This window comes from Micromonospora sp. NPDC050980 (assembly GCF_040653835.1).
Classification (GTDB): Bacteria; Actinomycetota; Actinomycetes; order Mycobacteriales; family Micromonosporaceae; genus Micromonospora.
In genome coordinates, this window is record NZ_JBFAGS010000002.1 from 1 (window position 1) to 48,555 (window position 48,555).

At 73.7% G+C, this 48,555-nt stretch carries 42 protein-coding genes and 1 pseudogene; 26 read left to right on the forward strand and 17 right to left on the reverse strand.

The window, feature by feature from the left end:
* Positions 1-132: 132 nt before the first annotated feature.
* A complete protein-coding gene (locus AB0H28_RS04040; RefSeq protein WP_358033902.1) occupies positions 133-1,122 on the reverse strand; it encodes a BadF/BadG/BcrA/BcrD ATPase family protein in 990 nt (329 codons plus the stop codon).
* 158 nt (positions 1,123-1,280) lie between these two features.
* Between AB0H28_RS04040 and AB0H28_RS04045 the strand changes: the two genes are divergently transcribed.
* From AB0H28_RS04045 to AB0H28_RS04085, 9 genes are all read left to right on the forward strand, one after another.
* Positions 1,281-2,228, forward strand: a complete 948-nt coding sequence (locus tag AB0H28_RS04045) for a MurR/RpiR family transcriptional regulator (RefSeq protein ID WP_358033904.1) — start codon at positions 1,281-1,283, stop codon at positions 2,226-2,228.
* Positions 2,225-2,974 carry an SIS domain-containing protein gene (locus AB0H28_RS04050; protein ID WP_358033906.1) on the forward strand — a complete coding sequence of 250 codons (750 nt, stop codon included), beginning with the start codon at positions 2,225-2,227 and terminating at the stop codon, positions 2,972-2,974. Before AB0H28_RS04045 ends, AB0H28_RS04050 begins: the two co-directional genes overlap by 4 nt.
* Before the next feature lie 24 nt (positions 2,975-2,998).
* A complete protein-coding gene (ngcE, locus tag AB0H28_RS04055) occupies positions 2,999-4,408 on the forward strand; it encodes an N-acetylglucosamine/diacetylchitobiose ABC transporter substrate-binding protein (protein ID WP_358033909.1) in 1,410 nt (469 codons plus the stop codon).
* A 22-nt stretch (positions 4,409-4,430) separates the two neighbouring features.
* Entirely contained in the window at positions 4,431-5,372 is a 942-nt protein-coding gene (locus tag AB0H28_RS04060; RefSeq protein ID WP_358033911.1) for a sugar ABC transporter permease, read from the forward strand.
* A gap of 166 nt (positions 5,373-5,538) precedes the next feature.
* The gene (locus AB0H28_RS04065; RefSeq protein WP_358035124.1) at positions 5,539-6,342 is read left to right on the forward strand and encodes a carbohydrate ABC transporter permease; all 804 of its coding nucleotides are present in this window, start codon (positions 5,539-5,541) and stop codon (positions 6,340-6,342) included.
* Positions 6,343-6,441: 99 nt separating this feature from the next.
* The gene (locus tag AB0H28_RS04070; protein ID WP_358035127.1) at positions 6,442-8,145 is read left to right on the forward strand and encodes a bifunctional 3'-5' exonuclease/DNA polymerase; all 1,704 of its coding nucleotides are present in this window, start codon (positions 6,442-6,444) and stop codon (positions 8,143-8,145) included.
* A gap of 143 nt (positions 8,146-8,288) precedes the next feature.
* On the forward strand, positions 8,289-8,882 hold the full coding sequence (locus AB0H28_RS04075) for an NTP transferase domain-containing protein (RefSeq protein ID WP_358033914.1): 594 nt from the start codon (positions 8,289-8,291) through the stop codon (positions 8,880-8,882).
* 102 nt (positions 8,883-8,984) lie between these two features.
* Complete coding sequence (locus tag AB0H28_RS04080; RefSeq protein ID WP_358033916.1) at positions 8,985-9,317, forward strand: TfoX/Sxy family protein; 333 nt, start codon at positions 8,985-8,987, stop codon at positions 9,315-9,317.
* Between the two features lie 32 nt (positions 9,318-9,349).
* Positions 9,350-9,511 carry a VOC family protein gene (locus tag AB0H28_RS04085; protein ID WP_358033918.1) on the forward strand — a complete coding sequence of 54 codons (162 nt, stop codon included), beginning with the start codon at positions 9,350-9,352 and terminating at the stop codon, positions 9,509-9,511.
* A 57-nt stretch (positions 9,512-9,568) separates the two neighbouring features.
* Here the strand turns inward: AB0H28_RS04085 and AB0H28_RS04090 are convergent, their stop codons facing one another.
* The 5 genes from AB0H28_RS04090 to AB0H28_RS04110 form a co-directional block, all read right to left on the reverse strand.
* Entirely contained in the window at positions 9,569-10,471 is a 903-nt protein-coding gene (locus AB0H28_RS04090; protein WP_358033921.1) for an amidohydrolase family protein, read from the reverse strand.
* On the reverse strand, positions 10,468-11,277 hold the full coding sequence (locus tag AB0H28_RS04095) for a metal-dependent hydrolase (RefSeq protein WP_358033924.1): 810 nt from the start codon (positions 11,275-11,277) through the stop codon (positions 10,468-10,470). Before AB0H28_RS04095 ends, AB0H28_RS04090 begins: the two co-directional genes overlap by 4 nt.
* 139 nt (positions 11,278-11,416) lie before the next feature.
* Complete coding sequence (locus AB0H28_RS04100; RefSeq protein ID WP_358033927.1) at positions 11,417-13,999, reverse strand: protein kinase; 2,583 nt, start codon at positions 13,997-13,999, stop codon at positions 11,417-11,419.
* Positions 14,000-14,074: 75 nt separating this feature from the next.
* On the reverse strand, positions 14,075-15,400 hold the full coding sequence (locus tag AB0H28_RS04105; protein WP_358033930.1) for a glycosyltransferase family 4 protein: 1,326 nt from the start codon (positions 15,398-15,400) through the stop codon (positions 14,075-14,077).
* A 128-nt stretch (positions 15,401-15,528) separates the two neighbouring features.
* On the reverse strand, positions 15,529-17,472 hold the full coding sequence (locus tag AB0H28_RS04110) for an amylo-alpha-1,6-glucosidase (protein WP_358035129.1): 1,944 nt from the start codon (positions 17,470-17,472) through the stop codon (positions 15,529-15,531).
* A 42-nt stretch (positions 17,473-17,514) separates the two neighbouring features.
* Between AB0H28_RS04110 and AB0H28_RS04115 the strand changes: the two genes are divergently transcribed.
* The 4 genes from AB0H28_RS04115 (at position 17,515) to AB0H28_RS04130 (ending at position 22,868) form a co-directional block, all read left to right on the forward strand.
* A complete protein-coding gene (locus AB0H28_RS04115) occupies positions 17,515-20,217 on the forward strand; it encodes a glucosidase (protein WP_358033932.1) in 2,703 nt (900 codons plus the stop codon).
* A gap of 87 nt (positions 20,218-20,304) precedes the next feature.
* Entirely contained in the window at positions 20,305-21,003 is a 699-nt protein-coding gene (locus AB0H28_RS04120; protein ID WP_358033934.1) for an HAD family hydrolase, read from the forward strand.
* A gap of 21 nt (positions 21,004-21,024) precedes the next feature.
* A complete protein-coding gene (locus tag AB0H28_RS04125; protein WP_358033936.1) occupies positions 21,025-21,810 on the forward strand; it encodes a DUF4184 family protein in 786 nt (261 codons plus the stop codon).
* A gap of 371 nt (positions 21,811-22,181) precedes the next feature.
* Positions 22,182-22,868: a hypothetical protein gene (locus tag AB0H28_RS04130; RefSeq protein WP_358033939.1), complete on the forward strand. Its 687-nt coding sequence runs from the start codon at positions 22,182-22,184 to the stop codon at positions 22,866-22,868.
* An 18-nt stretch (positions 22,869-22,886) separates the two neighbouring features.
* On the opposite strand, the gene AB0H28_RS04135 is transcribed toward AB0H28_RS04130, so the two are convergent.
* From AB0H28_RS04135 to AB0H28_RS04155, 5 genes are all read right to left on the reverse strand, one after another.
* A complete protein-coding gene (locus tag AB0H28_RS04135; protein WP_358033942.1) occupies positions 22,887-23,162 on the reverse strand; it encodes a hypothetical protein in 276 nt (91 codons plus the stop codon).
* Positions 23,163-23,209: 47 nt separating this feature from the next.
* On the reverse strand, positions 23,210-23,641 hold the full coding sequence (locus tag AB0H28_RS04140; protein WP_358033945.1) for a hypothetical protein: 432 nt from the start codon (positions 23,639-23,641) through the stop codon (positions 23,210-23,212).
* Positions 23,642-23,845: 204 nt separating this feature from the next.
* On the reverse strand, positions 23,846-24,133 hold the full coding sequence (locus AB0H28_RS04145) for a ribbon-helix-helix domain-containing protein (protein ID WP_358033948.1): 288 nt from the start codon (positions 24,131-24,133) through the stop codon (positions 23,846-23,848).
* Complete coding sequence (locus tag AB0H28_RS04150; protein ID WP_358033951.1) at positions 24,130-24,405, reverse strand: hypothetical protein; 276 nt, start codon at positions 24,403-24,405, stop codon at positions 24,130-24,132. The genes AB0H28_RS04145 and AB0H28_RS04150 overlap by 4 nt, the downstream gene beginning before the upstream one ends.
* 33 nt (positions 24,406-24,438) lie before the next feature.
* Positions 24,439-25,017 carry a DsbA family protein gene (locus AB0H28_RS04155; protein WP_358033954.1) on the reverse strand — a complete coding sequence of 193 codons (579 nt, stop codon included), beginning with the start codon at positions 25,015-25,017 and terminating at the stop codon, positions 24,439-24,441.
* Between the two features lie 209 nt (positions 25,018-25,226).
* On the opposite strand from AB0H28_RS04155, the gene AB0H28_RS04160 reads away from it, so the two are divergent.
* Genes AB0H28_RS04160 through ugpC form a run of 4 tightly spaced genes read left to right on the forward strand, consistent with a single transcriptional unit; the run spans position 25,227 to position 29,617 of the window.
* Positions 25,227-26,510 carry an ABC transporter substrate-binding protein gene (locus AB0H28_RS04160; protein ID WP_358033957.1) on the forward strand — a complete coding sequence of 428 codons (1,284 nt, stop codon included), beginning with the start codon at positions 25,227-25,229 and terminating at the stop codon, positions 26,508-26,510.
* 55 nt (positions 26,511-26,565) lie between these two features.
* On the forward strand, positions 26,566-27,561 hold the full coding sequence (locus AB0H28_RS04165) for a sugar ABC transporter permease (protein WP_358033959.1): 996 nt from the start codon (positions 26,566-26,568) through the stop codon (positions 27,559-27,561).
* A gap of 1 nt (position 27,562) precedes the next feature.
* The gene (locus AB0H28_RS04170) at positions 27,563-28,399 is read left to right on the forward strand and encodes a carbohydrate ABC transporter permease (RefSeq protein ID WP_358033963.1); all 837 of its coding nucleotides are present in this window, start codon (positions 27,563-27,565) and stop codon (positions 28,397-28,399) included.
* A 9-nt stretch (positions 28,400-28,408) separates the two neighbouring features.
* Entirely contained in the window at positions 28,409-29,617 is a 1,209-nt protein-coding gene (gene ugpC, locus AB0H28_RS04175; protein WP_358033966.1) for a sn-glycerol-3-phosphate ABC transporter ATP-binding protein UgpC, read from the forward strand.
* A gap of 73 nt (positions 29,618-29,690) precedes the next feature.
* On the opposite strand, the gene AB0H28_RS04180 is transcribed toward ugpC, so the two are convergent.
* Positions 29,691-30,794, reverse strand: coding sequence for a winged helix DNA-binding domain-containing protein (locus AB0H28_RS04180; RefSeq protein ID WP_358033969.1), 1,104 nt, complete (start codon positions 30,792-30,794; stop codon positions 29,691-29,693).
* A gap of 300 nt (positions 30,795-31,094) precedes the next feature.
* Here AB0H28_RS04180 and wrbA point away from each other — a divergent pair, with 300 nt between their 5' ends.
* Positions 31,095-31,712 (forward strand): NAD(P)H:quinone oxidoreductase, encoded by a 618-nt coding sequence (wrbA, locus tag AB0H28_RS04185; RefSeq protein ID WP_358033972.1) that lies wholly within the window; start codon positions 31,095-31,097, stop codon positions 31,710-31,712.
* A gap of 74 nt (positions 31,713-31,786) precedes the next feature.
* Here wrbA and AB0H28_RS04190 read toward each other — a convergent pair whose 3' ends face one another.
* On the reverse strand, positions 31,787-31,981 hold the full coding sequence (locus tag AB0H28_RS04190) for a hypothetical protein (protein ID WP_358035170.1): 195 nt from the start codon (positions 31,979-31,981) through the stop codon (positions 31,787-31,789).
* Between the two features lie 76 nt (positions 31,982-32,057).
* Between AB0H28_RS04190 and AB0H28_RS04195 the strand changes: the two genes are divergently transcribed.
* From AB0H28_RS04195 to AB0H28_RS04205, 3 genes are all read left to right on the forward strand, one after another.
* Complete coding sequence (locus tag AB0H28_RS04195; RefSeq protein WP_358033975.1) at positions 32,058-33,440, forward strand: FGGY family carbohydrate kinase; 1,383 nt, start codon at positions 32,058-32,060, stop codon at positions 33,438-33,440.
* 108 nt (positions 33,441-33,548) lie between these two features.
* Positions 33,549-36,131 (forward strand): nitrate- and nitrite sensing domain-containing protein, encoded by a 2,583-nt coding sequence (locus AB0H28_RS04200; RefSeq protein WP_358033979.1) that lies wholly within the window; start codon positions 33,549-33,551, stop codon positions 36,129-36,131.
* A 5-nt stretch (positions 36,132-36,136) separates the two neighbouring features.
* A complete protein-coding gene (locus AB0H28_RS04205) occupies positions 36,137-36,550 on the forward strand; it encodes a roadblock/LC7 domain-containing protein (RefSeq protein WP_218012428.1) in 414 nt (137 codons plus the stop codon).
* A 61-nt stretch (positions 36,551-36,611) separates the two neighbouring features.
* On the opposite strand, the gene AB0H28_RS04210 is transcribed toward AB0H28_RS04205, so the two are convergent.
* Positions 36,612-38,105: a GH1 family beta-glucosidase gene (locus AB0H28_RS04210; RefSeq protein ID WP_358033982.1), complete on the reverse strand. Its 1,494-nt coding sequence runs from the start codon at positions 38,103-38,105 to the stop codon at positions 36,612-36,614.
* Positions 38,106-38,946: 841 nt separating this feature from the next.
* Between AB0H28_RS04210 and AB0H28_RS04215 the strand changes: the two genes are divergently transcribed.
* Positions 38,947-41,844, forward strand: a complete 2,898-nt coding sequence (locus AB0H28_RS04215; protein WP_358035132.1) for a glycoside hydrolase family 48 protein — start codon at positions 38,947-38,949, stop codon at positions 41,842-41,844.
* 288 nt (positions 41,845-42,132) lie between these two features.
* Here the strand turns inward: AB0H28_RS04215 and AB0H28_RS04220 are convergent, their stop codons facing one another.
* Positions 42,133-42,870, reverse strand: coding sequence for a DUF3159 domain-containing protein (locus tag AB0H28_RS04220; RefSeq protein WP_358033985.1), 738 nt, complete (start codon positions 42,868-42,870; stop codon positions 42,133-42,135).
* 92 nt (positions 42,871-42,962) lie between these two features.
* On the opposite strand from AB0H28_RS04220, the gene AB0H28_RS04225 reads away from it, so the two are divergent.
* Together AB0H28_RS04225 and AB0H28_RS04230 are read left to right on the forward strand one after the other, a co-directional pair.
* Positions 42,963-43,844 (forward strand): phosphatase PAP2 family protein, encoded by an 882-nt coding sequence (locus AB0H28_RS04225; RefSeq protein ID WP_358033987.1) that lies wholly within the window; start codon positions 42,963-42,965, stop codon positions 43,842-43,844.
* 10 nt (positions 43,845-43,854) lie between these two features.
* Complete coding sequence (locus AB0H28_RS04230) at positions 43,855-44,526, forward strand: maleylpyruvate isomerase N-terminal domain-containing protein (RefSeq protein WP_358033990.1); 672 nt, start codon at positions 43,855-43,857, stop codon at positions 44,524-44,526.
* A 6-nt stretch (positions 44,527-44,532) separates the two neighbouring features.
* On the opposite strand, the gene AB0H28_RS04235 is transcribed toward AB0H28_RS04230, so the two are convergent.
* Positions 44,533-45,372 (reverse strand): DUF1028 domain-containing protein, encoded by an 840-nt coding sequence (locus tag AB0H28_RS04235; protein WP_358035135.1) that lies wholly within the window; start codon positions 45,370-45,372, stop codon positions 44,533-44,535.
* 48 nt (positions 45,373-45,420) lie between these two features.
* Positions 45,421-46,668, reverse strand: a pseudogene (locus tag AB0H28_RS04240) (low temperature requirement protein A); the annotation flags it as partial.
* Here AB0H28_RS04240 and AB0H28_RS04245 point away from each other — a divergent pair.
* Positions 46,646-47,626, forward strand: a complete 981-nt coding sequence (locus AB0H28_RS04245) for an LLM class F420-dependent oxidoreductase (protein ID WP_358033993.1) — start codon at positions 46,646-46,648, stop codon at positions 47,624-47,626. The pseudogene AB0H28_RS04240 and the gene AB0H28_RS04245 overlap by 23 nt on opposite strands.
* Position 47,627: 1 nt before the next feature.
* Entirely contained in the window at positions 47,628-48,428 is an 801-nt protein-coding gene (locus AB0H28_RS04250; RefSeq protein ID WP_358033996.1) for an SDR family oxidoreductase, read from the forward strand.
* Positions 48,429-48,555: the final 127 nt, after the last annotated feature.

Below are 48,555 nucleotides of genomic sequence, written 5' to 3' on the forward strand. Positions count from 1 at the left end.
GCGGGGGGCCCGGGGGGGGGGGGGGGGGGGGGGGGCGGGGGGGGGGGGGCGCGGGGGGGGGGGCGGGGGGCGCGGGGGGGGGGGCGGGGGGCGCGGGGCGCGGGGCGCGGGGCGCGGGGCGCGGGGCGCGGGTCAGGCGGGCGGCGGGACGAGCCGGGCGTGCAGCGCCGCCGGATCTGCCACCTCGGGCAGGTCGCGGGCGGCGAGCCAGGCCGCCGCGGCGGCGCCGTCCCCGGCAGCGTGCAGCGGCGCGGTCGGCCAACGGCGGGCCAGTTCGGCGCGGACGGCGGCGGCCAGCGGGGTGTCGCCGGTGAGCAGGCCACCACCGAGCACCACGGGATCGGCCGCGTCGGCCGGGCGGATCCGGGAGACGCTCTCGGCCAGCAGTGCGGCGGCCTCGGCGACCAGCGCCGCACCGGTCGGCTCGCCCTGGCGGGCCGCCGTGACGACCAGCGGGGCGAACCGGGCCAACTCCACCGGTGGGCGCCGGGTCACCGCCTGCACCACGGCGTCGACGGTCGCCCGGGGGCGGTCGGCCACCTCGCTCGTGCCGGTCAGTTCCGCCAGCACGCGGCGGCCCAGTTCGCCCGGCGTCTCGGCGCGGTCCAGGTCGGCCAGAAGCCGGCGGACCGCCTCCCGGCCGAGCCAGAACCCGGAGCCGGCATCGCCGAGCAGCCAGCCGTGCCCGTCGGCGGTGCGGTCCAGGCACCTGTCGCGCACCTGGGCGGCGATCGCGCCGGTGCCGGCGATGACCACGGTGCCGTCCGGGGCGGCGGTGCCGGAGGCGTAGGCGACCAGGGCGTCGCCGTGCACCCGGTACGGGCAGCGCAGCCCCGCCTCGGCCCACGCCCGGTCGAACGCGGCGCGCCCCTGCGGATCGGCCAGGAGGCGGCCGGCGCCGGCGAGGCCGATCACGCCGCCGCGTACCCGGGTCGGGTCGACGCCGGCGAGCGCCGCGCGCAGGGCGGCGAGCAGTTCGACGGCGGCCCGCTCCGCGCCGTGGCTGGTCGGGTTGCCGCCACCGGCGCGGCCGGTGCCCAGGCAGGCCCCGTCGAGGCTCAGGGCGGCGGCGCGGGTGGACGTGCCCCCGACGTCGAGGCCGACCACGACGGTGTCCGACATGGTCCTCATGCTGGCCGGGCGGGCCCGGCCGGCGCAAGATCGTAGCGGTGCGGCAGGTAACAGTTTGAAAACTTCGCCCACGGCCTTGACACGGAGGGGCCTTCAGTAAGAACTTTTACCACTAATAGTTAACACTCTTTTCCGAAAGGCTTCCGCCGATGGCCGAGCACGACGTCGACACCTCCGCGGCGACCGCGGTCGTCGATGCCGCCCCGGCCGACCGGCGGGGCGTCGACGGGGTGCTGGCCAGGGTCCGGGCCGGCGTGGGTGAGCTGACCGGGGCGCTGCGCCGGGTCGCCGAGCACGTGCTCAGCGACCCGGAGGCGGCGGCCCGGGCGACGATCGTCGAGCTGGCCGAGCGGAGCGGCACCTCGCCGGCGACCATCACCCGATTCTGCCGGGCGATGGGCTTCGAGGGCTACGCCGACCTGCGACTCGGCATCGCCGCCGAAACCGGCCGGGCCCGCTCCGCGGGCTGGACCGTCGACATCGGCCGGGAGATCCAGCCCGGCGACCCGCTGTCCCGGGTGCTCGACCAGATCATGGCCGCCGACACCCGGGCCATGCACGACACCGCCGCGCTGCTCGACCTGGGCGAGGTGGAACGGGCGGCGGTGGCCATCGCCGGGGCCAATCGAGTGAACATCTTCGGCGCCAGCGGAAGCGCCCTGGTCGGCGAGGAGATGCAGTTCAGCCTGCACCGCATCGGCGTGGCGGCCTGGGCCTGGAGCGACGTGCACGAGGGCCTGGCCAGCGCCGCGCTGCTGGGCGTCGGCGACGTCGCGCTCGGCATCTCGCACACCGGAGCGACCCGGGAGACCATCGAGCTGCTCGCCGAGGCGGGCAGCCGCGGGGCCACCACCGTCGCGCTGACCGGCTTCCCCCGCTCGCCGCTGGCCGAACTCGCCGACATCGTCCTGGTCACCGCCAGTCAGGCGACGACCTTCCGGCCGGACGCGCTCTCCGCCCGGCACCCGCAGCTCGTCGTGCTCGACCTGCTCTACATCGCGGTGGCGCAGCGCACCCACGACCGCGCCCACGCGGCCTTCCGGCGTACCGCCCAGGCCGTCGACGGGCACAAGGCCGCGAAGGGGGCCTCCTCATGATCAGTGCCCAGCGGTACGTGGAGGCGGTCCGCCCGGTGCTCGACCGGCTGGTGGACAGCCAGGCGGACGCCGTGGACCGGGCGGCGGACCTGATCGCCGGCGGTCTTCGTGCCGGCGGTGTCCTCCAGGCGTTCGGCGCCGGTCACTCGGAGGCGTTCGCCGCCGAGCTGGTGGCCCGGGCCGGCGGCCTGGTCCCCACCAACCGGCTCTCCCTGCACGACCTCGTGCTGCACGGCGACGCGTCTCGCGACGTGCTCGCCGACCCCAAGCTGGAACGTGACCCGGCGGTGGCGCACGGGCTGTTCGCCCTGGCGGCGCCGCAGCCGGAGGACGTTTTCGTGGTCGCCTCGCAGTCCGGCATCAACGGCTCGGTGGTCGAGTTGGCGACGTTGGTCAAGCGCGACGGCCATCCCTTGATCGCGGTCACCTCGGTCGAGCACACCGCCCGGGTCGCCCCTCGGCATCCCTCCGGGCACCGGCTCGCCGACCTCGCCGACGTCGTGCTGGACAACGGCGCGCCGTACGGTGACGCACTGCTGCCGCTCGAGGGCGGCGGCGCGGTCTGTGCGGTCTCGTCGGTCACCGCGGCGCTGCTGGCGCAGCTGCTGACCGCCGAGGTCGTACGACGGTTCCACCAGGCCGGAGAGGTACCCCCTGTCTACCTCTCCGCCAACGTCCCCGGTGGGGACGAGCACAACCTCGCCCTCGAGTCGCGGTACGCCGGGCGTCTCCGGCGGACCGCCTGACCCGACACCACAAGGAGAGACACCATGTCGGTTACCCCCGAGAAGTCCGACCTCAGCCGTCGGATCCTGCTGCAGCGCGCCGGCGCGGCCGGCCTGCTGGCCATCCCGGCGGCCGGTCTGCTCAGCGCCTGCGCCGGCAGCGAGCCGAGCAAGTCCGACGGCGGTGGCGCGGCCAAGAGCAACGACAACCCGTTCGGCGTCGAGGACGGCAGCGCCGTCAAGGTGGTGGTCTTCAACGGTGGGCTGGGCGACCAGTGGGCCAAGGAGGACGCGGTCGTCTTCAACGCCAAGCACCCCAAGGTCACGGTCAACATGTCTTCCACCCAGAAGATCAAGACCGAAGAGCAGCCCAAGATGGCTACCCAGCCGAGCGACCTGGTGATGAACTCGGGCGCCGACATGATGGACCGCAGCACGCTGATCAACGAGGGCGCCATCGAGCCGCTCGACGACCTGCTCACCGCGCCCGCGTGGGACGGTGCGGGGACGGTCGCCGACTCGCTGCTGCCGGGCACCGTCGGCGACGGCACCCAGAACGGCAAGTTCTACGTGGTGAACGTGGCCTACACGGTCTGGGGCAACTGGTACAACGCCGCCCTGTTCAAGAAGGAGGGCTGGACGGCGCCGACCACCTGGGACGAGTTCTTCGCCCTGGCGCCGAAGATCAAGGCCAAGGGCATGGCGCCGTACGTGCACGACGCCATCCACGGCTACTACCCCCGCTGGGGGCTGTTCGCCAGCATCTGGAAGGCGGTCGGCAAGCAAGCCGTCATCGACATCGACAACCTCAAGGACGGCGCCTGGAAGGTCGACGGCGTCGTCGCCGCCCTCCAGCCGTGGGAGAAGCTGGTCAAGGACAAGCTGCTGCTGCCGGGCAAGCTCAACCACACCCAGTCGCAGCAGGCGTGGCTGGACGGCAAGGCCGCGTTCATCCAGGTGGGCACGTGGCTGAAGAACGAGATGGCGGCGACCATCCCGCCCGGCTTCGAGCTGACCCTCTCGGACTACTGGAGCAACAGCGGTGACAAGGCCGCCAAGGACGTCTTCGCCGGCTCCGGCGAGGGCTTCGTGGTGCCCAGCAAGGCGCCGAACAAGGCCGCCGCCAAGGAGTTCCTGCGGGCCATCCTGTCCAAGGAGGGCTCGGAGAAGTTCGCCGAGCTGACCAAGTCGCTGGCGTCGACCAAGGGATCCGGGGACAAGGTCCAGGACTCCGCGCTGGCCTCGGCCAACGCGCTGATGAAGAACGCCTCCAGCGACCTGATCTCGGTCAAGTTCCCGGACTTCTACGCCGACCTGGACAAGGAGAGCCAGAACCTCTCCGAGGAGTTGATGGCCGGCCGGCTCACCGCGCAGCAGTTCGTCGACAAGATGCAGGCGGCCGCCGACAAGGTCGCCAAGGACTCGTCGATCAAGAAGCAGACCCGCACCGCCTGATCTCGTCGAGGAAGTGAGTCCAATGCGGCACGGAGTCGCGCGTTTCGTCACGGGCTTCCTGGCCCTGCCCGTCGCGCTGTACCTGTTCTACGTGGTGTGGCCGTTCGCGCAGGCGGCCGGGTACTCGTTGACCGACTGGGGCGGGTACTCGGACTCCCAGCGCTTCGTCGGGCTGGACAACTACGTCCGGCTGTTCTCCGACGAACTGATCCGGAAGGCGTTCTGGCACAACGTCTTCTTCCTGGTCACCGTGCCGCTGTTCACCATCGGGCTGGCCCTGCTCCTCGCGTTCCTGCTCAACGTGGGCGGGCGCGAGGACAGGGCCGGCATCCGCGGGGTGTTCGGATCCGGTCTTTACAAGGTCATCTTCTTCTTTCCGCAGGTGCTGTCGCTGGTCGTGGTCGCGGTCATGTGGCAGCAGATCTACCGCAGCGACGAGCAGGGGCTGATCAACGGCCTGCTGATCAAGATCGGCCTGGTGGACGCGGCCAACCCGATCGCCTTCACCGCCGACCCGGAGCCGTTCCTCGGCATCCCGGCGGTGCTCTGGTGGCTGTTGCTGATCGCGGTGTGGAGCGGCGCCGGCTTCTACATGGTGCTCTTCTCCGCCGCCATGCAGTCGATCCCGAAGGACATCTACGAGGCCGCCATCCTCGACGGCGCGGGCCGGTTCCACACGTTCTTCAAGGTGACCCTGCCGCTGCTGCGCGACACCATCTCGGTCGCCTGGGTCTACCTCGGCTTCATCGCGCTGGACATGTACGCGCTGGTCTTCGTCATGACGCCGAGCCAGGGCGGGCCGAACCACGCCAGTGAGATCTTCGCGTCGGTGCTCAACTTCACCGCGTTCCAGAAGGGCCAGTTCGGCTACGCCTGCGCGATGGGCGTCGCGTTGGCCATCTTCACGATCCTGCTGGCCGCGTTGCAGCTGAGGATCACCCGTCGTGACCGTATCGAGTACTGAAGGAGGCGCGGCGATGAGCACGGCGACGCACCGTCTCGACCGGGCCGACAAGGCCGCCACCGGGCCCGCCCCGGCCCCCGTACGCCGGCAGGAGCGGCACCGCGGCGGTGTCGGCTCCCGGATCTTCAACGGCTTCTCCCACGTCTTCCTCGTGGTGTGGGCGCTGATGGTGATCTACCCGCTGCTCTGGGTGGTGATGTCGTCGTTCAAGGACGACGCCGAGGTCATCCGGGAACCGCTCTCCCTGATCCCGGACAAGCTGCACTGGGAGAACTTCGGCCGGGCCTGGACCGAGGGGCACCTCGGCGCGTTCTTCCTGAACACCGTGCTGGTGCTGGTCGGCAGCGTCACGCTTACCATGCTGCTCGGCTCGATGGCCGCGTACGCGCTGGCGCGCTTCTCCTTCCGCGGCAACCGGCTGATCTACTACATGTTCCTGTCCGGGTTGACCCTGCCGATCTACCTGGCGGCGGTGCCGCTGTTCAAGGGCGTCTACAACACCGGGGTCAGCTTCCCGCTGCTCGGCCCGAACAAGCACCTGATGCTGATCCTGGTCTACGTGGCCTGGTCACTGTCGTTCACGATCTTCTTCATGCACTCGTTCTTCCGGACGCTGCCCGACTCGATCGCCGAGGCGGCGCAGGTCGACGGTGCCTCGCACACCCGCGCGTTCTTCAGCGTGATGCTGCCGATGGCCAAGCCGGGCCTGATCAGCATCGGCATCTTCAACGTGCTCGGCCAGTGGAACCAGTGGTACCTGCCGACGCTGCTCATGCAGTCGGTGGCCGGCGAGCCGAAGCACCAGGTCATCGCGCAGGGGCTGATCGAGCTGTCGGTCAACCAGGGCTACAAGTCCGACTGGTCCGGGTTGTTCGCCGGCGTCACCATGGCGATGCTGCCGGTGCTGATCGTGTACATCGTCTTCCAGCGCCAGGTCCAGTCCGGCCTCACCGCCGGCGTCGGCAAGTAGAAGCCGTGCAAGGAGGGGCCCCTTTTTAACACCGCGTGGTGAGAAGGGTCCCCTTCTCTACCGTGGGCGTTAACAGGGGGCCCCTCCTTACCCGCGGGGCTGTCGGTGGGGCGAGGCACAATCACGGTCGTGCTGGTGGCGGTGGTGGCGGGCGAGCGGGGCGGCGGCGTGCTGCAACCGCTGCACGCCGACGGCCGCCCGGCCGGCCCGGCCGAGCAGGTGCCCGACCTGGCCGCCGCGGTCGCCGCGCGGGAGGCCGCCGACCGGCCCCGGTGGGTGTGGGCCGCCGGGGCGGGCGTCTATCCGCCGCTGCTGCGCGCCGGCGTCCGGCTGGACCGCTGCCACGACGTGGAGCTGACCGAGGCGTTGCTGCTCGGGCACGCGGGCCGCTGGGGCGAGCCGCGTGCGCTGCCCGCCGCCTGGGCCCGGCTGACCGGCGCGCCGGTCCCGCCGGACCCGGCGCCGCGCCCGCCGGAGCCGCCCGGCCACGGTCAGGGCGCGCTGTTCGACCCGCCGTCCGGGCCGCCGGGTCCGGGCCGCACGGCGTTGACCCGGGTGTACGCCGACCAACTCGCCCGGATCGCCGCGACGGCACACCCCGGCCGGTTCCGGCTGCTGGTGGCGGCCGAGTCGGCTGGCGCGCTGGTGGCCGCCGAGATGGGCGCGACCGGCCTGCCCTGGCGGGTCGACGTGCACGACGCGATCCTGGCCGAGCTGCTCGGCGAGGCGTCCCCGGTCGGCGGGCCACCCCGCCGGCTGGCCGACCTCCAGGCCCGGATCGCCGCCGCGTTCGGCGTACCCCGGTTGCACGCCGACTCGCCGGCGGAGCTGTTGCGGGCGTTCGCCCGGGCGGGGGTGGAGCTGCCGAACACCCGGGCCTGGGTGCTGCGCGGGGTGGAGCACCCGGCGGTGCCGCTGGTCCTGGAATACAAGGAGCTCTACCGGATCTGGACGGCGCACGGCTGGGCCTGGCGGGACGCCTGGGTGTCCGGCGGCCGGTTCCGCCCGGAGTACGTGCCCGGCGGCGTGGTCTCCGGCCGGTGGGCGACGCGGGGCGGCGGGGCGTTGCAGATCCCGAGGGTGATCCGGCGGGCGGTGGTGGCCGATCCGGGTTGGACGTTCGTGGTGGCCGACGCGGGCCAGCTCGAACCGCGGGTGCTGGCCGCGGTCTCCGGCGACGAGCGGCTGGCCGCCGCCGGTGGCGCCGGCGACCTCTATGCGGCGTTGGCCCGGGACGCCTTCGCCGGTGACCGGGCCCGGGCGAAGGTGGCGCTGCTCGGCGCGATGTACGGGCAGACCGGGGGCGCGGCGGTGCCGGCGCTGGCGGTGCTGCGGAAGAGCTACCCGACCGCGTTCGGCTACGTGGAGGCGGCGGCGCGCACCGGCGAGGCGGGCGGACTGGTCCGGTCGTGGCTGGGTCGCACCTGCCCGCCCGGTTCGGCCGGGTTCGCCGACGGGGACGACGCGATGCCGGACGGCGAGGTGGATCAGCACGGGCCCTCGGCCCGCGCGGCCCGGTCCCGGGGGCGGTTCACCCGCAACTTCGTCATCCAGGCCACCGCCGCCGAGTGGGCCTCGACGCTGCTGGCCACGCTCCGCACCGAGCTGGCCGGCGTGGCGGCCGAGCTGGTCTTCTTTCAGCACGACGAGGTGGTGGTGCACTGCCCGGTCGACGAGGCGGCGGCGGTCACCGAGGCGGTCTCCGCCGCCGGAGCACGGGCCACCCGGCTGTTGTTCGGCGACACTCCGGTCCGGTTCCCGCTCGACCTGTCCACGGTGGACTGCTATGCCGATGCGGCATAGTCACACAATTTTCCTTTTTGCCCCGCTACCCGCTCCCGAGCGCGCTCGTTGGGCCCGGTGTGCGTACGACGGGACGGACCGGGCGCTGCTGTGCCCGGTCCGTCCCCCTGGTCGAGGGGGCACCGCTGAACCGGATCGCTGCAATGATCATCGCCGCTGGCGGCGGACGCCGCATCGGCGGACCCGAGGCGCTGCTGCACCAGGGCGAGAAGCCGCTGGTCAGCCGGATGGTCGACACGATGGCCGACGCCGGCTGCGCGCAGGTCGTGGTCGTGCTCGGCGCGGCGGCCGAGCAGGTGCGGCGCACCACCGACCTGACCGGCGCCTCGGTCGTGGTCAACCGCGCCTGGGGGACCGGCGTGGGCTCCTCCATCCGGGCCGGGCTCGCCGCGCTGACCGACGACGACATCGAGGCGGTCGTCGTGGTGCCGGTGGACATGCCCGGGCTCACCGCGGCGGCGGTCCGCCGGGTGGCCGCCCTGCCGTACCCGGACGCGCTTGTCTGCGCCACCTACGACGGCCTGCGCAACTACCCGATGCTCTTCGGCCGTCGACACTGGCCCGGCATCGCCACGCTGGCCAGCGCCGACGTCGGCGCCCGGCCGTACCTGCTGGCGCACAAGGACCAGATCGTCGACATCGCCTGCGACGCGGTGGCCGACGGCAGCCGGATCGACAGTCCCGAGCTGATGGCGCTCTACGGCCTGTCCGTGCCCGAGCAGCGCATCGGGGCCTGACCGTAAGGAAGGGCCCCTTCTTAACGCCTGCGGTAGAGGAAGGGCCCCTTCTTGACACGCGCGCAGACAGCGGTTGTCGGACGTCGGTGCCAGGATGTGACGGTGGCCTACGACGAGGACCTGGCGAACCGGGTGCGGCAGCTGGTCGGGCGCGAGCCCGGTGTCACCGAACGGCGCATGTTCGGCGGCTTGGCGATGATGCTGCGCGGCAACATGTCGGTGGTGGTGCGCGGCGCCGGCGGCCTGATGGTGCGCGTCGATCCGGCCGACACCGAGGCGGCGCTGGCCGAGCCCGGCGCCGGGGCGACCGTGATGCGCGGGCGACCGATGCGGGGCTGGGTGACCGTCGACCCCGCCGCGTGCGAGCGTGACGCCGACCTGGCCCGCTGGGTCGACCGAGGGGTCCGCTGCGCCCGGGCCCTGCCGGCGACGTAACCTGCCCGATATTCGGCTGCGGCTGGCCCCGGGTGCACCTCGATGTCGTCCCGTCTGGCGGCGACCGGGACGCGGAGATCGACCGGCTGCTCGCGCTCGGCGCGACGCGGGTCGGCGTGGGCCGGCACACGGTCGAGGACGTGGTGCTGGCCGACCCCGACGGCACCGAGTTCTGCCTGGTGACGCCACGGTGACGCAAGGCGGGCCACCGCCGTCGGTCGACCCGCGCGCCGCCCGGACCGGCGAGCCGCTCAGGCCAGGTCGAACAGCGTGGCCGCGTTGCCCCAGCAGACCGCGCGCAGCCAGTCGTCGCCCAGGTCCAACCGGGCCAACCCGTCGAGCTGCTCCGCGTACGGGTAGGGGATGTTCGGGAAGTCGCTGCCCAGCAGCACCTTGCCGGCCAGGCCCAGCTCGCGCAGCCGGGGCCGCTGCGCCGGCGGGAACGGCACGAACCGGTCGAAGAACGAGGTGAAGGCCATGGTGGTGTCGAGCCGGACCTCGGCGTACCGGTCGGCCAGGTCGAGGAACGCGACATAGTCGGGCGCGCCGAGATGGGCCACGACGGCGGCCAGCCGGGGATGCCGGGCGAGCAGCGCGGCGAACGGCTCCGGCCCGGTGTGCGCGGTGCCCACCGGGGCGTGCCCGGCGTGCACGACCACCGGCACCCGGGCGTCCGCGAGCAGGCCCCACACCGCGTCCAGGGCCGGGTCGGTGGGTCGGAAGCCGCCCACCTGCACGTGCACCTTGAACACCCGGCCGCCGGCGGCGAGGGCGTCCGCGACGTACCGGGCGGCCTCCGGCTCCGGGAAGAACGTCGCCGACGGCAGACATCCCGGGGTACGCGACGCGAAGTCCAGCGTCCACCGGTTCAGCGACTCGGCCATGCCGGGCCGGTGCGGGTACGCCAGCGCGGTGAACGCCCGCACGCCGAGTCGGCCCAGGTGCGCGACCCGGGTGTCGTCGTCCCAGCGGTAGCGGATCGGCCACTCGGTGCCGACCAGCGGGCCGGCCGCGTCGAAGTAGGACCACACCTTGGCCAGCAACCGGGGCGGCATGAAGTGGGTGTGCACGTCGGCAAGGCCGGGCAGGCCGAGTCGCCGCCAGAACGCCGGCACCGCCCCGTCCTCGGCCGGCGGCGGTAACTCGTCCGTCATACCTGGATGTCGAAGCGTTGCAGCACCGAGGGGGCGACCAGGCCCAGCGCGGCGAGCACGGCCAGCACGGTCAACGCGCCCCGCAGCACCACCGTCTCGGCCTTGCTGCCGGTGCGCAGCGCGATGCTGTTGGGCAGCCCGATCATCGTCCACATCCGCCGTTTGATCGGGACGGGCCAGAGGATCGGCACGCCGGCCCGGGTGATCATGTCGCCGAGGATGTGCACGAAGCAGCCCACGCCGACGGCGAGGCCGATCATCGGATAGCCCCGGTCACCGGGCAGGTTGGCGAAGGTGAACCAGGCCCCGGCGGCCGACACGAGCGTGACCACCACCCAGCCGGCCCGCTCGGCCCACTCGTCGAAGAGCCCGCGCAGCGCCAGACCGATCATGAAGAACAGGATGCTGACCACCGCCCACTTGCCGTAGTGGGCGCAGAGCGCGGTGGTGCCCCATCCGACCAGCACCGTGAACGGCACGGTGTGGGTCAGCGTGCGGTGTCCGTTGTTGCGGCGCGGATCCTTGCTCAGCTTCGTCGCGTAGTAGACACCGAGCGAGATCTTCTCCATCACCTCGGCGACGAAGAGGCTGAACACGCCGAACGTCCGGGCCACCGTGGCGCCGCCCTGGTTGCGGGTGACCTTGCCGGAGAGGTCGAGGTCGGGAAAGAGCGCCCCGCCCGCGCAGACCGCGGTGCCCACCGCCAGCGCCAGCGGCGTCTGGTGATAGTCGGCGAACTGGTCCAGCGCCCAGGAGCCGGTCAACCACACCGCCGCGCCGGACAGCGCGTGGGACGGTCCCATCATCTCGGCTCGCCCTCCCCAGAGATCTTGATCGACAGAAACTACGCCACTGTAGTCAGTCGGTGCGACGGCGGGGCCGCAGGAATTATGTCGGCGCAGGTGGGTGCCGCGAAGCCCACTGTCGGTGATGGGACGCGGCCGGTCACCCCGCCGTGCGGGTCGGCCGGATCGGCCGGACGCTGTCCCGGATCAGCGCGAACTGCTCGTTGGCGGCGGCCCAGTCGGCGTCCGAGGTGGTCAGGCCCAGCGTCCACCCGGCCTCCTCGCCGGGCAGCACCCGCAGCGCGTGCATGCGCTCCCCGTACGGCGCGGTCCAGCGGCACTCCCACACCGCGCCGTCACCGTCGGCGGTAAGCCGGACCTTCTCGTACCTCGGGAGCCGCCCCGCGTCCTTGAGGTCCCGCTCGGTCGAGCGCAACCGGCCCACCGGGTCCCCGCCCGGGTAGGGCTCGACGCCCAGGATGCGCCGGGTGGCCGGGTCCTGGAAGCAGGTGGTGTCGCCCGATCGGAGTTGGAGCCACCCGGCCGGCAGGGCGATGTGGAACCCGCCGGTGTCGGCGGGCCAGACCCAACCGGCGGGCACGGTCACCGCCGGGTCGGCCGGCGGCGGGCCCTTCCGGACCGGCGTGCCTGCCACGTCGGGCCGGATGCACGGGAACGGCGGTGCCGGCGCCCCACCGGGGGGTCCGGGCGGCCGCTGCCAGGGTTGGCCGACGGGTTCGCCGTGCCGGTCGCCGTCCGGCGGGTGGTCGTCGGCGACGGCGAGCGCGGTGCCGACGCCGGCCACCACGGCCAGCACGACGGCGCCCGCGGCGAAGCCCCAGCGCCGAGTCGTCCCTCGGCCGCCGTGGCCGTCGCCGGGCGGCCCGCCCGTGGCGCCGCCGTCGGTTCCCCCGCGGCCGGCGTCGCTGTGGGCAGCGCGGAGGCCGTGGCTCGGACCCTCGTGGGCGGCGCGGACGCCGGGGCCGCCGTGGGTGTTCGCGTTCGGGTCGGCCACGCCGGCCGCCCCGCCGCGTGGCGGGGCGTCACCGAGCGCGCCGCTGCCCGTCGAGCCGCGCAGGGGACCGCTGTCGACCGGGCCGGCGGCGACCGGCGGCGGGCCGGCCGGGGGAATGCCGCCCGGGACCGGGGTGTGCACCGGGCTGACGGCGTCGGCCCGGGCGGCCGGGCCCTCCGGGCCGGCGGGGTTGCCCGGATCGACGAAACTGGTCAGGACCGTGGGCCCCAACCCGCCGACCGGTCGGTCGGAAGCGTCCCGGGTCACGCCGCCGCGCTCCGGACGGTCCGGCTCCTCGGCCGGGCTGTCCTCCGCCGCGTCGGAGGGAGTCGGATCGCCCTCGGCCGGCCGCGCCCACTCGCTGCGCCGGGCGGCCCGGCTCCAGGCGCGGGCGGCGGCGGCCGGTGGCATCAGGTTCGGATAGCCGACCATCGGACGGGCGTCCGCGTCCTCGTCGTCGCGTCCGGTCGTGCCGCCCCAGCCGCCGGTGCCGTCCCGGCTCTCGGCGTCCGGACGGCCCGGCCCGTCGGCGGTCGGATGCCCCGGCGGGCCGCCCGCCCCGCCGAGGATCGGCCCGGAGCCGCCCGCCGCCGGACCGTCGGTTGCGGGGCCGCCCGCCGCCGGGTCTGGCTGCCCGACCGCACCCGCCGGTGGGACGGCGCGTCCGACCGCGCCCCCGCTCCGCTTCGCCTCACCGACTGTGGACCCGGACCGTGGCACCGGTGGGACGCCGACGGGGGAGTCGCTCCGGGGCGGGACGGTCGATCCGGACCGTGGCACCGGTGGGACGCCGATGCGGGAGCCGCTCAGGGGCGGGACGACCGGTCCCGGCCCGGTCGCACGCGGCCCGGCCGACGCCCCCGGGTCCGGTCGGCCCGGCTCGGCGGTGCCCGGCCGGTCCGGCGCGTCGGCGGGCGGCGCGGCGGCGGTGGCGAGCAGTCGGGCGATGTCGTCGTGGCCGAGCCGGTTGCGCGGGTCGCGGCGCAGCAGCCCGACCAGCACCGGCATCAGCGGACCCGCGTGCGGCGCCGGGTCCGGTGGCTGGCTGGCCAGCGCCGCCAGCGTGGCCATCGCGGTGCTGCGCGCGTAAGGTGAACGGCCCTCCACGGCGGCGTGCAGGGTGGCGCCCAGCGACCACAGGTCCGCCTCGATACTCGACACACTCTCGGCGGCACGTTCCGGTGCGACGTACTGCGGGGAGCCGAGGACCAGCCCCGGACGGGTCATGGCACCGTCGCCGCCCTCGAACACGGCCAGCCCGAAGTCGGTGAGCAGCACCCGCCCGTCCAGCGCCAGCAGCACGTTCGCGGGCTTCACGTCCCGGTGCAGCACCCCGGCCCGGTGGGCGGCGCGCAGCGCGGCGTGCACCGCGAGCCCGATCTCGGCGGCCCGCCGGGGCGACAGCGGGCCGTCGGTTTCGATGATCTCCTGTAAGGAACGGGACGGGACGTACTCCATGATCAGCCAGGGGTCGCCGTTCACCCGGACCACGTCGTAGACCCGCACGACGTTGGGATGGTTGAGCCGGGCGGCCGTGCGCGCCTCGCGCAGGGTGCGGGCGCGCAGCTCGTCGCGATCGCTCTCGGCGAGCCAGTTCGGCGGCAGCACCTGCTTCACCGCGACCTCGCGTTGAAGCTCCTCGTCCCGGGCTCGCCAGACCTGGCCCATCCCGCCGCGTCCGACCAGGTCGATCAGACGGTATCGTCCGGCGATCACCACTTCCCGCACCGCACTCCTCACCGCTGGTCTGGTCCACAATAGCCAACGGATCGGGTGGCACCTATCCCATCAGGGCGGCGGGCCTCAGCTCGCCGCGCCGGCCAGCAGGTTTCCGTCCGGGATGGCGATGGCCGGACGGCTGCCGGCCAGCAGCGCGGCGGCCCGCCGGGCCTGGAACGAGTGGTGCTCCCGGCGGGCGGCGGCATAGCTCACGGCGGTCCGGGCCGCGATGGCCGACCAGGCGTAACGCCGGGTCACCATGGCGCGTGCCCTGCGCGCCACCCGGCGGGCGAAGACCTCGTCGCCGAGCAGCCGGTCGACGGCGCCGGCCAGCGCGCCCGGGTCGCCGTGCGGGAACGTCACCCCGGTCACCCCCGGCTCGACGATCTCGGCCAACCCGCCGGTGCGCGCCACCGCGAGCGGCGCGCCGGCAGCCGCCGCCTCCAGGGCGATCATGCCGAACGGCTCGTAGAGGCTGGGGACCACGGTGGCGTCGGTGGCGGCGAGCACCGCGGGAAGCTGGGTGGCGTCCATGAAGCCGGCGAACCGGACCGTGTCGTCCAGGCGAAGCCGGTGCGTCTGGGCGACCAGCTCGTCCCGGTACGGGCCGTCCCCGGCGATCACCACCCGCAACCCCGGGTGGCGGTCGGCCAGGTGCGGCACGGCGTCCACCAGGTGCTGCACGCCCTTCTCGTAGACCAGCCGGCCGGCGTACCCGATCAGCGGTCCGCGGCCGGCGAAACGGGCACGGGCGGACGCGACCGCGTGCGGGCGGGCCCGCCAGGCCCGGTCGTCGACGCCGTTTGCCACCACGTCGACGCGCCCGGCCGGCACGTCGAACAACCGGGACACCTGCTCGCGCATGTAACCGGAGCAGGCGATCACCCGGGCCGAGGCGTTGCTCAGCCAGTGCTCGACGCCGTGGATGGTGCGGTTCATCTCGCCCGGCAGCCAGCCCTGGTGCCGGCCCGCCTCGGTGGCGTGGATGGTGGTGACCAGTGGCACGTCCAGGTGTTCGGCCAGGGTGACGGCGGTGTGCGCGACCAGCCAGTCGTGGGCGTGGATCACGTCGTACGCGCCGGCGGCGGCGGCACGCAGGGCGGTGCGGGTGAGCGTGTGGTTGAACGCCATGGTCCAGGCCAGCAGCGAGCCGGTGGCGAGCGGGAACCGGACCGGATCCTCGGCGGCGCGCAGCACGCGGACGCCCTCGGCGTACTCCTCCATGGGGGTGCCCTCGGCGTGCCGGGTGACCACGGTGACCTCGTGCCCGGCAGCGGCCAGGGCGACCGAGAGCGCGTGCACGTGGCGACCGAGGCCACCGACGAGCACGGGCGGGTATTCCCAGGAGAGCAGCAGCACCCGCAGGCGCCGGGCGGGCTGGATGTCGATCACTTCGGCGTCAGCTGACACGCGGCCCCCTCTGAGTTGTGGTCGCCCCCCGGTGACGGCACCACGGCGGGTGTCCGGTGGGGTCGCGACCCATCCTGCCCAGCCGTCGATAACCGGCGGCGACGCGCCGGTTGCCGGTCTGTAACGCGTTACCGGCGCGAGCGCCGCGCCCGCAGCAACTCCGCCACCGACCACGCCTGGAACGGGCAGCCGGTGGCCGCGTGCGGCGCGGCGCCCTCGGCGGTCTCGCTCACCGAGCCCAGGCCGTCCTCGACCAGGTGCCCCGCCAACCCGACCAGCAGGTCCGCGGTGGGCAGGCCCGCCTTCCGGTACGCGTCGAGCAGCGGCCCGGTCAGCCACGGCCAGACGGTGCCCTGGTGGTAGGCGGCGTCCCGCTCGGCCGGGCCGCCCCGGTGCCGGCCGGTGTAGCCGGGGGAGCCGGGGGCGAGGCTGCGCGGGCCGAGCGGGGTGAACAACGCCTCGGTGAGCCGGCGCAGCGTGGCCTCGTCCGGTTCCAGCGGCGCATAGGGCAGGGACCAGGCGAGCAGTTGGTTGGGGCGCAGCAGGTCGTCGTCGTGGTGCGGGGCGCCGCCGAGCGGGTACGCGGGCGCCGGGGCGTCCACCACGTCGTGCAGCCAGCCGGCCGGCGCGGGGAAGCGGTCGCGGAACGCGCCGGTGGCCCGGCCGTGCAGGTCCCACAGGTCGGTGGCGTCGCGCCCGGCCAGCTCGGTCAACTCGGCGAGCCCGGCCAACCCGTTGATCCACAGCGCGTTGACCTCGACCGGCTTGCCGGTACGCGGGGTCACCGGCATCCCGTACACCCGGGCGTCCATCCAGGTCAGCGCCACGTCCGGGGGGCCGCCCTGGGTGAGCAGCCCGTCGGCGGGGTCGACGCCGATGCCGTAGCGGGTGCCCCGCACGTGCGCCTCGACGACGCCGTGCAGCGCGGGCAGCAGCTCGTCGCCGAGGTCGGTGTCGCCGGTGACCGTGACGTGCCGGCTCACCGCGTGCAGGAACCACAGCGTGGCGTCGACGGTGTTGTGCTCGACCCGGCCGGTGTCGGCGGTGTTCGCCAACATGCCCTCGCTCAGCGTGCCCGCGTACGCGCGCAGCAGTTCCCGGCCCTCGTCGGCCCGGTTGGTGCAGAGGAACAACCCCTCGTAGGAGATCATGGTGTCCCGCGACCAGGCGCCGAACCAGGGGTAGCCGGCCACCACGTCCGGGCCGGTCGCGGTGCGAACCACGAACGCGTCGGCGGCGAGCGCCAGCGTGGCGGAGACGGCGTCGTCGGGCTCGGCGGCGGCCACCACCGCCCGGTTGCGCCGCCGGGCCGCCTCGATGACGGCGGTCGCCGGTGGCGGTTCCTCGGCCAGGTCGTCCGCCCAGGCGAGCACCGCCACCGTCGCCCCCGGCTCCTCCAACGCGCCGGAGAACCGGCCCGCGTACCAGAGGTCCTCGTCCGGGTTCAGGCCGCGGGCGGCCTCGGCCCGGTGGCGGACGCCGAGCCACCACTGGCCCTCCGGGGTCCAGGCCGGCCCGGCGAGCCGGAACGCGCCGTCGACCGTCGCGCCGCCGGCCACCGGCTCCAGCCGGGGCGCGGGACCGTCGGCCCGCCGCTCGCCGTGGGCGTCCCGCCAGGTGCAGGCCGCGGACAGGTCCAGCCGGACCGGCCCGCCGGAGACCAGCCGGTGGACCACCGCGACGCAGGAACGGCCGTACGCCATGGCGACCTCCCGCTCGATCACCACGTCGCCGATCCGCCACCGCCAGCGCGGCACCCCGTCGGTCAGGTCGAAGCGTTCCAGCAGTTCGAAGCCGCGCGGGTCGACCACCCCGGAGGACCACTCGTGCGCGCCGAGGCGGACCCGCCGCCCCGATGGCAGGGTCACCGCCGGGTCGAGGCTCCCGAGTCCCACCTTGCGGGACGCGGGCGTCTCGCCGGGCACCACCAGCAACCCGTGGTAGCGGCGGGTGCGCAGCCCGGCCACGGTGCCCATGGCGTAGCCGCCACGCCCGTCCGTGACCAGCCATTCCCGCCCGGCGGCGGCGGACAACTCCCCGCAGACCTGCGGGCCGAACCGGATGTCGATCAACTTTCCTCCACCGGCAGCGAGGTGTGACATGCCACGACGACAATGGCCGCTGTGGAGAAGTACCCCGGCGGCGTCGAAGATGTTCCGGTGATCACCGACCACCCGACCTCCGCGACCCCCGACCCCGAGCGGCACCGGCTCGCCCAGGCCGATGCCGGGGAGCAGGAGTGGCGCGCATGGGGCCCCTATCTGTCCGAGCGGGCGTGGGGGACGGTTCGGGAGGACTACAGCGAGCACGGCACGGCCTGGGACTACTTCCCCCACGATCATGCGCGGTCCCGAGCCTACCGGTGGAACGACGACGGCATGGCGGGCGTCTGCGACGACCGGCAGACGTTCTGCTTCGCGCTGGCGCTGTGGAACGGGCGGGACCCGATCCTCAAGGAGCGGATGTTCGGCCTCGGCGGCGACGGCGGCAACCACGGCGAGGACGTCAAGGACTACTGGTGGTATCTCGACAGCACGCCGACGCACTCGTGGATGCGGTGGCGCTACCACTACCCGCAGGCCGCGTTCCCGTACGACGAGCTGGTCGCGGTGAACGCGCTGCGCGGCCGGGACGACACCGAGTACGAGCTGGTGGACACCGGCATCTTCGACGACGACCGATACTGGGCGGTCACCGTCGACTACGCCAAGGCGTCGCCGACCGACATGTGCGTGCTGGTCACGGTCGCGAACCGGGGCGACGAGGACGCCACCCTGCACGTGCTGCCCACGCTCTGGTTCCGCAACACCTGGGCCTGGGGGCTGCCCGGCGCCGACCGGGTCCCGAAGCTGCACGGCGCGGGTTCCCGGCTGGTCGGCGAGCACTGGGTGCTGGGCCAGCTCCTGCTGGAGGGCGACGGCGAGCCGACGCCGCTGCTGTGCGACAACGAGACGAACGCGGAGCGGCTGTGGGGGCTGCCCGGCCGCTCGGCGTACCCGAAGGACGGGATCAACGACCACGTGGTCGCCGGCGCCGCCACGGTCAACCCGGAGCGCACCGGCACCAAGGGCGCGTTGCACTACGTGCTCGACGTGCCGGCCGGCGGGCAGCGGCAGATCCGGCTGCGGCTGACCCGCACCGCGCCGCCGCCGGCGGCCGGCGCGCCCGCCCCGGCCGATCTCGGCGACGGGTTCGACACCGTGCTCTGGGCCCGCCGCGCCGAGGCGAACCGGTTCTTCGACAGCGTGATCCCGGCCGCGGCCACCCCCGACGAGGCGCTTGTCGCCCGGCAGGCCATCGCCGGGCTGATGTGGGGCAAGCAGTTTTACCACTTCGACGTCAAACGCTGGCTGGAGGGCGATCCGGGGTCGGCGCCGCCGCCGGCCGGCCGGCGGCACGGGCGCAACAGCGCCTGGTGGCACATGAACAGCTTCGACGTCTTCTCCATGCCGGACCCGTGGGAATATCCCTGGTACGCGGCCTGGGACCTGGCCTTCCACTGCGTGACCATCGCCCGGGTCGACCCCGGGTTCGCCAAGGAGCAACTGCTGCTCCTGCTGCGCGAGTGGTACCTGCACCCGAACGGGCAGATCCCGGCGTACGAGTGGGCGTTCGGCGACGTGAACCCGCCGGTGCACGCCTGGGCCGCGCTGAAGGTGTTCGAGATCGACGGCTGTGCCGACCACGAGTTCCTCGCCCGGGTGATGCACAAGCTGCTGCTCAACTTCACCTGGTGGGTCAACCGCAAGGACACCGGCGGCAACAACGTCTTCGAGGGCGGCTTCCTCGGGCTGGACAACGTCGGCCCGTTCGACCGCTCGGCGGCGCTGCCGGTGGCCGGGACGCTGGAGCAGTCCGACGGCACCGGTTGGATGGCCATGTACGCGCTCAACCTGCTCGACATGGCGATCGTGCTGGCCGAGCACGACCACGCGTACACCGACACCGCGACGAAGTTCTTCGAGCACTTCGCGTACATCGCCGCGGCGGCGTACGAGCAGGGGCTGTGGGACGCCGAGGACGCGTTCTTCTACGACGTGCTGCGGCTCGCCGACGGCACGAAGGTGCCGCTGAAGGTGCGTTCGGTGGTGGGCCTGCTGCCGCTGGCCGCGGTCACCCGGCTCACCACCCGGACCATGCGCCGGCTGCCCGAGCTGGGCGCCCGGCTGCGGTGGTTCCTCACCAACCGCCCGGAGTACGCCGACGTGATCGGCGGTCGCCGGCTCGGATCCGACGGCACCCAGCAGCGGCTGCTGTCCATGGTCGGCCCGGAGCAGATGGTGCGGCTGCTGGCCCGGATGCTCGACACCGACGAGTTCCTCTCCGAGTACGGCCTGCGCACGCTCTCCCGTGCCCACCTGGACAAGCCGTTCACGGTCACGCTCGGCGGCCAGGAGTTCAGCGTCGGCTACGAGCCGGCCGAGTCGACGAGTGGGCTGTTCGGCGGCAACTCCAACTGGCGCGGCCCGATCTGGATGCCGACGAACTTCCTGCTGATCAGCGCGTTGCGGGACCACGCCGCGTTCTTCGGCGACGGGTTGCAGGTGGAATATCCGACCCGCTCCGGGGTGAAGCGCACCCTGGACGAGATCGCCGACGACCTGTCCGCCCGGCTGATCTCGCTGTTCACCCGGGACGGGTGGGGGCGGCGGCCGATCTACGGCGCCGCGCAGTTGTTCCAGACCCACCCGGACTGGCGGGACCTGATCTGCTTTCCGGAGTATTTCCACGGCGACAACGGCGCCGGGCTGGGCGCCTGGCACCAGACCGGCTGGACCGCCCTGGTGGCCGACCTGATCCTCACCCTGCGCCGCTGACCGCCGGCCGGGCCCCGCCGCGAAAACACCGAGCGGGCCCTGCGGCCCGCGGTAGTACGGTGTGCGGGCCGACAGGGAGGAGCCGCGATGACAACGCGCCGGGAGGGCGCCGTGCTGGTCTTCGACGCCGACGACACGCTCTGGGAGAACAACGTCCTCTTCGAGCGGGTGATCGAGGACTTCCTCAGCTGGCTCGACCATCCGACCCTGGACCGGGCCCAGCTACGCGCCGTGCTCGACGACGTGGAGCGGGCCAACGCGCTGGCGCACGGCTACGGCAGCAAGATCTTCCTGCGCAGCCTCGCCGACTGCCTGGAGAAGTTGCGTGAGCGACCCGCCACCGACGCCGAACGCGCCGAGATCGAGCAGCTCGCGGCTGCCCTGGTCGGGCACCAGGTCGAGCTGATGCCCGGCGTGGCGGAGACGCTGGACGACCTCGCCACCCGCCACGAGTTGCTGCTGCTGACCAAGGGCGAACGGGAGGAGCAGCAGCGCAAACTGGACGCGTGCGGGCTGCTGCACCACTTCCGCGCGGCGCACATCGTGCCGGAGAAGGACGCGGACACCTATCGCCGGCTGGCGCGCGAGCACGCCTTCGACCCGGCCGGCGCGTGGATGATCGGCAACTCGCCGCGATCGGACATCCTGCCGGCGCGGGCCGCGGGCATGAACGCGGTGTTCATCCCGAACGAGAACACCTGGGTGCTGGAGCACGAGGAGCTGGACCCGGCCGACCCGGGGGTGATCCGGCTCGCCGCGTTTCCGGACCTGGTCCGCCACTTCTAGCCGGCCGGTAACGTCCGGGACGTGCCGCTGACGTTCCCTTCGCACCTGGCGCCGGTGCTGCCGCTGAAGCGGTGGCGGCCGGACTGGTTCGACGGGGTGGCGCTGGCCACCGGCGCGGTCGCCCCGGACGTCTGCTACCTGGTCAGCGGCACCCGCTTCGACCTCGGGATGCGCACGCACACGCTCGGCGGGCTGCTCTGGTGGTGCCTGCCGGTCGCCCTCGCGTACGCCTGGCTCGTCCGCCGGGTGGTCGCCGGCATCGCCGTGCACCTGCCCGCGCCGCGGCTGTTCGGCTGGCCGCAGTACGCCGCGCTGGCCGGCGTGCGGCATCCCTGGCAGGTCACCGTCTGCTCGGCGCTGATCGGGGCGTTCAGCCACGTCGCCTGGGACCGGGTCAGCCACTCGGAGCGCCTGCCGCGGCTGCTCGGCGTCGCCGACTTCCACGCCCGGACCGGGCTGCCCTGGTGGCAGTTCGCCGATGTGGTCGGCAGCCTCGGCGGCGGGCTGCTGGTGGTGGCCGTGGCGGTGTACGCGGCCCGCCGGGGCGAGGTCTTCTCCGGTGCGCTGCCACCCGCCCCGGTGGCGAACCCGCAGGCGTTCTGGCGGGTGACCCTGGCGGTCACCGCCCTGGGGGCGCTGCTGCTGCCCGGGTTGCCGGCGGCGACCGTCGCCGCGCCGGCGGGCGTGCGCGTGCTGCACCTCGGTGCGCTGGCGTTGATGGCCGGCGCCGCGGCGGCCCGGTCCGCGCCGTCGCCGCGGGGTGGACGCAACCGGCGTCTCGAAGACGAACAGCGCCCGATCGGATGACCCTGTTACGTCGACATGCCGCTTTTCAGCATTGACATCAATCACAGCCCTCCGGTCCGTCCCGGCGCTTGTCCGGCCTGGTCCGGCCCGCCTAACCTGAGCCGGCGTCCACGCCTCGTCGGGGTGAGTCGGGGGCGCACCGGAGTCCGGTGGTAGGAGCACCGTGGAGCTGAGTGCGGGCGAACCGGTTCGCCGTGTGGGCCCGGCGTGGGCGTCGTGCCACGCCCGTCGTGCCCCGTGACGCGGACCGACACCATGCCGGACGGCCGGGGTCAGGGCCGGGGAGTTGCGGACCCGGTCCTGACCCGTCCGGCCGACGCGCGGCCGGGACGCCCCTGGCGCGCCGGCCGGTGACGGAGCGACACTGGGTCATGACACTTCGGCGCGTACCGCTGCTCGCCAGCCTGGTCGTGCTGCTCGCCGCGGCCTGCACGACGACCGGCCCCGACGGTGCGGACCCGGCGCCCTCGCCGACCACCGCGCCGGCCACGACGACCGTCCCGCCGGCTCCCGACGCCACCCCGCCCTCCGACGTGGCGGTGACCGCCGGATCGTGGCGGCGGACCTGGGGTTGGGCGGTGCCCGGCACGCCTGCCACGATCATCCACCCGGTCCGGGCGCCGGTCACCCGGGCCCCCGGCGAACCGCTGCCGGTCCTGGTCGCCGTGCAGGTCGGCGACCATCCGGCGGAGGGCTTCAGCCGGATCACCTTCGCGTTCCGCGGGCCGACCCCGTCCTACCAGGTCGGCTACGTGCCGCAGGTGGTCACCGAGGGGCGTGGCGCGCCCGTCGAGCTGCCCGGCACGGCCTACCTGTCGGTGCGGTTCGACCCCGCGCAGGCGCACGACGCGCGCGGCGGCGGCACCGCCGACGTGCCGCCCGCGGCGATCGGCTACCCGACGCTGCTGGGCTGGGCCGCGGCCGGCGACTTCGAGGGGCACCTGAGCTTCGGGCTCGGCCTCCAACCGCCGGACGGCGGGCAGGTGCCGGTGCGCCTCGGCGAGTCCATCCGCCCGGACGGCACCCACGTCGTCACCGTCGACGTCCGGCGGGGCTGACCGCGCGACACGGACGGCTCAGCCGACCTCGCCTCGGACGATCGCCACCGCGACCCGGCAGAACTCGTCCATGTCGGGCTGGAAGCCGGCGGCGATGTCCGGGTGCAGGCCGGAGCGGGTCTCGTCGAGCAGCCGACGGCACACGTCCTCGACGGGCTCGCCCGCGTAGCCGGCCCGGACCCGGTCGGCCGCCGCCTGCAGGGCCGACGTCAGCTGATCCTCCAGCGGGCCGCGCAGCTTCCGCTGCACCGGATCGAGCCCGCCCGGATCGAGCGTGACATGTGGCTCCGACATCGGCGCTCCCTTCGTCGGCGTCCGCGGTACCCCACCGCGGGCGTCGGTCAAACCATCGTCGGCACGGCCGCCACCCGGACCAGGTACGAGAATTCCTCCGCCGGCTCCTCGGCGTACGACAGCCGGCGGATCTGCCGGTCGTCGGTCCAGAGCGCGACGTCGACCAGCACCCCGAGGTGGGCGAGGCCGATGGTGGAGACCCGCTTCTTGTCCTGGAGCACGGCGCACACGCCGCCCAGCAGAGTGCTGGCGTCGGCGGTGCGGTGCCCGGGCGGGCACCGCAGGGTCAGGTCCACCTCCACCGGCCCGGCGAGCGGGGTCCACCCGGTGCGCTGGGCCGCCGTGCAGGCGGCCTCGAGCAGGGCGCGGACCCTCGTCGCCTGGCGGTGGCCGGCGGAGAAGATGGACAGGGCCTCGGCCTTGACCGGGGGCAGGCCGCTCACCTCGAACGTCAGGGCGAGAGCGCGGGTGTCCTGCACGACGGCACCTCCTCGGGGGAATCCTGCCCAACCGGTACGCACGCGGGCGGCGGTTCCGCGGAGAACCAACCGATCGAGCGGGCTGTGGGGGGACAGCCGGGGCGGGTCGACGGCGGCGGCGACGCGCGGGCCACGGAGCTAGGGAAACGCTAGTCGAGCCGGCTGACTGTGGGTAGCCTCCCCGTTCACCTGGTGGGACGGAGGTCAAGCCGCCTCGCCGGCGTGCCGGGCCAGGTACTCGTCGATCGCTCTGCGGATCAGACCGGACCGCCCGCCCTTGTCGTTGCCGGCGAGTTCGTCGAGCTGCCGGACGATCGTCGAGGGAAGCCTGACCCCGGTCACCACCATCGGGACGCTCTCCGGCGCTGGCGTCGGCCCGAGGTCGGGTCCCCGGGTCGCGTCCCGCAGCAACTCGGAGATGTCGCCGCCCCGGTCGAAGTAGGCCACCAACTCGTCGCGGCTCATCGCCCGCGGATCACGGCCAGCGCTCATCGCGTTTCCTCCATCCACTGCTTGACCTCATCGGGGGTGGCCACCCGTACGGCCAGGATTCCGTAGCTGTTGACCTTTCCGAACCGCTCGCAGAGCACCATGATCACCCGGGCGGTGTCGGCCAAGCCGGCGACGGCCAGCAGCAGGCTCCCGATGTGGTTTTCGATCCGCTGCGGTGAGTAGAGCGCCTCGATCGCCTCCCGCTCCGAGACGTCGTGGCGGGCGGCGCTCGCCTTGCCGGCGTCGGTCCAGGCGTACTCACGCTCCATCACGGATGCAGCGTACAACGCGTAAAACGCCGACGGTCAGCGGCGGGCGCGTTTGAGTTCGTGGAACGTCTCCAGGCGCATCAGCGGCAGCATCGAGTCCCAGATCGTCAGCGCGTCGTCGGTGCCGGGGACCTCGGTGATGATCGGGCCGTGGATGCCGCGGCCGGCGTCCGGCACCATCAGCACCGGCGAGCCGATGTCCGGGCCGGCCGAGCCGTACGCCAGCGCGTGCGACTCGTGCACCGCCGCGTCCCAGCGCTCGTCGTCCAGCGCCGCCGCCGCGTCCGTCACCCCGGCCGCGTCCACCGCCGCCGCGACGACCTTCTCGCCGAGCGGATCGCCGGCGTCGTGGCTGCGCGTGCCCAACTCGGTGTAGAAGCGGCCCGCGTCGTCGTGCCGGCCCTGCGCGCGCAGCGCCTCGACCAGCCGCAGCGCCCGACCGGAGGCGGCCGTCGCCTCGGCGAACTCGGGCGGGACCTGCCCGTCGTTGAGGATGGCCAGGCTGAACGCCCGCCACTGCACGCGCAGCCCACGGGCCTCGGCGACGGCGACCAGCCAGCGGGAGGTGCGCCAGGTCCAGGGGCAGACGGGATCGAAGAAGAAGGTGGCGTCCATCAGCACACCCTAGGCACGGTCGCGCCGGCCCGCAGCGCGGCGGCGACCGTCACGTGACCGTGATGTTTCGCGTCGTCGCAGGTCGGGCACGTTCAGCCACACGAAACGCCCGGGGCGTCGGGCGGACGGGCCGGTGCCTCGACCGTCTCGCCGTGCGCCGGGGCACGGGTGGACCTCCCCGGCTCTTCGCCGAAGAGAGGGGGAGGGTGATGGCGACAGACCCCGACAGGGCCGCGCGGCGGCCGGTGAGACGCGCGGCGACGGCGGCCGTCGCGCTGGCGTTGGTGGCCCCGCTGGCCGCCTGCGGGTCCGGCGGCGACGGCGGCACGCCGACGATCAACCTGTACTACCCGCCGGAGCAGAACCTGCAGAAGGTGGTCGACGACTGCAACGCGCAGGCCCAGGGGCGCTACCGGATTTCCTACCGGGTGTTGCCACGTCAGGCCGACGAGCAGCGGGTGCAGATGGTGCGGCGGCTCGCCGCGCAGGACTCCGGCATGGACGTGCTCGGCCTGGACGTGACCTGGACCCAGGAGTTCGCCAGCGCCGAGTGGATCCGGGAGTGGACCGGGCAGGACAAGTCCGAGGCGGAGCAGGGCACGCTCGAAGGGCCGCTGGACACCGCCCGCTACGAGGGCAAGCTCTATGCCGCGCCGAAGAACACGAACGTGCAACTGCTCTGGTACCGCGCCGACCTGGTGTCGCAGCCGCCGAAGACGTGGGACGAGATGATCTCCGCGGCCCAGCAGCTCAAGCAGCAGGGCAAGCCGTACCAGGTGCTCACCATGGGCGCCCAGTACGAGGGCCTGGTGGTCCTCTTCAACACGCTTGCCGAGAGCGCCGGCGGGAAGATCCTCAGCGACGACGGCAAGAAGGCGGTGATGGACGCCGGCACCGTGCGCGCGCTGGAGCAGCTCAAGACGTTCGCCACCGCCGGCGTGACCTCGCCGTCGTTCAGCAACGCGACCGAGGACCCGGTGCGGCTGGAGTTCCAGTCCGGCGGCGGCGCGTTCCAGGTGAACTGGCCGTTCGTCTATCCGGCCATGCAGGAGGCCAACCCCGAGCTGGCCAAGGACGTGAAGTGGGCGCGGGTGCCCGGCATCGAGCCGAACACCCCGAGCAAGGTCACCATCGGCGGGATCAACCTGGCGGTCAGCACCTACTCGAAGCACCCGACCGAGTCGTTCGAGGCCGCCCGGTGCATCCGCGACGCCGAGCACCAGAAGTTCTCCGCGGTCAACGACGGCGTGCCGCCGACCATCGAGTCGGTCTACGACGACCCGGAGATGACCGACGCGTACCCGATGAAGGAAACCATCCTGGCGGAGCTGAAGGAGCCGGCGGTGCGCCCGTTGACCCCGGCCTACCAGAGCATCTCCACGGTGATGTCGGCGATCCTGTCGCCGCCGTCCGGGATCGATCCCGAGCAGACCGCGGACGAGTTGCGCGGGGCGATCGCCGACGCGCTGGAGTCGAAGGGTGTCCTGCCATGAGCGTGAGGAGCGAGCCGGTTCTGCGAGCCCCGCAGTCGCGAAGGAAGGTGACGCCATGAGCGTGAACGCGACTCCGGCCGGCGCGGAGGCCGCCGCCGAGGCGGAGGAGTCGACCGGCAGGCACGCCGCGGTGCCCACCCAGCGGGCCCGGCGCGGCGCCACCGCCCCGCTGAGCGACAACAAGCGCGCCGAGCGCCGGCTCGGCTGGCTGCTCTGCGCGCCGGCCGCACTGGTCATGGTGCTGGTCACCGCGTACCCGATCCTGTACTCGGTCTGGCTCTCGCTGCAACGGTTCGACCTGCGGTTCCCGGACGAGCGGCAGTTCGTCGGGCTGGACAACTACGTCACCGTGCTGAGCAACCAGTTCTGGTGGACCGCGTTCGGGGTGACCATGCTGATCACGGTGGTCACCGTCGCGGTCGAGCTGGCACTCGGCATGGGCCTCGCGCTGATCATGCACCGCACGCTGGTCGGCCGGGGCATCGTCCGCACCGCGGCGCTGATCCCGTACGGCATCGTCACCGTGGTCGCGGCGTTCTCCTGGCGGTACGCCTGGACACCCGGCACCGGCTACCTGGCGAACCTGTTCGACGGCAGCGCGCCGCTCACCGAACGGGCCAGCTCACTGGCGATCATCATGCTGGCGGAGATCTGGAAGACCACCCCGTTCATGGCGCTGCTGCTGATGGCCGGGCTGGCGCTGGTGCCGGAGGACCTGCTGAAGGCGGCCTCCACCGACGGCGCGACGGCGTGGCAGCGGTTCACCAAGGTGATGCTGCCGGTGATGAAGCCGGCGATCCTGGTCGCGCTGCTGTTCCGCACGCTCGACGCGTTCCGGGTCTTCGACAACATCTTCGTGCTCACCAACGGCGGCAACGAGACGTCGTCGGTGTCGATGCTGGCCTACAACAACCTGATCCGGGGGCTGAACCTCGGCATCGGCTCCACGATGTCCGTGCTGATCTTCATCACCGTGGCGATCATCGCCTTCGTCTTCGTGAAACTGTTCGGCACCGCTGCCCCCGGCAGCGACGATGGGGAGAGGCGCTGACATGGCCGTGGAAACCACCACGCGGGCGAAGCTGCGCTGGGGCGTGCTGGACGTCGTGGTCGTCGTCTTCGCGCTCGTGCCGGTGCTCTGGATCGCCTCGCTGTCGTTCAAGACCACGGGCACGCTCACCGACGGCAACTTCTGGCCGCGGGAGTGGACGCTCGACAACTATCGGACGATCTTCGATACGGACCAGTTCGTCCGGGCCCTGGTCAACTCGATCGGCATCGCGCTGATCGCCACCGCGATCGCGGTGGTGCTCGGCACGATGGCCGCGTACGCGATCTCCCGGCTGGACTTCCCCGGCAAGAAGCTGCTGGTCGGGGTCTCCCTGCTGATCGCGATGTTCCCGCAGGTGTCGCTGGTGTCGCCGCTGTTCGAGATCGAGCGGCAACTCGGCCTCTTCGACACCTGGCCCGGCCTGATCCTGCCGTACATCACGTTCGCGCTGCCGTTGGCGATCTACACGCTGTCGGCGTTCTTCAAGCAGATCCCGTGGGACCTGGAGAAGGCGGCGAAGATGGACGGCGCCACCCAGGGCCAGGCGTTCCGGCGGGTGATCGCCCCGCTGGCCGCGCCGGGCGTGTTCACCACGGCCATCCTGGTCTTCATCTTCTGCTGGAACGACTTCCTGTTCGCGATCACGCTCACCTCGACCGAGCGGTCCCGCACGGTCCCGGTGGCGCTGCAGTTCTTCACCGGCGAGTCGCAGTTCGAGGACCCGACCGGGGCGATCTGCGCCGCCGCGGTGGTGATCACCGTACCGATCATCCTGTTCGTGCTCTTCTTCCAGCGCCGCATCGTCTCCGGCCTGACCTCCGGCGCAGTCAAGGGATAGGTGGTAACAGTGGCTGACATCGTGCTGGACAAGGTGAGCAAGCGGTTCCCGGACGGGACCACCGCGGTGCAGGACGTCGACCTGGAGATCGCCGACGGCGAGTTCGTCATCCTGGTCGGCCCGTCGGGCTGCGGGAAGTCCACCACCCTCAACATGATCGCCGGGCTGGAGGACATCAGCTCCGGTGAGCTGCGCATCGCGGGGGAGCGGGTGAACGACAAGGCGCCCCGGGACCGGGACATCGCCATGGTCTTCCAGTCCTACGCGCTCTACCCGAACATGACCGTGCGCGAGAACATGGCGTTCCCGCTGCGGTTGGCGAAGATGGACAAGGAGACCATCGACCAGAAGGTCGACGAGGCCGCCAAGGTGCTCGAGCTGACCGCGCTGCTGGACCGCAAGCCGGCCAACCTCTCCGGCGGACAGCGGCAGCGGGTGGCGATGGGGCGGGCGATCGTCCGCCAGCCCAAGGCGTTCCTGATGGACGAGCCGCTGTCCAACCTGGACGCGAAGCTGCGGGTGCAGATGCGCACTGTGGTGTCCCGGCTGCAGAAGCAGCTCGGCACCACCACCGTCTACGTCACCCACGACCAGACCGAGGCCATGACGCTCGGCGACCGGGTGGTCATCATGCGCGGCGGCGCGGTGCAGCAGGTCGGCCCGCCGCAGGAGCTGTACGACCACCCGCGCAACCTCTTCGTCGCCGGGTTCATCGGCTCGCCGTCGATGAACTTCCTGCACGCCGCGGTGGCGGACGGGCGGCTGCGGACCGCGCTGGGCGACGTGCCGATCGGCGAGCGGATCCGCCGCGACCTGGAGGCCGGCGACGCGCCCCGGGAGCTGATCCTCGGCGTCCGGCCGGAGCACTTCGAGGACGCCGCGCTGATCGACGACGAGACCCGCCGCCGGGGCGTGGAGTTCGAGGCGCCGGTCGACATCGTCGAGTCGATGGGCTCGGACAAATACGTCTACTTCACCGTCGAGGGAGAGCGGGCCACCGCCGCGGAGCTGGAGGAGTTGGCCGCCGACGCGGGCGCCGCCCACTTCGCCGGCGCCGGCTCCAACCTGGTCACCCGCCTGTCGGCGGAGTCGCCGGCGCGCGAGGGTGAGACCCGCCGGGTGTGGTTCAACCTGGAGAAGATCCATCTGTTCGACCCGGGCAGCGGGCGCAACCTGACCCTGCACGAGGGGCGGTCGGCCGGCGCGCTCGCCGACTGAGCGCGCTCACCCGCGAGGGCCGGTGGCGTTCCCGTCACCGGCCCTCGCGCCGTGCCTCCCGCGCGGCGGGGGGTCACCAGGAGTGCCGCAGCTCCCGCCCGAGGAAGCGGGCGTAACCGGCCAGGGCCGCGTCGACCCGGGCGCGCAGCGCGGCGTCGAACGGCACGAGCTGCCGCACCGTCACGGTCACCGCGTTCGCCCCGAGCGTCCGCTTCCAGGTGCCGACCACCCGACCGCCCCGGACCACGGTGGCCTGGAAGATCCCGTTGTTGCCGGGCACCACGGCCGCGGCGTGCGCCGGGTCGAGCATCAGCGCGCGGTCCTTGAAGCCGAGCAGGTATTCGTCGAAGCCGGGCAGCGTGTGCAGGTCGTCGACCGGGGCGCGGGGCGCGTCCAGCAGCGCGGCGTCCACCACGGCCGGCTCGCCGTCCACCTCGACCGGGGCGAGCAGGTCGCCGGCGAGCGTGAGCGCCCGGGTCGCGTCGGTGACGGTCAGGCCGCTCCAGCGGGCCAGCTCGTGCCGGGTCACCGGGCCGTGGCCGCGTACGTAGCGGTGGGCCAGCAACGCCAGCGCCTCGTCGCGCTCCGGGCGGCGCGGGGCCGGCGCCCACTCGTCGAGCAACACGAACGACTGCTCGTTGCCCAGGTGCGGGGCGATGCAGGTGATGCCGCGCTGGCTGGCATACCAGAGCAGGTGGTAGCCGCGCTGCCCGTCGGTGTCCAGCCCGGCGGTGCGCAGTGCGGCCAGGCACTCGGCGCGGGTGAGTCGGCCGCCGCCGCTCAGTGCCGCGCCGAGCACGTCCCCGGCGAGGTCGCCGTCGGCGAGGGTGAGCCCGAGCTGTCGCCACCGGGCCGTCAACCCGCCGAGCGTGCGCACGCCGGTCACGGCCAGCATCCAGTGCGCGTCCCGCGCGGGCACGAGGTGCACCGTGCCCCGCATCGGCCAGGTGCGCAACGCCTCCCGCCGTTCCAGCGCCGCGCCGACGTCGTCGCGGGTCAGGCCCGGCAGGCGTACGCCGAGCGACCACAACCCGCTCGCCGCGTCCTGCGCCTGCATGGCGCCGAACCACTCGACCACGTCGGACACGCGGCGGGGCCGGACGGCCGGGTGCGGGCGCAGCAGCAGGCCGGTCATCCGTAGCGCGAGCGCCTCGGCGCGGCTGAGGCGTACGGTCACGGCGGCCTCCCGTCGGCAGGTGGACGGCCAGCACAGGCGGGGGCGCCGACAGCGCCGGGCGGGCCGGGAACGGGCCCCTGATCGCGCTACGCCGGCGGCGCTGCCGACGGAGCGCGATCCTCCGTTCAGGTTCCCGGCGCGGGGCGGCGTACGGCCGGCGCCGGTGTGAACAGGATCCCCGGCGGGTGTGGCCGCAAGCGCGCTTCCCCGCCGAACTTGCGCAAATCTTGAGCGGCGTTTGACACGGCAAGTAACGGGTAGTCGCCGGAGCTTACCCCGATTCGAGGAGGAGAACGTCTGATGGATGGCCAGGTCAAGGTCGCGGTGATCTATTACAGCGCGACCGGCATCACCTACCAGATGGCGCGGTCGGCGGTCGAGGCGGCGGAGGAGGCCGGCGCCGAGGTCCGCCTGCGTAAGGTACGTGAGCTGGCGCCCGACGAGGCGATCCGCTCCAACTCGGGCTGGCAGGCGCACCGGCTGGAGACCCAGGACGTGATGGAGGCCGAGCCGGACGACCTGTCCTGGGCCGACGTGGTGATCATGGGCTCGCCCACCCGGTACGGCATGGTCGCCGCGCAACTCAAGCAGTTCATCGACACGACCGGCCCGCTCTGGGCCAACGGCGCGCTGGCCGACAAGGTCTACACCGGCTTCACCTCCACCGCGACCGCGCACGGCGGCCAGGAGGCGACGCTGCTGTCCCTCTACACGGTCTTCTACCACTGGGGCGGCGTCGTGTTGACGCCCGGCTACACCGACCCCAGCCAGTTCGTCGCCGGCAACCCGTACGGCGCGTCGCACACCAGCAACAACGGCGAGGTCGCCCCGGACCACGTCGCGCTGGCCGCCACCGCGCTCACCGCCAAGCGGGCCGTGCTGATGGGCGCCGCGCTGAAGCGGGGCATGGCCGGCTGACCGCCGGCGCAACGGGCGACCGGTGACCCGGGCGGGGGCTCTCGAACCCGTCCGGACCACCGGTCACATTCGGCCTACCCCCGATCCGCCGTGGCATGCCCGCGCAGCGCCGTCCGGTCCAGCAGGTGCCCGAGCAGGTCGGCCAGGATCGCCGTGCCGTCCCGGCTGAGCACCGACTCCGGGTGGAACCGCACCCCGGCGAAGCCCGCGCCGCGCAGCGCGTGCATCGCGCCGTCGCCGGGCCACCAACAGGGCAGATGCGCGGGCATGGCGATCAGTGCACGGGAGCGGCGGTGCCGGGAACCCGATCAGCGTCGCCGCCCGCGCCGGGTAGGTTGACCGGCGATGGACATTCTCGCTCTGGACCTGGGCACCTCCTCGGCACGCGGGCTGGTGCTGGACGCGGACGCGGTGCCGCGCCCGGGCGCGCTGGCCCGCCGCAAGGTGCACCTGGCCACCGGCGACGACGGCACCGGCACGCTGGACGGCCCCGGCTACCTGGCGTGCCTCGTCGAGTGCCTGGACGAGCTGGCCGCGGGCGGGCACCTGGGGCAGGTCGGATTGGTGGCGACGTCCGCGCAGTGGCACTCCGTGCTGCCGCTGGCCGCCGACGGCACCCCGTCGGGGCCGGTGCTGACCTGGCTGGACACCCGGCCGGCGCCGGCCCGCGGCCCGGCCGGCCCGGCCGATCCGGACGACTACCACCGGCGCACCGGCACCTGGTGGCACCGCTGCTACTGGTCAATGCGGCTGCCCTGGCTGGCCGAGCGCGGCGGCGACTCGGCCGCCCGGTTCGCCGGCCTGGCCGAGTACGCGCTCGGCGCGCTGCTCGACGACGCGCCGATGTCGGTCTCGCTGGCCTCCGGGACCGGGCTGCTCGACCTGCGCCGCCTCGACTGGGACGCGGAGGCGTGCGCGCTGGCCGGGGTGCGCCCGCGGGAACTGCCGCGGCTGGCCCCGCCGGGCTGGCACGGCCGGTTGAACCCGGAGCACGCGCGGCGCTGGCCGCAGTTGGCCGGCGCGCGCTGGAGCGCGCCGGTCGGCGACGGCGCCGCGTCCAACGTGGGATCCGGCTGCGTCGACGAGTCCCGGGCCGCGGTCACCGTCGGCACCTCCGCAGCGGTCCGCATGATCCAGGCCGTGCCGGCCGGGGCGGAGCTGCCGCCGCTGCCGGACCAGCTCTGGCGCTACCGGATCGACCACGACCACGTGGTCACCGGGGCGGCGTACTCCAGCGGCGGGAACCTGTTCGCCTGGGCCGACCGCGAGCTGCGGCTGCCGGCGGGCGCGGAGCTGGAGGCCGCGCTGCGCCGCGCCGGGACCGGCGCGACGGCGCGGGCCGATCCCCGCTTCGGCGGGGACCGACCCCCGGGCACCGCTCCGGCCGGCTCGGGCGAGCTGCGCGGATTGAGCTTCGGGACCACCGCCGTCGACCTCCTGGTCGGACTGATGGGCGGGCTGTGCCGGCTCGTCGCCGACGACCTGGCGCTGCTGGAGGCCGGCGTCGGGGACCCGATGGAGGTGGTGCTCGGCGGCGGGGCGATGGCCGCCTCCCCGTGGTGGCGCTCGGCCTTCGTCGACGCGCTCGTCCCGCGTACGGTGCGATGGCAGCGCAACCCGGAGATCGGGGCGACCGGCGCCGCGCTGGTGGCTCTGGGCCGGATCCGGCAGGCGGCCGACGTCGGCGGCGTCGGCCGGCCGGATGCCGACGCCGGGCCGGCGGCGTAACCGCTGACCGTCCTGCTCATGCCGTCCGGGCGGGCGTTGACAGCGCCCGCCGGCCTGGTTGGATGGAGCCCGCTCCCCGGCGCGGTGGAGCGGACCGAGGAGGCAAGTGTGCGCGCAGGTCCCGACCCGGCCCGCGGCGCGGCCCCGCCGCCGCACCGCCGGCGCTCCGGGTTCCGGCTGCGGGACTGGCGGATGGGCACCAAGCTCGCCACCGTGCTCGTGATCCCCTCGCTGGCGTTCCTGGTCCTGGCCGGCGTGCAGACCCGGGGCCTGGTCGGGCAGACCACCACGCTGAGCGACTTCGCCGAGCAGGTCGGCATCGGCCGGCAGATCACCGCCGTGGTCGACCGGCTCCAGCAGGAGCGGGACCGTAGCGCCGGCGAGCTGGCCGCGCTGCGCCGGTCCGGCTCCGGCGCCGACCGGGACGCCGCGGTCGCCGCGCTGCGGCCGTTGCAGGAGGCGACCGACCGGGCGGTGGACGAGCTGCGCGCGGCGGCCGAACCGCTGGCCGACGCCGACGCCGCCTGGCGGGTCTCCTACGCGGAGGCGCTGGAGGCGTACGACCAGGTGGTGAACATCCGGGCCGCGGTGCCGCCCGCGGTGCTCTCCGCCGACACCGTGCTCAGCAACTACCACCGCGCGGTCGCGGCGCAGCTCAACCTGCTGGCCGAACCGTCGCCCGGCGACGGCCGGCGGGCGCTGACCGAGGCGGTGCTGCGCTACGTGCAACTGGCCCGGGTCAAGGAGTTGTCCTCCCGGATCCGCGCCGAGCTGTACGCGGCGGCCCGTGCCGGCCGCTACGAGCCGGACGACCAGGTGACGCTGAGCGACCTGCGGGCCCAGCAGCTCACCGCGCTGGGCGCGTTCCGGGTGGCGGCGACCGCCGAGCAGGTGCGCCGGTACGACCGCACCTCGGTGGACCCGGCCTTCGTCACGGCCACCCGGCTGGAGGAACGGACCCTGCCCACCGGCGGGGCGGAACCGGCGTTGCCGTCCGCGCCGCAGTGGTGGGCGGCCACCGAGCAGCGGCAGGAGCTGTTCCGCCAGCTCGAGGGCGAGATCCTCGACGACGCGGTGCGGCGGGCCGACGACGCGAGCGCGCGGCAGCTGCGGGAGACGCTGCTGGTCGCCGGCGGAATCGTCGCGGTTCTCCTGGTGGCCGTGCTCATCTCGCTGCTGGTCGGCCGGTCGGTGGCCCGCGCCATGCGCCAACTGCGCGGCCAGGCGCTGCGCATCGCGCAGGTGGAGCTGCCGATGACGCTCCAGCGGCTGCGGGCGGTGGACCGGCCGGTGGGCGCGATCGACGTCCCGCCGGCGGTGGTCGACTCGCAGGACGAGATCGGTGAGCTGGCGGAGGCGTTCGTGGCGGTGCACCGCAGCGCCGTGGACGTCGCGGTCGAGCAGGCGATGATGCGCCGCAACGTCAACTCGATGTTCGTCAACCTGGCCCGGCGCAGCCAGGTGTTGGTCGAGCGGCAACTGGAGCTGCTCGACGACCTGGAGCGTGAGGAGAGCGACCCGGACCAGCTGGAGAACCTGTTCAAGCTCGACCACCTCGCCGCCCGGATGCGCCGCAACGACGAGAGCCTGCTGGTCCTCGCCGGCACGGAGTCCACCCGGCGGTGGAACCGCCCGGTGGGGCTGGGGGCGGTGCTGCTCGCGGCGAGCGCGGAGATCGAGCAGTACCAGCGGGTGCGCCACGAGAACCGCTCCGACCTGTACCTGGTCGGGCACGCCGTCGGCGACCTGGTGCACCTGTTCGCGGAGCTGCTGGAGAACGCCACCACGTTCTCCCGGCCGGACACGGTGGTGCGGGTGGTGGTCGCGGCGGACGGTCCCGGCGCGTTGGTGGAGATCGTCGACCGGGGGCTCGGGATGAGCCCCGCCGCGTTGGCCGAGGCGAACGCGGTGCTGGCCGAGCCGCCGGCGGCGGACGTGGGCGCCTCCGAGCGGATGGGTCTGTTCGTGGTGAGCCACCTGGGTTCGCGCAACGGCGTCCGGGTGCAGTTGCTTCCCGGCCGGGAGGGTCTGGTCACCCGGGTCCGGATCCCGGCCGACCTGCTGGCCGAGACGCCCCCGCCGGGGTTGGACCCGCCGGTGCCGGCGCGGATGCTCGCCGGTCAGGTCGCCGCGGCGTCGCGGGCGCTCGGTACGGCCACCGCCGAGTTGCCGGTGGCCGGCCGCCACCCGGCACCGCCGCGGCCTGGTCCGCCGCCGCCGTCGGGTCCGCCGGCACTTCCGGTCTCGCCGCTGACCGGCCGTCCGCTCGGTGACGCGGCGGAGCCGCCGTCCCCGCCGCCCGCCGCCGCGCCGGACGCGGTGCCGCGCCCCCGACCGGTGCCCGGCCGGGCCGAGGACGTGCTCGCTCCGGCCGCCGGTGCGGCGGCGGGCGGCGGCTGGTTCTCTCGGCAGGGACCGACGTCGTCGGTGCTCGGTGTGACGCCGGCGCCGGCACGGACGCCGGTGACCGGGGGGACCAACGATCGCGGGCTGCCGGTGCGGGTGCCGATGGCCCAGCTCGCCGCGGTGTCGTCGGCCGAGCGGTCGGACCGTGCGGGGGTGCGGCACGAGCCGGACCCGGAGGCGGTCGGCGGTATGCTTTCCCGCTTCTACGGCGGGGTACGACGGGCCGAGGCCGAGGAGACGACCGAGATGTACCTGCCGCGCGACGAAGGGGGACGACGACAGTGACGACGTTGAGCCAGGAGGCACGCGACCTGAGCTGGCTGGTGAACGCGTTCGCCGAGCGGGTGCCCGGGGTGGCGCACGCCGTGGTGGTGTCGTCCGACGGCCTGCTGGTGGCGATCTCCGCGCACCTGCCGCGCGACCACGCGGACAAGCTCGCCGCGGTGACCTCGGGCCTGATGAGCATCACCGCGGGCGCGGCCCAGATGTTCGACGGCGACATCGTCAAGCAGACAGTGGTCGAGATGGGCCGGGGCTACTTCCTGGTGATGCAGATCCGCGACGGCTCGATCCTGGCGACGCTGGCCGGCGCGGACGCGGACATCGGCGTGGTCGGCTACGAGATGGCCCGGCTGGCCAAGCAGGCCGGCGAGATGCTCACCCCGGCGCTGCGGGCCGAACTCCAGCAGGCGCTGCCGCGCTGAGCTTCGGGTCAGGCGCCGACGAGCACCCGGCCGGCGCCGCCGCCGGCCGGGCCGTGCCCGTCTAGAGTCCGTTGCGGCGGATCACCTCGCGGTACCAGTGGGCGCTGCGCTTGAACACCCGGCGCTGGGTCGGGTAGTCCACGTAGATCAGGCCCCAGCGCTGCTCGTACCCCTCGTTCCACTCGAAGTTGTCCAGCAGCGACCAGACGTGGTAGCTCTCCAGCGGCACGCCGTCGCCGATGGCCCGGTGCGCGGCGGTGAAGTGGTCGCGCAGGAAGGCGACCCGGCCGGCGTCGTCGACGGTGCCGTCCGGTCCGGGTGCGTCGGGGCAGGGCAGGCCGTTCTCGGTGACAGTGATCGGCACCGGGCCGTAGTCACGGGTGACCCGGGTCAGCGTGTCGTACATGCCCTGGGGGTAGATCTGCTGCCAGTCCGCCTCCGACGTGGGCCACCGGCGGACCGTGCCACCGCTGCCGGTGACGTAGATCGGGGTGTAGTACTGCACCGCGAGCAGGTCCACCGGGCTTGAGATGATCTTCAGATCGCCGTCCCGGACGCCCCGGGCCATCCGGCTGTCCGGGCCCAGGTCGTCGAGCACGTCCTGCGGGTACGCGCCCTTGAAGATCGAGTCGAGGTAGAGGCGGTTCTCGTAGCCGTCGTGGAGCCTGGTCGCGGCGGCGGCCTCGGCGCTGTCGTCCGCCGGGTAGCAGGGGTGCAGGTTGAGCGCCGGACCGACCCGCCCGGGCACGCCGGAGGCGCGCAGCGCCTGCACGGCGAGGCCGTGGGCGAGCTGGAGGTGGTGGGCCACCAGGTACGCGGCGGCCTCGTCCTGGTGCCCGGGAGCGTGGTGGCCGGTGAGGTAGCCGTTCTGCACCACGGTCTTCGGCTCGTTGACGGTGAGCCACACCGGCACCTGCTCGCCGAGGCCGTGGAACACCGCGTCGGCGTAGTCGGCGAAGCGCTCGGCGGTGTCGCGGTTCTCCCAACCGCCGTCGTCCTGCAACGCCTGGGGGAGGTCCCAGTGGAACAGGGTGACCATCGGCGCGATGTCCCGTTCGTGCAGCCCGTCCACGACCCGGCGGTAGAAGTCGAGGCCACGCTGGTTCGGGCGGCCGGAGCCGTCGGCCTGGATGCGGGGCCAGGAGATGGAGAAGCGGTAGCTGCGCAGTCCCAGCTCGCGCATCAGGTCGAGGTCCTGCGCGTAGCGGTGGTAGTGGTCGGCCGCGACGTCGCCGGTGTCGCCGTTGCGGGTGCGTCCGGGCGTGCGGCTGAAGGTGTCCCAGACGGATTCGCCCCGCCCGTCCTCCTTGGCGGCCCCCTCGATCTGGTAGGCCGAGGTCGCCGCGCCCCAGCCGAATCCGGGCGGGAACCGCAGCCCACCGTCGGGCGCCGTGTCGGTGTCGCGCTCGGGCGGGGAGTCGCAGCCGCCGAGGGCGGTGGCGGAGGCGGCGAGCCCGGCCGCGGTGGCGCCGGCGAGCCCGGTCCGGGCCGCGCCGGCGGCGGTCGCGGACAGGGCCGCGCGGCGGAGCAGGCGCCGTCGGGTGAGTAACGACATGGAGGTTCTCCTCGAAGTGACGGGCCGCCCGGGGGCCGGGAGCGCTCCCAGCATAGGCCGGAGGCGGCCGGCCTCGATTCCGGCGGTCGCGGCGCGGGCGCGGCGCGGCCGGCGGGCGGCCGGAGTGGGGGTGGGCGGGTGTCGCTCGGGGGGCGGGGGCGAGCGGCGAGGATGGGGCAGATAGCGCGAAAGGCCGTCCGGGTGGCGTGTCACGCCTGTCCCGTCGGCCTCTTTTGCCGTCGACAACGGGGGTTTAGTGTGGGGACGGGGGAGGGCAACCCCCGTCCCCACCGAGATGCACACACACACGACCTGGAATTGGCGTCCGTCGTGCGTGTCGCGCGGGAGCCGGGCCACGCGAGTGGCTCTGGTTCCACCTCCCTCCATCTGGCGGGTGATGGCCGGCGGCGGCGTCCGGGCTGGTATCGCCGTCGGCCATGGGGCCGATCCGCCGGGCACGGGTGTCCCCGGCGATTCAGTACTTACATCTCCGTCGATGGAAGCGCTCCCATCGGCGATGCTGCGACTGTAACCCCCGTCACGGGTTTGTGAAAGCCCCTAAACGAGATCGAAACATGGACGTGGGTATCTGCCCTGGACATTGTGGTGGGAGCGCTTCCATGGCAGACTCTCGACACGCGACGCGGAGCCAGCTCGCGCGAGCGCGGGCCGCCGAGGGCACCCGGTGACAACCGGTGCGGCGCCCGATCCCCGGCACGGCCGGGACGACCACCTTTCCGGACGCCTCCGTCCCCCCGCGTACGTCCGACGGCGCGTGGAGGCGCCCCGCCGGGACCCCGGTCCCGGCCCGGTCCGAGGAGACACCGCCCACATGAGACTCATGGCCAGACGTCGCCGCACGGCGATGCTCGCCGCCACCGCCCTCGCCATCGGCGGGGTGGCCCTGCCGGCGACCGCCGCGCAGGCCGCCCCGGCCTGCGACGTGACCTACGCGACAAACGACTGGAGCGGCGGCTTCACCGCCAGCGTCACCATCAAGAACCTGGGTGACGCGCTGAACAACTGGTCGCTGAAGTTCGCGTTCCCCAACAGCAGCCAGCGCGTGACCCAGGGCTGGTCGGCCAAGTGGAGCCAGTCCGGCAGCGAGGTGACCGCGACCAACGAGTCGTGGAACGGCAGCCTGCCCACCGGCGCGTCCACCAACATCGGCTTCAACGGCTCGTTCAGCGGCAGCAACCCGAAGCCGTCCGCGTTCACGCTCAACGGGGTCGCCTGCAACGGCGCCTCCACCAACCAGCCGCCGACGGTGTCCCTCGGCGTGCCGGCCGGTCCGTTCACCGCCCCGGCGGACGTCCCGCTGACCGCGACCGCCAGCGACCCCGACGGCACCATCAGCAAGGTCGAGTTCTACCGCAACGGGCTGCTGGTCAACACCGACACCACCGCGCCCTACGGCTACGACCTGCTGGGCCTTCCCGCCGGCAGCTACACCGTGCAGGCCAAGGCGTACGACAACGCCGGCGGCACCGCGACGGTGGAGGAGGCGTTCACGGTGACCGCGGCCACCGGGCCGAAGCTGCTCGCCAACCCGTCAGCGGTGAGCGTCGACGAGGGCGGCAGCGCCACGGTCCGCTACACGCTCAGCGCGGCGCCCAGCGGCAACGTCCCGGTGACCCTCGCCGTCACCGGTGACACCGACATCACCGTCTCGCCGGCCACGCTGACGCTCACCCCGAGCAACTGGAGCACCGGCGTCACCGCCACCGTCGCCGCGGCCGAGGACGCGGACACCGTCGGCGGCACCGCCACCGTGACGGCGTCGGCCACCGGGTACGCCCCGGTCTCGGTGGTCGCCACCGAGGTCGACAACGACAGCCCGGGCGGCGACAACGCCTACATCAAGAAGTTCCTCGACCAATACGGCAAGATCAAGAACTCGGGCTACTTCAGCCCCGAGGGCGTGCCGTACCACTCGATCGAGACGCTGATCGTCGAGGCGCCGGACCACGGGCACGAGACCACGTCGGAGGCGTTCAGCTTCTGGATCTGGCTGGAGGCCCAGTACGGCCGGGTCACCCACAACTGGAGCCCGTTCAACAACGCGTGGACCGTGACGGAGAAGTACATCATCCCGAGCCACGCCGACCAGCCCACGGCGGGCGCGCCGGGCACCCCGCAGTACGCGGCGGAGCACAACCTGCCCAGCCAGTACCCGTCCGCGCTGGAGGCCAGCGTCCCGGTCGGCCAGGACCCGCTGCGCTCGGAGCTGCAGTCCACCTACGGCACCGGTGACATCTACGGCATGCACTGGCTGATGGACGTCGACAACACCTACGGCTTCGGCCGGTGCGGCGACGGCACCACCAAGCCCGCCTACATCAACACGTTCCAGCGGGGCACCCAGGAGTCGGTGTGGGAGACCGTGCCGCAGCCGTCCTGCGACACGTTCAAGCATGGCGGCCAGTACGGCTACCTCGACCTGTTCGTCAAGGAGTCCAACGCCCCGGCCAAGCAGTGGAAGTACACCAACGCGCCGGACGCCGACGCGCGTGCCGTGCAGGCCGCGTACTGGGCCCTGACCTGGGCCAAGGCGCAGGGCAAGGAGGCCGACGTGGCGGCCACCGTGGCCAAGGCCGCCAAGATGGGCGACTACCTGCGTTACGCGCTGTTCGACAAGTACTTCAAGAAGATCGGCAACTGCGTCGGGGCGTCCGCGTGCCCGGCCGGCAGCGGCCGTGACTCGGCGCACTACCTGCTCTCCTGGTACTACGCCTGGGGCGGCGCGTACGACACGTCGCAGAACTGGTCGTGGCGGATCGGCTCCAGCCACAGCCACTTCGGCTACCAGAACCCGTTCGCGGCCTGGGCGATGACCAACGTCGCGGAGCTGAAGCCGAAGTCGCCGACCGCGGTCTCCGACTGGCAGAAGAGCATGGACCGGCAGCTGGAGTTCTACACCTGGCTCCAGTCCGCCGAGGGCGGCATCGCCGGCGGCGCCACCAACAGCTGGGACGGCAACTACGGCACCCCGCCGGCCGGCACCGCCACCTTCTACGGCATGTTCTACGACGTCGACCCGGTCTACAACGACCCGCCGTCGAACCAGTGGTTCGGCATGCAGGCCTGGTCGATGCAGCGCATCGCCGAGCTCTACCTGCAGACCGGTAACGCCAAGGCCAAGGCGCTGCTGGACAAGTGGGTGCCGTGGGCCATCGCCAACACCACCACCGGCGCCAACTGGTCGATCCCGTCGGACATGAAGTGGACGGGCCAGCCGGCCAACTGGAACCCGAGCAGCCCGCAGCCGAACACCAACCTGCACGTCGAGGTGACGGTCAAGGGTCAGGACGTCGGCGTCGCCGCCGCCTACGCCCGCACCCTCATCGCGTACGCGGCCAAGTCCGGCAACACCGCGGCGAAGAACACCGCCAAGGGCCTGCTGGACGCGCTGTCGGCAGCCGCCGACAGCAAGGGCGTGTCGATGCCGGAGAAGCGCGGCGACTACAAGCGCTTCGACGACGTCTACAACGCCGCCGACGGTCAGGGCCTCTACGTGCCGCCGGGCTGGACCGGGAAGATGCCCAACGGCGACACCATCGCCGCCGGCAAGAGCTTCCTGGACATCCGTTCCTTCTACAAGAACGACCCGGACTGGCCGAAGGTGCAGGCGTACCTGGACGGCGGCGCGGAGCCGGTCTTCAACTACCACCGGTTCTGGGCGCAGGCGGACGTCGCCATGGCGTACGCCGACTACGGCACCTACTTCCCGCAGGGATGAGGTGACGACTCCTCCGTGGGCGGGAGATGACCCGCCCACGGAGGACGCCCACCCGGCCGATGGGGGAACGGAGCGGCCGGGTCGGCGGACGGCCTGACGCCCACGGTCAGGCCGGGTGGGCCGGCCGTCCGGCCGACGCAGCGGACGGACCGGCCCACCACCCCGCCCGGGGACGACCCATGGCGCGAAAAGGCACCGAAAATTCAACGCTCCACGGGATCACATCCGTGGCGCCGACGGAGTAACGTATTTGACGGAGAGGCCGCTCCCCCCGTGGCGGCCTCTCCACTATTGTTCCCGGGCCACTGCCTCTTCCCGGGCCACTGCCTCTTCCCGGGCCACTGCCGGCGTCGGCGCGCCGCCCGGGCCGGACGCCCCCGCCGGGTGCCGCAGCCCCGGATGCCCGGCCGGCAACGACCGACGGATCACCACCCAGCTCACCGCCAGCGCCGCCGCGATCAGCGGCCAGGTCAGGGCCGCCCGCGTCACCGCCAGCGCGACCACCTGCCCGTCGAGCCAGAGCGGCACGAGCACCGCCACCCGCAGCACGTAGGACGCCGTCCACACCCAGCTCGCCCGGCCGTACGCCCGCAGCAGCGCCGGGTCGCGCCGCCACCGCCCCCGCTGCCCGAGCGCCAACCCGACCACCACGCCGAGCAGCGGCCAGCGCACCACGACGCTTACCGCCCAGGCCAGCGCGCTGGCCGCGTTGGCGGCGATCTGCAACAGGAAGAAGTCGCCGGCCCGGCCGGTGCGCAACGCGATCAGCGCGGCCAGGCAGACCGCGAGCAACCCGACCAGCACCGAGCGGGGACGGTCGCCACGCCGCCAGCGCCACCCGGCCACCGCCGTGCCGGTCACCACCGCGGCGGCCACCGCGGCGGCCAGCCCGCCGAGCGCCCAACCGAGCCCGAACGCCAGCGGGGGCAGCGTGGCGTCCACCGCTCCCCGCCGGCCGCCGAGCAGGTCGGCCAGCGACTCCGGCCGGGCCTCGGCCGACCGCTGCGGATCCGGCCCACCGCTCACCTGCCACCTCCTCGACGACGCCCGACTCAACCTACGCCGGAACCCTGGCGCTCCGGCGCGCGCCGGAGCGGGTCGACCGCTAAGTTGTCCGGGTGCGGGAGACGGCGAGGGGTTGGACGGCGGTCTGGTTGGTCGTACTGGCCTTGCTCCAGACGGCCGCGTTCCTGGTGTTGTGGCGGCTCGCCGTGCACACCGGGCTGGGTCAGTGGCTGGACACGGTCGCGTTGACCGGCAACGAGATCGGGCAGGAGCGGGTCGACGGGCCGGTGGACACCATCCTCAACGCCATGTCGGCGGTGTCGCTGCTGGCCGCCACCGCCGTGATCGGTTTCATCGCGCTGATCCGGGGTCGCAAGGCGCTCGCCGTCACCGCGACGTTGCTGATCGCCGGCGCGAACGCGAGCACCCAGTTGCTCAAACACTTCCTGGTCCGCCCGGACTTCGGCATCGACCCGGAACGGGCCGCCGCCGGCAACAGCCTGCCCAGCGGCCACACCACGGTGGCCGCCTCGGTGGCGGTCGCGCTGATCCTGGTGCTGCCCCGGCAGCTACGGGTGGCCGGCGCGTTCATCGGCGCCGGTTACGCCGCCGCCGCCGGCGTGGCCACGCTCTCCGCCGGTTGGCACCGGCCCAGCGACGCGGTCGCCGCGTACCTGCTGGTCGGCGCGTGGGCCGCGGTGGCGGGGCTGGTGCTGCTGGTCTTTCAACGGGAGCGGGCCGTGGTGGAGCCGGGCGACGCGCACCGGCTGGCCGCCGCCGTGCTCGGCGTCGGCGGCGCGCTGGCCCTGCTGGTCTCCGCGCTGGCGCTGTCCTGGCTGGTCGACCGTTCCACGACCGCCGTCGAGGAGCTCGGCCGCCGACCGCTGTTCGTCGGGTACGCGGGCAGCGCGACAGGCATCGTCGGCACGATCGCCGTGGTGACCGCGCTGGTCCTCGCCGTGGTGCACCGGCTGGTGCCCCGCTGGAAGGGTTGAGGGAGCGCCGATGGAGCCGGTACGAGCGGCGTTCCGCGCCGAGTGCGGGCGGCTGGAACGGGTGCTGCGCGGCCTGGACGCTCCGGCCCTGGACCGGCCGACGCCGTGCCCGCCGTGGCGGGTGCGGGACCTGCTGGCGCACGTGTGCACCGGGGCCGGCCGGCTGGTCGCGATGCTCGCCGAGCCCGCGCCGCCCCGGCCCGAGGTGACCGCGCCCGACTACTTCGGCGCCGCCAAGTTCGCGCCCGCGGTCGACCGGGAGCGGATCGACGGGGCGCGGGCGGCGGCGCGCGAGCATCCGGGTCCGGCGGAGGTGGCGCGCGAGTTCGGGCGGGCCTGGCGGGCCACCGACGCGGCGGTCGCGGCCGAGCCGCCGGGGCGGGTGGTGCGCACCCGACACGGCGACGCGATGACGCTTACCGAGTTCCTGCGTACCCGGGTGGTGGAGGTCGCGGTGCACGGCCTGGACCTGGCCGACGCGCTGGACCGGTCGCCCTGGACGAGCCCGGCCGCGGTCGCGGTGGTGGTCGACGTGCTGACCGCCGGTCGGCCGGTGCCGGACGGGCTCGGTTGGGACGCGCTCACCGTGCTGCGCAAGGCCACCGGTCGGTTGCCGTTGACCGGCGCGGAACGCACGGCGCTGGCGGCGGCCGGCGTCCGCCGGCTCGCCTTCGGCGGCTGAGCCGGGTCAGCCCGCCGCGCCGCGACGCAGGTGGTCCAGCACGATCGGGTCGATCCGCCCGGGCACGAAGCGTTCCTCCAAATTCTCCAGGCCCGACCAGGCGGCGAGCGCGTCGTCCAGCCCGGCCGGCCCGACCGGGTGCCCGGCGGCGGCGAGCAGCTCCGCCACCTCGACGGCGAGCGGGCCGGTGAGGTCGCGCAGGGTGGCCGGGTCGGGACGGCCGAAGATCATGGTGTGCAGACCGAGCAGCCGCCGCAGTTCGGCGACCGGGTCGGGATGGTCGTCCACGCGCAGGTCGACCAGTTCGTCGCCGGTGCCGGCGTATCCGCCGTGCCGCTGCACCACCAGCAGCGCGGCGCTCTGCCGGCCGCGCCGGTCGCCGCCGGCCCGGTCGCCGGCGGCCAGCGCGGCCAGCATCCGCTGCGGGAACGGCAGGTCGGTGCCGGTGAGCCAGGCGTCGCGCAGCGCGTCGATCACCTGGGGGCCGTCCAGGATGTTGCCCTGCGCGGCCCACCCGTCGCCGGCCTGCCCACCGGCCCAGGGATGGCAGCGCGGGCCGGTCCAGGTGGCGCCGGCGCCGGCGGCCCCGACCACCGCGAGCTGCCGGTCGTCGCGCCCGGGGTCGGCGGCGACCAGGCCGGCCACCGCGTCGGCGGCGGTCACGCCGGTACGCAGCATGGCCAGCGCCTGCGCCCGGTAGGCGAGGTTGGCGTGGGCCTGGGTGGCGACCGCACCGATGCGTGCCTCGGCGGCCGGAACCAGCGCCCCGGCGGCGAGGAACCGGCTGGCCACGGCCACACCGTGCAGGTGCCCGTCGGCGGAGCGGGCGACGAGCGAGAAGGTCACGCGCGGATCGTAGCCCGGCGCTCGCCGCCGACGGCAGGCCGACCCGGCCAGCGGCGCGAGGCGGACCAGCAGCGGCGCCGACAGCAGCAGCACGGCGACCGCCACGAGTCGGGACGGGGAGACGCGGCCGAACACCTCGTACTCGAACCGGGCCCGGCCGGCCAGGAACAGCGCCGGCCCGCCCACCACCATGGCCAGCCACGGCAGCTCGTTGTGCCCGGTCGGGTGCTCGATGGTCAGCTCGTAGCCGATCGCGGCGGCCACCACGCCGACCACCATCACCAGATGGGTGTCGGCGGCGGAACGGCCGATGCTGGCCGGATGGCGGGCCCCGGTCACCGCCTCGCCGAGGATCTGCCCGGCCCGCTGCACATAGATCCGCCACAGCAGCACGGACGTGGCCAGCGCGGCCGCGAACGCGCCGGTGGCCGCCGCGCCGACCGGCGTCCCGACGAAGGTCAGGCCGGCGACCAGGATCGTCTCCCCGAGCGCGACGAGGTAGAACTGCTGGTACCGCTCGGCCAGGTGACCACCGTGGATGTCCCACCGGGAGATCGTCGAGCGACCGAGTCCCGGCACCGGCCAGCCGAAGCGGTTGCCGAGATGCTCCATCAGCAGCGCCGCGCCCCAGAGCACCACCCGGGCGTCGGTGGGCAGCACCGCGCCGAGCAGCCAGAGCACCCCCGCCACGCAGTAGGTGATCAACATGCGTAGCTTCAACCGGCGGTACTGCAACCTGCGCAGCACGACCAGCAGGATCGCCGAGCGGGCGACGTGCGCCACCACGTACGCGATGGCGAACGCCATCCCCGTCGAGCCGAAGGCGCGGGGGATCGCCACCCCCATCACCATCGCCGACACCAACGCGGTGACCACGATGATCTGCAACCACAGGTGGTACGGGTCGTAACGGCTGGTGGTCCACGCGGTGCCCTGCCAGAGCATCCAGAGCGCGATCAGCAACAGCAGGGTCTTGCCGCCGCCGGTCACCGCCGACCACGTGTCCCGGCCGGCCTCCATGGTCAGGTCCTCGAAGGCGCGGGCCGAGATCCGGGTCAGCGCGAAGACGTAGACCAGGTCGAAGAAGAGTTCCAGGAAGGTGGCCCGCGCTCCGTCGCCGTCGTCCGGGCGCAGCGCGGCGGGCTCGGCGATCCTCACCCGGAAGTCGTAACACTCTTTCCGGTCATAGCGCCGCGGATCGCGCGTATCGCCTCCGATCTTGCTCCGGGCCGTTCCGGCGGGCACGATCGATCGGGTGACGAACCGATGGGGCATGACCGTTCCGCTGGGCGGCATCACACTCGCCGACCACGCCGCCGTCTACGCCGCCCTGAACGAGGCCGGGTTCACCGACGTCTGGTCGTCGGAGGTGGCCGGGACCGACGCGTTCACCCCGCTCGCGCTCGCCGCCGCCTGGCAGCCCCGGCTGCGGCTCGGCACCGCGATCACCCCGGTCTTCACCCGAGGGCCGGGGTTGCTGGCGATGAGCGCCGCCGCGCTGGCCGAAGCCGCGCCGGGCCGCTTCGCGCTGGGTGTCGGCGCGTCCTCGCCGGTGCTGGTGCGGGACTGGAACGCGGTGCCGTTCGACGAGCCCTACCGGCGCACCCGTGACGTGTTGCGCTTCCTGCGCGCCGCGCTGCGCGGCGAGACCGTCGACGGGGCGTACGACACGTTCACGGTGCGGCGGTTCACGCTGGAACGCCCGCCGGCGGTCCCCCCACCGGTGCTGCTCGCCGCACTGCGCCCCGGCATGCTGCGGCTCGCCGCCGCGGAGGCGGACGGCGTGATCCTCAACTGGCTGGCCGCCACCGACGTGCCGACCGCGCTCGCTGAGCTGGGCGAGCGCCGCCCCGGCTTCGAGGTCGCCGCCCGGATCTTCGTCTGCCCCACCGAGGACGCCGGTTACGCCCGTGCCCTGGGCCGTCGGCTGATCACCAGCTACCTCACCGTGCCCGCCTACGCCGCCTTCCACCGCTGGCTGGGCCGGCAGGACAGCCTGGCAGAGATGTGGCGGGCGTGGGAGGCGGGGGACCGGCGTGGCGCCGCCGCCGCGGTGCCCGACGACGTGGTGGACGCGCTGGTGCTGCACGGCCCGCCCGAGCGGTGCGCGGCCGAGGCCCGCCGGTACGCCGCCAACGGCGTCGACGTGCCGGTGCTGGCGGTGCTGCCCACCCCGGAGACGACCGAGGGCGGCGCGGCGGCCTGGCTCGACCTGCTGCCCCGGCTCGCCGGCGGCGCCGGTGAGGTGCGCTGAGATGAACCTGACCGATCGGGTGGCCGTGATCACCGGCGGGGGCGGCGGCATCGGCGCGGCGTTGGGCCGCCGGTTCGCCGCCGAGGGCGCCGCCGCCGTGGTGCTGGCCGACCTGGCCGCCGACGCGGCCCGCGCGGCGGCCGACGCGATCGGCCCGGTCGCCACCGGCGTCGGGTTGGACGTCACCGACGAGGCGGCGGTCCGCGCACTCGTCGACGAGACCGAGCGCCGCCACGGCCGGGTCGACCTGTTCTGCGCCAACGCCGGGGTGTCCACCGGCGGCGGCCTCGACGCGCCGGACGCCGACTGGGAGCGGGCCTGGCGGGTCAACGTGCTCGGTCACCTGCACGGCGTGCGGGCGGCGCTGCCGGGGATGTTGCGCCGGGGGCAGGGGCACCTGCTGCTCACCTGCTCGGCGGCGGGCCTGCTGACCGCGGTCGGCGACGCCCCGTACACCGCCACCAAGCACGCGGCGGTCGGCCTCGCCGAGTGGGTGGCGATCACCTACCGGGACGCCGGCGTCCGGGTCAGCGCGCTCTGCCCGCAGGGCGTGGACACCCCGATGCTCGCCGACGGCCTGGCCGAGGGGCACCTGGGTGCCCGGGTGATCGCCGCCTCCGGCGCGATCCTCACCCCGGACCAGGTCGCCGACGCGGTCATCGCCGGGCTGGCCGAGGAGCGGTTCCTCATCCTGCCGCACACCGAGGTGGCCGACTACGCCCGCCGCCGCGCCGAGGACCCGGACGGCTGGCAGGCCGGCCTGCGTAAGCTCGTCCGCAGGTTGCGCGCCGCCGACCGCTGAGCGGCGGCATCCCGCCGGATCCCGCACCGCTGGCGCGGCACGGCTCTCTGACCGCCCGGCGTCCCGCACCCCGCCGGCCCGTCCCGGACGCCGCGCCGGGGACTCTCCTTCCGGGGTCCCGTGTTCG

Coding starts and splice junctions, on each gene's coding strand:
- AB0H28_RS04040 (WP_358033902.1), bottom strand. CDS start 1,122: ATGTCGGACACCGTCGTGGTCGGCCTCGACGTCGGGGGCACGTCCACC.
- AB0H28_RS04045 (WP_358033904.1), top strand. CDS start 1,281: ATGGCCGAGCACGACGTCGACACCTCCGCGGCGACCGCGGTCGTCGAT.
- AB0H28_RS04050 (WP_358033906.1), top strand. CDS start 2,225: ATGATCAGTGCCCAGCGGTACGTGGAGGCGGTCCGCCCGGTGCTCGAC.
- ngcE (WP_358033909.1), top strand. CDS start 2,999: ATGTCGGTTACCCCCGAGAAGTCCGACCTCAGCCGTCGGATCCTGCTG.
- AB0H28_RS04060 (WP_358033911.1), top strand. CDS start 4,431: ATGCGGCACGGAGTCGCGCGTTTCGTCACGGGCTTCCTGGCCCTGCCC.
- AB0H28_RS04065 (WP_358035124.1), top strand. CDS start 5,539: ATGGTGATCTACCCGCTGCTCTGGGTGGTGATGTCGTCGTTCAAGGAC.
- AB0H28_RS04075 (WP_358033914.1), top strand. CDS start 8,289: ATGATCATCGCCGCTGGCGGCGGACGCCGCATCGGCGGACCCGAGGCG.
- AB0H28_RS04090 (WP_358033921.1), bottom strand. CDS start 10,471: ATGACGGACGAGTTACCGCCGCCGGCCGAGGACGGGGCGGTGCCGGCG.
- AB0H28_RS04095 (WP_358033924.1), bottom strand. CDS start 11,277: ATGATGGGACCGTCCCACGCGCTGTCCGGCGCGGCGGTGTGGTTGACC.
- AB0H28_RS04115 (WP_358033932.1), top strand. CDS start 17,515: ATGGCCGCTGTGGAGAAGTACCCCGGCGGCGTCGAAGATGTTCCGGTG.
- AB0H28_RS04120 (WP_358033934.1), top strand. CDS start 20,305: ATGACAACGCGCCGGGAGGGCGCCGTGCTGGTCTTCGACGCCGACGAC.
- AB0H28_RS04130 (WP_358033939.1), top strand. CDS start 22,182: ATGACACTTCGGCGCGTACCGCTGCTCGCCAGCCTGGTCGTGCTGCTC.
- AB0H28_RS04135 (WP_358033942.1), bottom strand. CDS start 23,162: ATGTCGGAGCCACATGTCACGCTCGATCCGGGCGGGCTCGATCCGGTG.
- AB0H28_RS04145 (WP_358033948.1), bottom strand. CDS start 24,133: ATGAGCGCTGGCCGTGATCCGCGGGCGATGAGCCGCGACGAGTTGGTG.
- AB0H28_RS04155 (WP_358033954.1), bottom strand. CDS start 25,017: ATGGACGCCACCTTCTTCTTCGATCCCGTCTGCCCCTGGACCTGGCGC.
- AB0H28_RS04160 (WP_358033957.1), top strand. CDS start 25,227: ATGGCGACAGACCCCGACAGGGCCGCGCGGCGGCCGGTGAGACGCGCG.
- AB0H28_RS04165 (WP_358033959.1), top strand. CDS start 26,566: ATGAGCGTGAACGCGACTCCGGCCGGCGCGGAGGCCGCCGCCGAGGCG.
- AB0H28_RS04170 (WP_358033963.1), top strand. CDS start 27,563: ATGGCCGTGGAAACCACCACGCGGGCGAAGCTGCGCTGGGGCGTGCTG.
- wrbA (WP_358033972.1), top strand. CDS start 31,095: ATGGATGGCCAGGTCAAGGTCGCGGTGATCTATTACAGCGCGACCGGC.
- AB0H28_RS04190 (WP_358035170.1), bottom strand. CDS start 31,981: ATGCCCGCGCATCTGCCCTGTTGGTGGCCCGGCGACGGCGCGATGCAC.
- AB0H28_RS04195 (WP_358033975.1), top strand. CDS start 32,058: ATGGACATTCTCGCTCTGGACCTGGGCACCTCCTCGGCACGCGGGCTG.
- AB0H28_RS04210 (WP_358033982.1), bottom strand. CDS start 38,105: ATGTCGTTACTCACCCGACGGCGCCTGCTCCGCCGCGCGGCCCTGTCC.
- AB0H28_RS04215 (WP_358035132.1), top strand. CDS start 38,947: ATGGCCAGACGTCGCCGCACGGCGATGCTCGCCGCCACCGCCCTCGCC.
- AB0H28_RS04230 (WP_358033990.1), top strand. CDS start 43,855: ATGGAGCCGGTACGAGCGGCGTTCCGCGCCGAGTGCGGGCGGCTGGAA.
- AB0H28_RS04245 (WP_358033993.1), top strand. CDS start 46,646: ATGACCGTTCCGCTGGGCGGCATCACACTCGCCGACCACGCCGCCGTC.
- AB0H28_RS04250 (WP_358033996.1), top strand. CDS start 47,628: ATGAACCTGACCGATCGGGTGGCCGTGATCACCGGCGGGGGCGGCGGC.